The 57306-nt window shown below is 64.0% G+C and carries 56 protein-coding genes (1 of these 56 only partly in view); 33 read left to right on the forward strand and 23 right to left on the reverse strand.

Annotation, left to right across the window (positions count from 1 at the left end; genetic code table 11):
* Together QF777_08170 and QF777_08175 are read right to left on the reverse strand one after the other, a co-directional pair.
* On the reverse strand, nt 1–183 hold a 183-nt coding region (locus tag QF777_08170), incomplete at its 3' end, for a selenoprotein B (GenBank protein MDP6911522.1).
* An 18-nt stretch (nt 184–201) separates the two neighbouring features.
* Nucleotides 202–648 (reverse strand): glycine/sarcosine/betaine reductase selenoprotein B family protein, encoded by a 447-nt coding sequence (locus QF777_08175; GenBank protein MDP6911523.1) that lies wholly within the window; start codon nt 646–648, stop codon nt 202–204.
* 175 nt (nt 649–823) lie between these two features.
* Between QF777_08175 and QF777_08180 the strand changes: the two genes are divergently transcribed.
* A complete protein-coding gene (locus QF777_08180) occupies nt 824–1117 on the forward strand; it encodes a hypothetical protein (protein MDP6911524.1) in 294 nt (97 codons plus the stop codon).
* Nucleotides 1118–1251: 134 nt separating this feature from the next.
* Here QF777_08180 and QF777_08185 read toward each other — a convergent pair whose 3' ends face one another.
* Genes QF777_08185 through QF777_08195 form a run of 3 tightly spaced genes read right to left on the reverse strand, consistent with a single transcriptional unit; the run spans nt 1252 to nt 4788 of the window.
* Nucleotides 1252–2166, reverse strand: a complete 915-nt coding sequence (locus tag QF777_08185; protein ID MDP6911525.1) for a PhzF family phenazine biosynthesis protein — start codon at nt 2164–2166, stop codon at nt 1252–1254.
* Nucleotides 2153–3571, reverse strand: coding sequence for an amidase (locus tag QF777_08190; GenBank protein ID MDP6911526.1), 1419 nt, complete (start codon nt 3569–3571; stop codon nt 2153–2155). The genes QF777_08185 and QF777_08190 overlap by 14 nt, the downstream gene beginning before the upstream one ends.
* Nucleotides 3572–3600: 29 nt before the next feature.
* Nucleotides 3601–4788, reverse strand: a complete 1188-nt coding sequence (locus QF777_08195; GenBank protein MDP6911527.1) for a Xaa-Pro peptidase family protein — start codon at nt 4786–4788, stop codon at nt 3601–3603.
* Nucleotides 4789–4991: 203 nt separating this feature from the next.
* Here QF777_08195 and QF777_08200 point away from each other — a divergent pair, with 203 nt between their 5' ends.
* Nucleotides 4992–6164, forward strand: coding sequence for an amidohydrolase family protein (locus QF777_08200; protein ID MDP6911528.1), 1173 nt, complete (start codon nt 4992–4994; stop codon nt 6162–6164).
* A 94-nt stretch (nt 6165–6258) separates the two neighbouring features.
* The gene (locus QF777_08205) at nt 6259–6549 is read left to right on the forward strand and encodes a DUF4326 domain-containing protein (protein ID MDP6911529.1); all 291 of its coding nucleotides are present in this window, start codon (nt 6259–6261) and stop codon (nt 6547–6549) included.
* Nucleotides 6550–6553: 4 nt separating this feature from the next.
* Here the strand turns inward: QF777_08205 and QF777_08210 are convergent, their stop codons facing one another.
* The 5 genes from QF777_08210 to QF777_08230 all read right to left on the reverse strand — a co-directional run bounded on the left by QF777_08210 (nt 6554) and on the right by QF777_08230 (nt 12380).
* The gene (locus tag QF777_08210; GenBank protein MDP6911530.1) at nt 6554–8257 is read right to left on the reverse strand and encodes an alkyl sulfatase dimerization domain-containing protein; all 1704 of its coding nucleotides are present in this window, start codon (nt 8255–8257) and stop codon (nt 6554–6556) included.
* A gap of 118 nt (nt 8258–8375) precedes the next feature.
* Nucleotides 8376–9794, reverse strand: a complete 1419-nt coding sequence (locus QF777_08215) for a sulfatase-like hydrolase/transferase (protein MDP6911531.1) — start codon at nt 9792–9794, stop codon at nt 8376–8378.
* Between the two features lie 23 nt (nt 9795–9817).
* On the reverse strand, nt 9818–10759 hold the full coding sequence (locus tag QF777_08220) for a hypothetical protein (GenBank protein ID MDP6911532.1): 942 nt from the start codon (nt 10757–10759) through the stop codon (nt 9818–9820).
* Between the two features lie 129 nt (nt 10760–10888).
* Nucleotides 10889–11527 carry a phosphatase PAP2 family protein gene (locus tag QF777_08225; protein MDP6911533.1) on the reverse strand — a complete coding sequence of 213 codons (639 nt, stop codon included), beginning with the start codon at nt 11525–11527 and terminating at the stop codon, nt 10889–10891.
* A 169-nt stretch (nt 11528–11696) separates the two neighbouring features.
* Nucleotides 11697–12380, reverse strand: coding sequence for a hypothetical protein (locus QF777_08230; GenBank protein MDP6911534.1), 684 nt, complete (start codon nt 12378–12380; stop codon nt 11697–11699).
* A 64-nt stretch (nt 12381–12444) separates the two neighbouring features.
* Here QF777_08230 and QF777_08235 point away from each other — a divergent pair, with 64 nt between their 5' ends.
* Nucleotides 12445–12621: a hypothetical protein gene (locus tag QF777_08235; protein ID MDP6911535.1), complete on the forward strand. Its 177-nt coding sequence runs from the start codon at nt 12445–12447 to the stop codon at nt 12619–12621.
* A 220-nt stretch (nt 12622–12841) separates the two neighbouring features.
* Nucleotides 12842–13699 (forward strand): DUF1989 domain-containing protein, encoded by an 858-nt coding sequence (locus QF777_08240; protein ID MDP6911536.1) that lies wholly within the window; start codon nt 12842–12844, stop codon nt 13697–13699.
* A 19-nt stretch (nt 13700–13718) separates the two neighbouring features.
* Here the strand turns inward: QF777_08240 and QF777_08245 are convergent, their stop codons facing one another.
* Nucleotides 13719–14912 carry a TRAM domain-containing protein gene (locus QF777_08245; protein MDP6911537.1) on the reverse strand — a complete coding sequence of 398 codons (1194 nt, stop codon included), beginning with the start codon at nt 14910–14912 and terminating at the stop codon, nt 13719–13721.
* Nucleotides 14913–15020: 108 nt separating this feature from the next.
* On the opposite strand from QF777_08245, the gene QF777_08250 reads away from it, so the two are divergent.
* Entirely contained in the window at nt 15021–15875 is an 855-nt protein-coding gene (locus QF777_08250; GenBank protein ID MDP6911538.1) for a phytanoyl-CoA dioxygenase family protein, read from the forward strand.
* Nucleotides 15876–15968: 93 nt separating this feature from the next.
* Nucleotides 15969–16829, forward strand: a complete 861-nt coding sequence (locus QF777_08255; protein ID MDP6911539.1) for an MOSC N-terminal beta barrel domain-containing protein — start codon at nt 15969–15971, stop codon at nt 16827–16829.
* 14 nt (nt 16830–16843) lie between these two features.
* Here the strand turns inward: QF777_08255 and QF777_08260 are convergent, their stop codons facing one another.
* Nucleotides 16844–17755, reverse strand: coding sequence for a carbon-nitrogen hydrolase family protein (locus QF777_08260; GenBank protein MDP6911540.1), 912 nt, complete (start codon nt 17753–17755; stop codon nt 16844–16846).
* 65 nt (nt 17756–17820) lie between these two features.
* A complete protein-coding gene (locus tag QF777_08265; GenBank protein ID MDP6911541.1) occupies nt 17821–19326 on the reverse strand; it encodes an NAD(P)/FAD-dependent oxidoreductase in 1506 nt (501 codons plus the stop codon).
* Nucleotides 19327–19462: 136 nt separating this feature from the next.
* Between QF777_08265 and QF777_08270 the strand changes: the two genes are divergently transcribed.
* The 10 genes from QF777_08270 to QF777_08315 are packed head-to-tail and all read left to right on the forward strand — an operon-like array spanning nt 19463 to nt 30454.
* Nucleotides 19463–20044 (forward strand): TetR/AcrR family transcriptional regulator, encoded by a 582-nt coding sequence (locus QF777_08270; GenBank protein MDP6911542.1) that lies wholly within the window; start codon nt 19463–19465, stop codon nt 20042–20044.
* Entirely contained in the window at nt 20045–20965 is a 921-nt protein-coding gene (cysD, locus tag QF777_08275) for a sulfate adenylyltransferase subunit CysD (protein ID MDP6911543.1), read from the forward strand.
* Nucleotides 20965–22884, forward strand: coding sequence for a sulfate adenylyltransferase subunit CysN (cysN, locus tag QF777_08280; protein MDP6911544.1), 1920 nt, complete (start codon nt 20965–20967; stop codon nt 22882–22884). Before cysD ends, cysN begins: the two co-directional genes overlap by 1 nt.
* The gene (cysC, locus tag QF777_08285; protein ID MDP6911545.1) at nt 22877–23497 is read left to right on the forward strand and encodes an adenylyl-sulfate kinase; all 621 of its coding nucleotides are present in this window, start codon (nt 22877–22879) and stop codon (nt 23495–23497) included. Before cysN ends, cysC begins: the two co-directional genes overlap by 8 nt.
* The gene (locus QF777_08290) at nt 23494–25551 is read left to right on the forward strand and encodes an NADH:flavin oxidoreductase (protein MDP6911546.1); all 2058 of its coding nucleotides are present in this window, start codon (nt 23494–23496) and stop codon (nt 25549–25551) included. The genes cysC and QF777_08290 overlap by 4 nt, the downstream gene beginning before the upstream one ends.
* A gap of 9 nt (nt 25552–25560) precedes the next feature.
* The gene (locus tag QF777_08295) at nt 25561–26628 is read left to right on the forward strand and encodes a hypothetical protein (GenBank protein ID MDP6911547.1); all 1068 of its coding nucleotides are present in this window, start codon (nt 25561–25563) and stop codon (nt 26626–26628) included.
* A gap of 13 nt (nt 26629–26641) precedes the next feature.
* Nucleotides 26642–27523 (forward strand): phytanoyl-CoA dioxygenase family protein, encoded by an 882-nt coding sequence (locus QF777_08300; GenBank protein ID MDP6911548.1) that lies wholly within the window; start codon nt 26642–26644, stop codon nt 27521–27523.
* Nucleotides 27520–28308 carry an aspartate/glutamate racemase family protein gene (locus QF777_08305; GenBank protein MDP6911549.1) on the forward strand — a complete coding sequence of 263 codons (789 nt, stop codon included), beginning with the start codon at nt 27520–27522 and terminating at the stop codon, nt 28306–28308. Before QF777_08300 ends, QF777_08305 begins: the two co-directional genes overlap by 4 nt.
* Nucleotides 28305–29486 (forward strand): Xaa-Pro peptidase family protein, encoded by a 1182-nt coding sequence (locus tag QF777_08310; protein MDP6911550.1) that lies wholly within the window; start codon nt 28305–28307, stop codon nt 29484–29486. The genes QF777_08305 and QF777_08310 overlap by 4 nt, the downstream gene beginning before the upstream one ends.
* On the forward strand, nt 29486–30454 hold the full coding sequence (locus tag QF777_08315) for a 2OG-Fe(II) oxygenase family protein (protein MDP6911551.1): 969 nt from the start codon (nt 29486–29488) through the stop codon (nt 30452–30454). Before QF777_08310 ends, QF777_08315 begins: the two co-directional genes overlap by 1 nt.
* A gap of 12 nt (nt 30455–30466) precedes the next feature.
* On the opposite strand, the gene QF777_08320 is transcribed toward QF777_08315, so the two are convergent.
* Nucleotides 30467–31387: an alpha/beta fold hydrolase gene (locus tag QF777_08320; protein MDP6911552.1), complete on the reverse strand. Its 921-nt coding sequence runs from the start codon at nt 31385–31387 to the stop codon at nt 30467–30469.
* A 214-nt stretch (nt 31388–31601) separates the two neighbouring features.
* Here QF777_08320 and QF777_08325 point away from each other — a divergent pair, with 214 nt between their 5' ends.
* The 7 genes from QF777_08325 to QF777_08355 are packed head-to-tail and all read left to right on the forward strand — an operon-like array spanning nt 31602 to nt 40222.
* A complete protein-coding gene (locus QF777_08325) occupies nt 31602–32420 on the forward strand; it encodes a PhzF family phenazine biosynthesis protein (protein MDP6911553.1) in 819 nt (272 codons plus the stop codon).
* 10 nt (nt 32421–32430) lie between these two features.
* Nucleotides 32431–33105, forward strand: coding sequence for a pyridoxamine 5'-phosphate oxidase family protein (locus QF777_08330; GenBank protein MDP6911554.1), 675 nt, complete (start codon nt 32431–32433; stop codon nt 33103–33105).
* A 2-nt stretch (nt 33106–33107) separates the two neighbouring features.
* Complete coding sequence (gene glpK / locus QF777_08335) at nt 33108–34640, forward strand: glycerol kinase GlpK (GenBank protein MDP6911555.1); 1533 nt, start codon at nt 33108–33110, stop codon at nt 34638–34640.
* 8 nt (nt 34641–34648) lie between these two features.
* Entirely contained in the window at nt 34649–35671 is a 1023-nt protein-coding gene (locus QF777_08340; protein MDP6911556.1) for a sterol desaturase family protein, read from the forward strand.
* 42 nt (nt 35672–35713) lie between these two features.
* Entirely contained in the window at nt 35714–37999 is a 2286-nt protein-coding gene (locus QF777_08345) for an arylsulfatase (GenBank protein ID MDP6911557.1), read from the forward strand.
* A 7-nt stretch (nt 38000–38006) separates the two neighbouring features.
* Complete coding sequence (locus tag QF777_08350) at nt 38007–39362, forward strand: M20/M25/M40 family metallo-hydrolase (protein MDP6911558.1); 1356 nt, start codon at nt 38007–38009, stop codon at nt 39360–39362.
* Nucleotides 39359–40222 carry a thioesterase family protein gene (locus QF777_08355; GenBank protein MDP6911559.1) on the forward strand — a complete coding sequence of 288 codons (864 nt, stop codon included), beginning with the start codon at nt 39359–39361 and terminating at the stop codon, nt 40220–40222. Before QF777_08350 ends, QF777_08355 begins: the two co-directional genes overlap by 4 nt.
* Nucleotides 40223–40243: 21 nt before the next feature.
* On the opposite strand, the gene QF777_08360 is transcribed toward QF777_08355, so the two are convergent.
* The 5 genes from QF777_08360 to QF777_08380 form a co-directional block, all read right to left on the reverse strand.
* Entirely contained in the window at nt 40244–41011 is a 768-nt protein-coding gene (locus QF777_08360) for a crotonase/enoyl-CoA hydratase family protein (protein ID MDP6911560.1), read from the reverse strand.
* Nucleotides 41012–41026: 15 nt separating this feature from the next.
* On the reverse strand, nt 41027–41803 hold the full coding sequence (locus tag QF777_08365) for an SDR family NAD(P)-dependent oxidoreductase (GenBank protein ID MDP6911561.1): 777 nt from the start codon (nt 41801–41803) through the stop codon (nt 41027–41029).
* A 76-nt stretch (nt 41804–41879) separates the two neighbouring features.
* Nucleotides 41880–42962 (reverse strand): alcohol dehydrogenase catalytic domain-containing protein, encoded by a 1083-nt coding sequence (locus QF777_08370; GenBank protein ID MDP6911562.1) that lies wholly within the window; start codon nt 42960–42962, stop codon nt 41880–41882.
* 177 nt (nt 42963–43139) lie between these two features.
* The gene (locus QF777_08375) at nt 43140–43916 is read right to left on the reverse strand and encodes an alpha/beta hydrolase (protein MDP6911563.1); all 777 of its coding nucleotides are present in this window, start codon (nt 43914–43916) and stop codon (nt 43140–43142) included.
* Nucleotides 43917–43967: 51 nt separating this feature from the next.
* Nucleotides 43968–45404, reverse strand: coding sequence for a sulfatase (locus QF777_08380; GenBank protein MDP6911564.1), 1437 nt, complete (start codon nt 45402–45404; stop codon nt 43968–43970).
* 123 nt (nt 45405–45527) lie between these two features.
* On the opposite strand from QF777_08380, the gene QF777_08385 reads away from it, so the two are divergent.
* On the forward strand, nt 45528–46040 hold the full coding sequence (locus QF777_08385) for a nitroreductase/quinone reductase family protein (protein ID MDP6911565.1): 513 nt from the start codon (nt 45528–45530) through the stop codon (nt 46038–46040).
* Between the two features lie 14 nt (nt 46041–46054).
* On the opposite strand, the gene QF777_08390 is transcribed toward QF777_08385, so the two are convergent.
* The 3 genes from QF777_08390 to QF777_08400 all read right to left on the reverse strand — a co-directional run bounded on the left by QF777_08390 (nt 46055) and on the right by QF777_08400 (nt 48485).
* Nucleotides 46055–46957 carry a TauD/TfdA family dioxygenase gene (locus QF777_08390; GenBank protein MDP6911566.1) on the reverse strand — a complete coding sequence of 301 codons (903 nt, stop codon included), beginning with the start codon at nt 46955–46957 and terminating at the stop codon, nt 46055–46057.
* Between the two features lie 4 nt (nt 46958–46961).
* Nucleotides 46962–47825 carry an SMP-30/gluconolactonase/LRE family protein gene (locus tag QF777_08395; GenBank protein MDP6911567.1) on the reverse strand — a complete coding sequence of 288 codons (864 nt, stop codon included), beginning with the start codon at nt 47823–47825 and terminating at the stop codon, nt 46962–46964.
* 78 nt (nt 47826–47903) lie between these two features.
* A complete protein-coding gene (locus tag QF777_08400) occupies nt 47904–48485 on the reverse strand; it encodes a hypothetical protein (GenBank protein ID MDP6911568.1) in 582 nt (193 codons plus the stop codon).
* 85 nt (nt 48486–48570) lie between these two features.
* Between QF777_08400 and QF777_08405 the strand changes: the two genes are divergently transcribed.
* Together QF777_08405 and QF777_08410 are read left to right on the forward strand one after the other, a co-directional pair.
* Entirely contained in the window at nt 48571–49758 is a 1188-nt protein-coding gene (locus tag QF777_08405) for an MFS transporter (GenBank protein ID MDP6911569.1), read from the forward strand.
* Nucleotides 49759–49953: 195 nt separating this feature from the next.
* Nucleotides 49954–50226, forward strand: a complete 273-nt coding sequence (locus QF777_08410) for a YciI family protein (GenBank protein MDP6911570.1) — start codon at nt 49954–49956, stop codon at nt 50224–50226.
* A 66-nt stretch (nt 50227–50292) separates the two neighbouring features.
* On the opposite strand, the gene QF777_08415 is transcribed toward QF777_08410, so the two are convergent.
* A complete protein-coding gene (locus QF777_08415) occupies nt 50293–51084 on the reverse strand; it encodes an alpha/beta hydrolase (protein ID MDP6911571.1) in 792 nt (263 codons plus the stop codon).
* 111 nt (nt 51085–51195) lie between these two features.
* Here QF777_08415 and QF777_08420 point away from each other — a divergent pair, with 111 nt between their 5' ends.
* From QF777_08420 to QF777_08445, 6 genes are all read left to right on the forward strand, one after another.
* A complete protein-coding gene (locus QF777_08420; protein MDP6911572.1) occupies nt 51196–52260 on the forward strand; it encodes an alkene reductase in 1065 nt (354 codons plus the stop codon).
* 66 nt (nt 52261–52326) lie between these two features.
* Nucleotides 52327–52821, forward strand: a complete 495-nt coding sequence (locus QF777_08425; GenBank protein MDP6911573.1) for a MarR family winged helix-turn-helix transcriptional regulator — start codon at nt 52327–52329, stop codon at nt 52819–52821.
* Complete coding sequence (locus QF777_08430) at nt 52818–53654, forward strand: TauD/TfdA family dioxygenase (GenBank protein ID MDP6911574.1); 837 nt, start codon at nt 52818–52820, stop codon at nt 53652–53654. The genes QF777_08425 and QF777_08430 overlap by 4 nt, the downstream gene beginning before the upstream one ends.
* Nucleotides 53651–55240: a hypothetical protein gene (locus tag QF777_08435; protein MDP6911575.1), complete on the forward strand. Its 1590-nt coding sequence runs from the start codon at nt 53651–53653 to the stop codon at nt 55238–55240. The genes QF777_08430 and QF777_08435 overlap by 4 nt, the downstream gene beginning before the upstream one ends.
* Before the next feature lie 87 nt (nt 55241–55327).
* Nucleotides 55328–56278, forward strand: coding sequence for an alpha/beta hydrolase (locus QF777_08440; protein ID MDP6911576.1), 951 nt, complete (start codon nt 55328–55330; stop codon nt 56276–56278).
* A gap of 76 nt (nt 56279–56354) precedes the next feature.
* Nucleotides 56355–57306: the 5' portion of an FAD-dependent oxidoreductase gene (locus QF777_08445; GenBank protein ID MDP6911577.1), read on the forward strand. 605 nt of this gene lie beyond the right edge of the window; 952 of the gene's 1557 nt are visible here — the first part of the coding sequence; the start codon lies at nt 56355–56357; its stop codon lies off the right edge, out of view.

Consider the following 57306-nt stretch of genomic DNA (forward strand, 5'->3'; position numbering starts at 1 on the left):
GAACGCGGCGTCCAGCACGCGGTGCTGGAACTCCGGATCGCCTGGCTTGCCGAGCGGTCGCCCAAGTGGGAAGTCACACCACAGACCGCGGGGCGGGGCCGAGCTCTCGATCTGCTTGCGGATCGATCCGAGGGCGACGGTGGCGATCCCCTCAGCCTCGAAAACGTGGGCGAGCGTACTCACGGTACGCGTGCACAGCGGTCAAACCGGGGTAAGCAGAACGACGTCGACGCCCTGATCGCGCAGGAACTTGGCGCCAGCCGGCCCGGAGTCCATGCGGATTGCCGACAGGTCGAACTGGTTGCCGGCGTAGGCCAGATGCTGATCGGCCACGCGGCGGATCACGCCGCGCTCGGCCAATTCGTCGAGTCGGTCCACCGGTAACACGGTGTTCATGTCGTAGGCGAATCCCGACCCGTCGAAGTTGGGACTCCAGTGGCCGGTCACGTAGTCGCGTCGGCTGTCGTCGAGGACGCGGTAACCCGTATCCATGACCTCGAAGTCGTCCTGGTCTGGATGATGCAGCGACGCGGTCGTCACGATCGCGACCGTCGCATCAGCGAGCGGTGGTGGTGTGGTGAACGCCGTCGTCTCGAAACTCTCACCGGGGAGCGCTTCGGTAAGCGCCTTGATGTCGGAGTCAGCCATGAGGGTGAAACTATTACTAGAGGCCATGACCACTCCAATCGAACAGGCTGCCGTTATCGGTAGATGGCTCTGCTGACCTGAAGCCCTTAGATGGCTTGTCGCGTTCCCTAGGACCTGCTGGACTCGACATCGTCCGAGCAAACAGCACACTCATCAGAGAGAAAGCAGGCAGAGCATGCTCTTCCATATCACCCACCACCACGACGAGCACACGTGCCCGGCTAAAGACGACGCCACCATGGCGGTCACTTTCGGCGCGGTAATGGACACCCTGACCGAGCACGTCAACGAGGTGGTGGGCGCCTGGGTAGATCCGCCGGGCCACGATTTCTTCTTCGTGGTCGACGCCGATGACGCCGCCCAGGTCTTTCAGGGCATGTTTCCGATTATCGATGCCGGTACGGCACAGGTCCGACCGGTCGGCGACTTCGCGGCCATGCTCAAGGCCCGGGCCGAGGCGAACGCCTGAGGAAACCTCGACGGAAACCTCGACGAATCTCTTTCGAGCCGGCGGTCAAGGCCCTCACTGTGGGCGGCTATTTCGCAGCGTTTGGCCGCCCCCTCCGGAAGAAGGGGCTTAGGCCTCTATTTCCTGTGGACTGTTCAACACGCCGGCACGGGCCCTTCGGAGGTTCTGGTGGCGACCCCCCCCACGTAAAGGCGAGCAGGTAGTCCGTCAACCATGATCACCTCGGTTCGTATGAGGCTGGGACGACCCATCTCGACTCCCTGAGATGCTACGACTATCGGGCTGCCCGTACCGGTTCCGGCCAGGTTGTTACGTACGAGATAGCAGGCCAGGGCCCGATTGGTGGTACCTGTGGCCGGAGCCTCAGGAGTTCCGACAGCCGGGCAGAAGTCGCGGCACCGAATGGTCACCCCGGGGTCGCTGGTCTCGGTGGTGAACACAGCAAGCGTGTCCGCTCCGATGCGGCGGCACAGATCCGTGACGGCCTCATAGTCCGGGCAAATCCCCACGATGGTGGCTAGTCGGTCAACTCGGACCACCAGATGTGTGAAATCGGAACTCGCTACTTCCAGACCCAACGGCCCGATGATCGCCCCGGTTTCAATGCCCAATAGTGATGCCACTTCGGCTACCCCAACCGGGCAGGGGGCGGCAACGGTTGGTTCCAGCGTCAGTATGACTTCCGGTCGCCCGCTGGCCCTTATCGCCACATCAACTGTCGCCGTACCTCCCGGCGTCCGGAGTGTCCACGACACCGCTCCTGGGTCCGTTCCCAGTCGGTTCTCTTCGACTAGCCAGGTGAAGAGAGCGATAGTCCCATGACCGCACATTGGGTACTCGGTGAGCGTTGAGAAAAATCTGACATTGACGACTCCTGCACTCAGACCAGTTACGAAACAGGTAGCCGGCGCCCCTACCTGAGTCGCTATCTGCTGCATCCGTTCAGCACTCAATCCCGAAGCAGCCCCGACCACGCCGGCGACGCTGCCGCCGCCCGCCACCTCCGAGAAGGCGTCGTAGAGAGTCAGCGTCCGGTCAGATTCGGTCATGCCATGGCTTTGCTTGCTCGAGTTCACGGGCCAGACGTAGAACCGTGGTCTCAGAACCAACCGCTGCGCCGAACTGGACTCCAATTGGTAGGCCGTCACCGGACCACCCGAGGGGCACTGAGGCCGCCGGACCACCGGTCACGTTGAACAGCGGGGTGAAAGGGATTGCATCGAGGAGGTGCTGGAAATAACTGTCCCAATCGTCGGTCTGCATGTCGAGCTGCCCAAGAGGCATTGGCGGCTCGGCCAGCGTCGGAGTTAGCAGCAGGTCGAATCGTTCGAAGAACTCCTCCATGGCGTGCGCCACCCGCTGTGCGTGGCGTAGCGCCGCCTCGTAGGCGACACCGTCATGTCGTGCGCCAGCCTCGAAGCAGGCCACCGTGATCGGCTCTAGTAGTCCTTCCGTCACGGCGGCTGGCTGATCGGCCAGCACCGCCTGGACTACCTGTCGGATATTCGTGGTGAATACCACGTCGAGCGCGTGACGGAGTGCTCCTCCCTCAACAGGTGGTCGCACTTCCTCGACCAGGCAGCCCACTGACTCACAAAGGATCGCTGCTTCGGCGGCTACTCGTGCGCATTCTTCCGACACGGCTTCGCCAGCCAGGCCGTCGGTCCACAGCGCCACGCGGAGGTCTGGCATATCCCGGACTAGCGCATCGATGAAGGGCCCCGCTGATTCACGAAATTCATTGACCCGACCGGGCAGGGGTCCCGCAGTGGCGTCAAGCAACACCGCTGAGTCACGGACACTATGGGTCACGGCATGGCCGGCACTCAGCCCGCCAAGACCCTCGGGTTGGTCGTTGCCGAGCGGCACCCGCGATCGCGAGGGCTTGAGCCCGAACAACCCACAGTTGGAGGCCGGAATTCGAATCGACCCTCCGGAGTCGGTGGCATGTGCAGCGGGTACTACGCCGGTTGCCACGGCGACAGCCGAACCGCCGCTCGAACCACCGGCGCTGCGGGTCGGGTCGAAAGGGTTGGGGGTGACTCCGAACAGTGCCGGTGCTGTGCATACGTTTAGGCCGAACTCCGGGGTGTTTGTCTTCCCGAGGAGGATCAGGCCGGCGGTCCGCAGGCGTTCGATCAGCACGGCATCGCGGTCGGGAACGAAGTTCGCAAGGGCCCGACTTCCGTTCGTAGCCGGCATGCCCCGAACCCAGGTGTTGAGGTCCTTGACGAGGTACGGCACGCCGGTCAGCGGGCCAGTTGGCAGGAGGGCACCGACATTGCGGTGGGCGTCGTCGAAGCAGGTGGTGACCACGCCGTGCAGCGGCCGTTCTGCCGCTTCGATCCTGGCCATGCTCTCCTGCAGAACCTCGGCTGCCGTTACCTCACCGGTAGCTACCAGCGCTGCGAGTCCCACGGCGTCGCGGCCGGTGTACTCCTCGGCGCTCAGCACTATTGGTCCTCAGTCAAGAGCGGATGCCACTAGTGGTCCTCAGTCCAAAGCGGATACGAAGACAGGGCTTTGACTCCGCCAGCAGTCACCTGAACCATCTGCTCGAGCTTCACGCCTTGTGTGCCTCCCAGTCGGCCCACATAGCTCTCTACGGCCAGCACGACCCCGTCCTCGAGTTCGCCGTCGTAGCCGCAGCGGACCCAGTCGTCGGGATATGGGATCTTTGGGTACTCGTCGCACATTCCCACACCGTGGAAGGCACAGACGTAGCGTTGGGCGACGACGTCGTCGGGTTGGCGAAGCACAGCCTGGGACAACTCCCGGAACGAGGCTCCAACATGTAGCAGGGCCGTGTTGTGTTCGATCTCGGCTCGGGCCAGTTCGTACAGGTCGCTCTGTTCGGCGGTGGGGGGCACGCCTCCACATAGAAATGTCCGGGAGATATCGGCGCAGTAGCCGAACGGTCCAATCATGTCTGTGTCGAACGGGACCAGATCGCCGACTCCGATGGCCCGGTCAGTGGCCTCCTGGTACCACGGGTTGGTGCGGGGGCCGGAGCACAGCATCCGCCCATCGATCCAGTCGCCGTCGTGGGCGATATTGACCTGGTGGAGGATGGACCACAGTTGGTTCTCGCTGATGCCGGGCACCAGGGCACCCTCCATTGCCGCCATACCGTGCTCGGCTACGTCAATCGAGTAGCGAAGGGCATCGAGTTCTAGTGGTGACTTGCGGCTCCGAGCCAACTCGACTGCAGGGTCGGCGTCGACGACACGCAGGTTGGCGTCAGTCAGAGCCACATGTCCGCTGGGTGACGTGCGTTCCAGGCCGATCGTGGCCGTTGCCGGCAATCCGACCTCGGAAAGATAGGCGGCAACGTCGCCGGCGAACCCAGCTGCCACCGCTGAGAGGTCCATTCCGGCATCAAAGGCGGTAACCGAGTGAGCCGGCCGAGCGTCATCGATGGTGCCGGTCGGACCGGAATAGCCGCCGTAGAGCACCAGCGGGCCGACGACAGGAACAATCAGGTAGGTCGAAGGGATGTGGCTCTGGAACAGTGGAAAGCCCCGGTAGTCGGCGGCGTACCGGAGGCTCACCGGGTTGGTCAGCACACACACGTCAAGACCGCATTCAGCCATGGTTTCCTGGAGCCGGGTGAGTCGACTGGCACGCAGTGCGTCTAGGTCCAGGGGCGGTGGTTGCAGGAATTCGGGCACGGCGCGGACTGTAGACCCTGACGGCCCCTGGAGAGCGAGCGGTGGAGAGTTCCCGCAGGTGCACAGGCCTGTCAGTAGGGAATACGCCGGTCCATCGGTGAGCGAATCGAAGTACCTCTGGAAGCCGTGAGCGTCTAGGTCCCTTTCCGACGCCGCACGTATAGTGAGATTCGCTTCCGCCAGCCAATTGGGGACGTACCGGCATGACGTACGCAGGAAACCGACGGATCATCGACGTCGACAGCCACCTCTTCGAACTCGACGACTTTCTTCACGCGGTCGCGACTGACGAGGAAGCCGCCTTCATCCGACCGATGGAGGCACAGACCGAACTGCCGGTCTCACTGGAGGCCATCAACCGGGGTCGTGAGCACCTTGATCGCCGGAATGCTGATCCTGAGTTGATGACCAAGTTCGAAGCGGGGATGTTCGACATAAGCCGTAGTCCTTGGTCCCGCCTCGGTGCGTTCGATCCGGCTGAACGGTCCCACGCGCTCGACGTACTCGGCTTCGAGCGTCAGATCGTGCTCGGCACGTTCTCGTTCCACCAAATTGCTCATGAGGAAAACGCAAAAGCGCTCGAAATCGGTGCCCGTGTCCATAATCGCGCAATGGGCCGTTTCTGTTCCCACGATGAACGGTTGCTCGCGGGAGGGTACGTGCCGCTCTCACTCGGCCCAGACGTGGCCGGCGGACTCCTCGATGAGGCTTTCGCCGATGGTTGCTACACGGTAATGGTGGACACGAACGAGGCTGATCCAACAGCGCGCTCGTTCACACATCCCGACTTCGATCCGGTTTGGGCTCGCTTCGCTCAACGGGACGTACCTCTCCTGGTGCACATCGCGGTTAACGGTCGCTACGAGCCCGTCACGCCGAGTTTCAAAAACAACGGGCGCGGTTCGACGGCCGCGGGCGGTGATGCCCCGGATTCGAACCTGGGTCTCGTCGCGATGAACAACTCGGCCGAGCTGTTCCTTTCGGCGATGATCCTCGACGAGGTCTTCGAACGTCACGACGGCCTGCGGTGCCTCTCGCTCGAACATGGGGCGTCGTGGGTGCCGGGCTGGCTCCACAAACTTGACTTCGTGGAGCGCTCGACCTGGGCTGTCGCTCCTCGAAGCCGGAGGGCTTCCGACGTTGCCCGAGAGCGCGTCCGTTTTGCACCGTTTGCTGGCGAGCCGGTCGGCTGGCTCATCGAACAGCTTGGCCCCGACATGCTCTGCTTCGCGTCCGACTACCCCCACCCCGAGGGATCGAGGGATCCGATCCGGAAGTTCGAGGCGACCATGGACGGGGTTGACCCGGCGGCGCTCGAAGCCTTCTACGCCGGCAACGTGGAGCGGTTCCTCGGCACCGCGCCGACCCCGGTCTGAGCGAGCAAGCACCCCACCGCTCCCGGTGGGTCAGGAAGCACGTGGTGTCGATGGCTGAGCAAGAGGGACATCGCCAACGGGCACACTGGAGACCGTGAACCGAACAACCGTCGTGCACAACCAGGTCGACGAATACGACGTCTACATCGGACGCGCGGTCCCCGAACACGGTATTGACGACAGCAAATGGGGAAACCCATTCGTTATGGCCAATGACAGCGACGCTGAACGCGAGCGTGCAATCAATGCCTACCGGGAATGGGTGGTCGCTCAGCCAGAGCTGATGAGTTCACTAGAAGAGCTCCGGAGCAAAAGACTGGGTTGTTGGTGTGCGCCAAAGGCATGCCATGGCGACGTGCTGATCGAACTCCTGGACAAGGCCTAGTCGGTCATTCAAACCCGGGGTGGTCAATCGCCGCCAGAGCCTGGAACACCCGCGCCGTGTCGCCCTCGACCAACAAATCGCCTGAGTCCACAGCGCCACGAATGTCGCCAGACCCCGTCAAAATCTGATCCCAGACCTTCCTGGACCCCGTAAGCACAGCTTCGGCATCAAGTCCATCCGTTGGGCAGGCGATGTGGTTGCGAAAGTGGATGCCCGTACGTTCACCGTCGAGTACCACAGCCAGGTGAAGATCGACACCAGCAAGCCGATCGGGCTCAACGAGAACCCGGATCACAGATACTGCTGCGTCCAGCGACCACCGTCCTACCTGTCGCCGACTGAATCGATGCGTTCTCAGCCTCGACATGTCGATGGTGCCATCGAGGTCGAGAGCCCTAGTGAGACACCAGTTGCGAACATTTGCGGAGGTCGTGCGCCTGGCCGCGGTACGGAGGGCATCAGCAAGGAGCCGTTGGTCTTGTTGCGTCGATCCTGGACGACGCGCGAGACGGCCGGCAAGTGACAGAGCCCAACGGCAATCGTTGTCGCTTCCAGCGAGTGCCTCGACGCAGAGCGTTCTCACCTTCTCGTCGCCGCCCATGGCTGAGATCGTTCGCTCTGCTTCATCGGATGAATCCAGTGGAAGCAGGCCTACCGGATCGCCGTCGAAGAATCCGAAGAGGCCGGTCCGGATTTGGCGGACGTGGTGTTCAACTAGGCCGTAATGCTGTTGGGTCAACCAGTCCTTGTCGTACATCGTTGGCAAATGGATGCGGTGCGCGAGTTCTGGACCCGTTGCTCCGCGGTTTGTCCAGCGGACGGTCTGGTCCCATAAAAACTGGATTGAGTCGCGATAGGCGGTGACCCTTCGCGCTATTTCTTCCTTGCCCGACAAGGGGGGGCCGTGGGTTGCCACGAGGTGGTCGGCGTTGAGGGAACGGAGGTGGTCAAGCCCGTCAAGGAGCACCCGTGGATCCCGGTATTCCTCCCCTCGGATAGCAAATACGTTGAAAAGCGCTGGCCACACCAGGTTGTGAATCGCCACATCGAGGTTGGGGAACCAGAGGGTGACCGAGTCGTCGGCATCGGAAGGCGCAGGCGTCACCTCCATCTCCAGCCCAGCGAGGTCTACCGTGACCTGCTCCGAGAAGGTTTGGTCGGCTGCCACGTAGCCGGGCGTCGACGGTGCGTGATGTGGCATTCGGTAGGCGAGTCCCAACCCCACATTGACGAGCCCATCAGGTCCCTCATCAGGTAGTTGGATGCCGAACTGCTCGACAAGCCCGCGACTGTAGGCAGGAGCGATCTCCATAGCGGCCCGTTCAAGGTTCTGAGCGATGCGCTCGTGCCCCCAGATAGCAGTGACTGGTTCCTGCTCCGTGAGCGCCACTGTCCCGTTGACGTAGTGAAAATGTGTGTAGACAACCGCAACCACTGGCTCTGTCGTGACTCGGCGAAGTTGATCCAAGGCACTCCGCATCTCCTCCACCGATTCGCCGGTGTCGATCGCGATGATGCCTTTAGGGCCGCGGAGGAATGTCTGGTTTGACAGACCGTTTCCTACGAGGCACCAAACTCCGTCACGCACCTCGTACATGTTGGGGGCTAGGCGCTTCGTGTGCTCGTGTAGCGATCGGTCGGCAAGTCGGCCCTGTGCGTCGGCCACGACGCGGGAGTCATCATCGGCAAGCGTGTTCGAGTCCCCCATACACGGATCCTAAGTCGGGCAGCAATCTGGCAGAACGGCTTGGCAATGGAAGGAGTCAGGAACCTGGGGCTAGACGGCGTTGACCAGGGTCATTCAAGTTCCACCTCGGTGGTCCCGGTCACGCCGACTCCAGAGTCGACGTCAGCTGGTCGCGTAGGAGGTCGAGCTCGTCGTCGACGGCCAGGTCACCGACCCGGTTGGTGGTCTCGTTGGCGTCGGTGACGAGGTTGAACAGTTCGCTCACTTCGCCGGTGTCGGCGTTGATGGTGGCCCGCCAGTTCCCGTTGCTGATGGCGTGCCAGGTCGGCAGTCCGGGGCGTATCCGGATCATGCTCACGACGTTGTCGCGGGTCGCCCCGTCGGCGCCGGTCACGAGGGGCACCAACGACTGGGACGGCGCCCCGTCGAGGCCCGGCGCAGCGCCGGCATCGAGCAGGGTGGCGGCGACGTCGAAGGCCTGGACCGGCGCTGTTTCGACCCGGCCTGTGGTTCCCGCGGGGGGACGCACGATGAGCGGCACCCGGACCGAGGACCGGTAGAAGTTCATCTTGGCCATGAGCCCGTGGTCGCCGAGCATCTCACCGTGGTCGGCCGAATAGACGATCCACGTGTTGTCGAGCTGGTCATGCTGCTCCAACTGGGCGAGTAGGTCACCGATGCGCTGATCGATCAGGGACAGCATCGCGTAGTACTGGCGGGCGCCGGCCAACACGAAGTCGTCGGTTAGCAGCTCGCTGTGTGAGTGTTTGCGGAGCCCGTTCAGGTGGGTGGCCCATTCGTCTGTCGCCGGTGTCGGCTCGGACCGGGCGGTGCGCTCGATGTCGGCGTCGGCGTAGTGGTCGGCCCAGATCGGGTCGCCCATGAGCGGTACATGGGGCTGCACGAACGACAGTTGCAGGAACCATGGTCGGTCGCTCGGTTGGCGGCCCATCCACTGTTGCGCTTCGTCGGCCAGGAAGCAGGTGAGGTCGAGTTCCTGGGGCAGGGGAGAGGTGACGCCGTTCCAGTGGCGGTCCCCGCCCCGGAAGTTGGCGCTGACCACCTCCCGGTACGCGTCGAGGGCGTCGTGTTCCTGCAGGAACCGCATGTAGGGCGTCTCCCACTCGCCGACGTGGACGTAGCGGTCGAACTCCTCGACGACGTGGTCGAACCCGAAGCTGCCGATCCACTGGTCGGTCGGCGCTGGCGTTCCCGGCTCGACCATCATTGGCCATGACGCGAAGTGCGTCTTGCCGATCGACGCCGTGGTGTAGCCGGCCTGTTGCAGACGACGGGGGAAGGTGTCCCATTCGGGTCGGTAGTCGCCGGCGAAGTTGCCGAGCACCCCGTGGTCGTTGGGGTAGCGGCCGGTCAGTAGCGAAGCTCGGGCCGGTTGACAGATCGGGCTTTCGGTCCAGGCCTGGTCAAAGCGGACGCCCTCTGAGGCCAATCGGTCCAGATGGGGGGTGATGACGATGTCGTTACCGGCGCAACCCATGACGTCGGCGCGGTGCTGGTCGGCGTAGATGAAGAGAAGGTTGGGCTGTCGGTCGCTCACTGGATCACACCCTCGCACGGGTGTCACCCGATTGCTATTAGTGCAACAGCGAGGCTTGAACCGCCGAGTCCTAACGCCTGCCACCACCACATTCTCTGTCCTCGTATCGCAACACCAAGGAGTACGGCCACCGCCGCGTACTGCGAGCCCGCGACGCTCACCACGGCGAGGCTCCCTCCCCTGAGGGCAAGAACGAAGAGGACCACCGCTGCGATCCCAAATATTCCAGCTACGAAAGAAACGATGAAGGCGCTTCGCTCATTTGGGAAGATCCGGGGCCCGGTAGCCCGAGCAACCGAAATCGCGACAAGAAAAGCCACGGTTCGTTGAATTAAGAGTGGTGAAGCGCCGGCGTCGTGTCCGATATAACTGAGCAGGATCAACAAGATGCCGAGAACAACCCCGGCCAGGCTTGCAATAAGGAGGCTGGCCGACCCGTTATCCGAATTTCCACGTTCGTAGGACGACAACGCAATGGCGATGAGGCCCAACATGAGGCCGACTGAGGTGATCGTCGACGGTGAAGTTCCTAATACGAGAACGTCCCACAAGGCCGGTACGCCAGACATCACTACCGCTGCGGTTGGCGCAGCGGAACGCAAAGAGCCACGGGAGTACGCGACGAACAGCAGCAGAATGCCAACACCGTTAGCGGCCCCGGCGAGGGCGCCGTTCACTAGGTCGGAGGTTGTGGGATTGGCAGACCAGAACACGGCGGCAACCGCCATTGCGACAACGCCGGCGAGCAGCACCGTCGAAGTGACTTCGCTGGCACGCGCCTTCTTGGTGACGTCGGACGCGAAGAAGTCACTCAACCCAATTGAGAATGTCGAGAGCACCGCGTAGATCACCGACATGAGACGGCAGTATGCATTGTGGCCCGCAGCGTTATGTTTTTTCGGCTCGGCACTTTGGGAGTTGAACGGACTCAGCGTGACTGGCAACGACAAGCCGTAGATCTCCACCTCTGTGGCCTATACGAAGGTCCCGCGCGACCACACGGTTCCTGAATCGGGTCTTTGATGCCCCACACGACGATTGATCGTCAGCGCGTGTGGGACAGATTTCGTCTGGGCCGATCGAGACCATGAGGATCACGCACCACTACGTCGCCTGCGAGCCATCAGGTTGTCCAGCCGGTGATCGAACGCGGCCACGCCGTAGAGGGCGGCTCCTGCCATCGTGAGGCCTCCAACCACGTCGAGTGGCCAGTGCTCCAGATGGCTCACCCTTGTCCAGGAGGTCACCACGGTGAGTGTCACGCCTACTACAGCGACCCACGTGGCCGTCGCTGTCGATCCGTGCCGACGAGCCAGAATCGCCAACGTGCCGGAGATGAGCGCCACGAAGACCACGTGCCCACTGGGGTAGCCGCCATTGCCGTAGGCGTAACTGCTCCAGGATCCTGACGCGGTCGGGCGGGGTCGCTGTACGAGGTCACCCACGCGAGTAAGGCCGGTAAGGGCGCCTGCCAGTCCGAGCACCGCAATGGCCCGCAGCCCCCAGCGCCACCAGACGAACAGGCAGGTGGCGGCGAACATGGTCGGTGCTGCCAGATCGTTGAATAACGGCTCGAGTACGTCGCCGATTCGATCTACCGGTCCGGGCGAGTTGCGGTGGATCCAGAGGGTCACCCCGGTTTCACCGGCGAACGGTCCGTTGCCACGTGCTGCGAACGTCGAGGCGACCGACGCGGAGACAAGCGCTACCGGTGCCCATCGCCTCGAACCCATGTCGCCCTCCCGCCATTACCGGAACTATTGGAGCCGGTCGAACGGTTGGAGAATAGGCCGGTGGGCCCGACCGTGGAACGGATGTCGGGTCGCATGCAGGTCTCTCGCCGGGTGCTGTTTCAGGACTCCGAGCTGGAGCTCGCGTTCTTCTGGCTACGCGGACACGGAGTTAGTTGACGGGGTCGTCACATGGGTCCACGTCGTAGAGCGGATTTGCCCGCCAGAGTCCCTTCTCCCAACCGGGAAAGATGTTCAGGCCTGCATCGGCGAGGACGGCTTCAGTGGTGCTCCGTGCTGCCAGAGCAGCGCCCTCCCGGCAGAGGTGCACACCGTCAATCTTTCGAATCGGCCATGGCTCGCCGGACCGGTCAATCTCGTCTATGTACTGGCCCTCGTTGTCGGTGAAGCTGGGCGTGAGGTCGATAATCGACAACCGATCATCGCCTGCGGCCACTTCTAGGAGCAGGCGCGTAAGGCGGGCGGGTCCGTCTGATTCGGGTGAAGGAAGCATTGTCAGCCAGTAAACATGTGCGCCGTCGGCCGATAGCACGTCGACCGCCATCCGGACGAGGAAGGCGAACGAATCCTCCCAGTCGGGATCCTCTGGTTTCGGAATGCGGTCATCGCTGCCCCAGACGTCGCTGACGTCCCAGATCCCGGTCTGGACGATGACCGCCTCGGGCCGGACCTCATCGAGGAACGGGAGCCAAATCTCCCACCACTGGTAGACGGGCCACCGACTGAGGCCGAACCCGACCTGGGTCCGGTTGGCCGAAACGACCCGGCCTGTGCGTTGGAGTGCGGCGGTGAGGGCGGGTTCGATCTCGTAGGTGACGCTGTCGCCCACCACCATGACCCGGAGGGGGTCCTCGGAAGTCGGTGAACGCAGAAGCAGAGTCTCCTTCGGGGGGACGGAGATGCCGCTCCCGGAGATTGTCGTGGTCGCCGGAGTCGTGGTCGCTGGAGTCGTGGTCGCTGGAGTCGTGGTCGCTGGAGTCGTGGTCGCCGGAGTGGTGGTTGACGGAGTGGTGGTAGCCGTAGGACGGGCTGCCACCTGGCGGACCCGATCAGACAAGGCATCGACTCGGGTCTGAAGCTCGACGACATCTGCTTTCATTCCGTCGAGGTCGACGGGGGTGGCACAGCTCACGCCGCTGATCACGACCGCAAAAACCAGGGTGGCCACAAGGGCTGGTCGACGACGGATCACGTCCGTGTCTCGGGGGTTGAAGGTTGGCGCAAGCCCTGCTCCGTGATCGTGTCCGATGTGAACCCAGGCGGACGTTATTGCCTGAGCCACCTACCATCCGGCGGGTGAAACACGAACCCGTTCATCCAGCACCTTCCGATGCCGACCAACGGGCGGCCGTCCCGGTCGTCGTCTGTTACCCGCCGGAGACCATCCCGCCGTTGGATTCCGACCTGATCGCCGCAGCACGGACTGGGATGGTCAAGGTCGACGAGGTTGTCGTTTCGCCCCGGGAGGCCGCCACCTTCGAGGTGTCCGCCGGGGGCCTGTTCCGGATAGTCAGCGTCGATGGCCCCCAGGTGGGCGACCTGAACCTGTTCCATGCCCACGATTTGAGCGAACGCTTCTGGTCTGGCAAGACCCGGGCTCTGCACGGAACCCACCTGTCGACCGGTGATCGGATGTGGAGCACGCTGCCGCACCTGCGCCCGTTGGCCACCGTTACCGACGACACCCTCGACTGGTACGGCTACGACACCGATGGGGGAGGAGTGCACGACGTCATCGGCACCCGTTGTGACCCCTATACCCAGCATTTGTTGACCCGCATGGACTACCACCACTGTTGCCACTCGAATTTGACGAGGGCCGTGGCCCGTCACACGGATCGTCCTGAGCGTGAGGTCGAACTCCTGGTCCACGACGTGATGAACGTGTTCATGTGCACCGGTTTCACACTTGATACCCACCAGTACTTCATGAAGGCCAGTCCGGTCCGTCCCGGCGACCACATCGAGTTCCTAGCCGAGGTGGACCTGTTGGGGGCGTTGTCGGCTTGCCCTGGTGGCGACTGCGGCGATGAGCACTCGTCGGACACGGCGGCCTGTCACCCGCTCCTGGTGGAGATCTACGAGTCGCCGGTCATGGAGTCCTGGGAGCCGGCTCCAGGATCGGCTTACCGATGGCCGACTCGCCCAGTCTGACGAATTGGAAAGAGCGGGATTAGTCACGGATAAAGGCTCCGACCGTCTCCACGTGGGACGTACCGGGAAACAGGTCGACGACCACCAGGCGTTCTAGCCGCATTCCGGCTTTCGCTAGCAGTGCAGCATCGCGGGCGAATGACGAGTGGTCGCAGCCGATCAGGACGAACAGGTCGGGCTGACATTTCAGCAAAACCCGGACGCTGTCACGGTCAAGGCCTGCCCGGGCCGGATCGGCAACCACCACCTGGGCAGGAGTGGCCTTCCACTGTTCCACGGTCGACGGAGCAATCCGGACGCTGCCGTCCTTGATACGGGCACCAAGGTTGACGCGGGCGTCGGCCAGTGAGGCCTTGCCGCGTTCCACTGCAGTGACGGAGCGGCCTGCCCCAACGGTGCCGGCAAAGATTCCCACCCCGGCGTAGGCGTCGACCATCGGGCCATTGGCAGTGGGTGCGAGGGCGGTCACCATGGCGTCTACCACTTCGACCAGGGCGTCCACGCCGGCGGGACGGTTCTGGAAAAACGACCGGGCCGAGATCCGCCATCGGCGACCTGCCGCCTCCTCGTGGATCCACGCACGTAGGCCGGCGTCCAATTCGTTGATCGAGACCACGAGGACGTCCTCGGGCACGTCGACCTCCTCGGGGTCACCGCCGTCGACAATGACGATCCGGTCGCCGGTGCGGGCACCCACCCGGATGGTTACCTCGGTGGCCTCGTCGAAACGGCCGTCCAGTAGGAGTTCCTCAACCCCCGGATCAACCGCTGAACAGGATCGGGGAATGATGACCTCGTGGGATCCGCCGGCCCGGTAGCCGGCCCGACCGCCGACCACCGCGGCCCGCACTGTCGTCCGTCCGTGATCGTTCATAAGGGGTCGGATCTCTGCGTCGGGAAAGGCAACATCGGCCCGGGCCAGCTGGTCGGTCACCATGCCGGCCTTCATGACGGCCTGGTGGCCGGGGTCAACGTGGAGTAGATCACAGCCTCCGCAACCCTCGGTTCGGTGGCGGCATAGCACTTCAACTCGGTGAGGCGACGGAGAAACGATCCGCAGGATGCGGGCCCGAGACCAGCGCTTGTCCTGCTGGAATACGGTGGCCTCGACGGTCTCGCCGGGCAGGGCGCCCTCCACGAACACCACCAGACCGTTGTCCGCCCGGGCGATCCCGGCACCATCGCGTGCCGTGTCGATTACCTGGAGTTCCACGATGGGACGGTAACCGCCGGCGAAGTCTGGGAAGGCCGTCCACGGGAGGGTTACGGTCGTCGCCGGCGAGCCACCCGGCTCGCAGCACACGAACACGGGGAAATGAACATGCAGGAAGCGTCCGCTTCAATGGGACGGGTGCTCACCGAAGATCAGGTTGACGACTACCTGAGAGACGGCTGGCTGTCCCCGTTCGATCTGCTGACCGCCGACGAAGTGGCCGCGGCCCGTCTAGCCCTGGAAGACTTCGAGGCATCCTGCGGCGGTGATCTCGGGCCTGTCTACCGGTCTGGTTCCCACATGCTGCTGCCATGGGTCGACGACCTCATGCGCCACCCCCGCCTGTTGGACGCCGTGGAGGAGCTGATCGGCCCCGACCTTCTGTGCTGGAACTCCATCTTTTGGATCAAGGAGGCGGACAGCGCCAGCTACGTGGGCTGGCACCAGGACTACGAGTACTGGGGTCTTGACGACGATCGCCTGGTCAGCGTCTGGATCGCCTTGTCTTCAGCCAGTGCGGAGGCGGGTTGCATGTCGGTTATCCCCGGGAGTCAACGACGCTCGATCAGCCATCGTGACACCTACGCTGCCGACAACCTGTTGAGCCGTGGCCAGGAGCTCGAGATCGATCCGAGTGAACATGACCCGGTTTCCATGCCGTTGTCACCCGGTCAGGTGTCGTTCCATAACGTCCGGACGGCCCATGGTTCGGGTCCCAACACCACAGATGACCGGCGAATCGGCCTGTCGCTGCACTTCATGCCGACGTCGGCCCGCCAAACCAAGGTCGACTGGGACGCTGCCGCCCTGGTACGCGGAATCGACGACCACGGGAACTTCGCCCACTGCCCACGACCGAAGATTGACATGGACCCTGACACGCTTCCGTTCTTCCAGAAAGCCGCTGAAGCAATGCGCGAGATCATCTACACGGACACGCCGACCACGGAGCAGTCGAGCTGAGGTCGGACCGGTGTCGCTGTGTGAAGCGGCAAGAGGTGCCGGTGACATGGAGTAGAAGGGGGCCATATGAGCGAGGTCGGAAAGGCAAGGCGAATGGCTGAACCAGCGAACAGCTCAGAGAGAAAGACGCAGGAATACAGGGTTTCTGAGTTGTGGCGATATCCGGTCAAGTCGATGGCTGGTGAAAACATCGACGTGGCCGAGGTCGGCATTGATGGAATCGCCGGCGACCGACGGTGGGCGGTCCGTGACCTGGAGACCGGCAAAGTTGCGAGTGCTAAGAAGACCCGACCCTTCGGTGCGCTCCTGCACTGGGCTGCGTCCACGACAGACGATGGAACGGTCCTGGTCGAGTCTCCCGACGACGACGCCTGGATCGCCGGCGATCCGGCACTAGATCGCGCCCTCTCCGCTACGTTCGACAGACCGGTGGCCATGGTTGCCGCCGAGGACGACCGGCAAGAGTCCTACGACGCCGAGTGGGAACTGATTCCCGGCGCGTTGCCGTCGGTCAGCGCCGAGGTGCCAATGGCGGTAGCCAGCGCCTCGATGGCGTTTATCGATGCCTCAGCGCTACACCTGGTGACCGAAGGGGCGCTGGATCATCTGGGAGACCTTGTGGGTGCGGCCGTGGCGGTAGAGCGCTTCCGACCAACGGCACTCCTTCGGGCGGTGAACGTCGGGGTTTCCTGCGGATTCGTTGACCTTGACTGGGGTGAGGGCGAAGCAACACTTGGTGGGGCATCCCTAAAGATGAGTGGTCCGACGCCCCGGTGCGTGATGACCACGCTGTCTCAGCGGGGTCTGGATCCACTCCGTGCGGGACTCCAAGCCTTGGCTGTCAACGCTCGACGCGACACCCTGATCGGAAACCTCCCATGCTTTGGCACGGCGGCCGAGGTGACCGGTCCGGGCACAGTTCGCCTAGGCGACCGGTTCGCCTTCACTGGCTGAGCCCGCAGCGCCGCCTAGGGGGCGAGACGGGTGCGGTCGACGGATAGCGAGAGCACATCGGGGCGGCTGTAGTGCCCAGCGGGATCGAAGTTCTGTCTCTGCCGCGCCACTTCGCTCACGTCGATGTCGGCCCACACGATGCCGTGCTCGTCCCGGACCGGTTCGACGATCCACCTTCCGTCTGGGCCGGCAATGCATGTGCCGCCGTTGTGGTACTTCTGGCCCGACGGCAACTGATCCCGCACCGGGAGGTCTTCCGGCAGATCCTCAGAGCAGTACATGGCCCCTACGCTGACGACGAACATGCGCCCCTCTTTGGCGACGAACCTCGTGACGTCCTCGGTGAGCCCTGCCGAACCGGGCCAGGCGGCCACGTGGACCTGTGAACCGGTGGCGTACATGGCCGAACGGGCCAGCGGCATCCAGTTCTCCCAGCAGTTCAGGCCGGTCAGGCGGACGCCCCGGTGGTCGTGGGCCACGAGACCGGCTCCGTCGCCGTCGGCCCATACCAGGCGCTCACCGTAGGTGGGCTTGAGCTTGCGGTGTACACCGACGATTCCCGAAGTCGGATCGATGGCCACCAAAGAGCAGTAGACCGATCCGCCCGATGCAGCTCGCTCGACCACGCCGACGTAGGTAAACGCCCCTATCTCCTGGACGGCGTCGACAACCTGAGCGAACTCGGGACCGTGTACCTCGACAGACTGGTCTACGTACCTGGCGAACGTCTCCTGCTGGTCGGGGTCCTCCCACGCCGCGGCGTTGGTCAAGTCCAGCCACACCGGGTAGCCGGGCACAAAAACCTCAGGAAAAGCGACCAGATCGGCCCCACCGGCACCAGCCTCGGCAATCCGATCGAGGACCACGCCAATGGTGGCGGCACGATCGAGATACACGGGGCTTGTCTGGATGGCGGCGATTCGCATTGTTGATGGTCCTCCTATTCGGAAATGTCCGGTTCAATTGGCTGGCGTGCCAGCCAGACGGCGAATCAGGCGACTGACACGGGAGCCTGGTCGGGACTGTCGAAGCACATCACGCCGTCGTCGATCTCACCGCGGCGAATCATCTTCACGTCTCGTCGGTAGTCCTGTGGGTTCAGCCACGGAGCGTGGTCGCCCTGACGGGGGAGGAGGTGGAGGCTCCGGGTCATATAGCCGGCGGGGAAGTCGTCGATCCACGGGCGTGAGGGCATGTCGATGTCTTCGTCGCGCAACCGGGGTGTGCACCGTGTGGCGCCAACATCAGCCATGTGATTCAAGAGGCGACAAACGTATTCGGAGGTCAGGTCGGCCTTGAGCGTCCATGAGGCGTTCACGTACCCGAACGTCGACACAAGATTCGGAATATCGGAATATCCGAGCCCGCGGTAGGTCCAGGTCTTGGCAAAGTCGACCGGTTCACCGTCTACGGCGAAGTTCATCTCGCCGAGGGTGACGAGGTTCAGCCCAGTGGCCGTCACGATGATGTCGGCATCGAGCTCGTCGCCGGACTTCAGGCGGATGCCGGTCTCAGTGAATGTCTCGATGTGGTCGGTCACCACCGAGACCTGTCCCGAGGAGATGGCCTTGAACAGGTCGCCGTCGGGAATCAGGCAGAGTCGTTGGTCCCATGGGTTGTACGACGGGGTGAAGTGGGTGTCGATGTCGTAGTCCGGCCCGAGCCCCGCACGCACGCCCGATAGCAGCAGGTTTTTGACCTTCTCGGGATCGGCACGGGTCTTGCGGTACACGAGGCCCTGGCGGACCACGTTCTTCTTTCGCACGATCGCGTAGGCCAACTTGGACGGCAAGAACCTTCGTAGACGGTTGGCGATCACGTCATGGGCCGGTCGCGACACCACATAGGTTGGCGAGCGCTGAACCATGGTGACGTGTTCGGCGTCATCAGCCATGGCCGGCACAAGCGTCATGGCTGTGGCGCCCGAGCCGATTACCACCACGCGCTTTCCGGCGTAGTCGAGGTCCTCGGGCCACTTCTGTGGGTGGATGATCGTCCCGCCGAAACGCTCCCGCCCCAGGAACTCCGGCGTGTAGCCGCCGCGGTAGCTGTAATAGCCGGAACACATGAACAGAAAACCGCATGTGAGCACGACCGATTCAGTGGCACCACCCGTGGGGTCGGTCCTGGTGGCCGTCACCGTCCAACGGGCGTCGATGCTTGACCACTGGGCGTCGGCTACCTGATGGCCAAAGCGGATGTATCTGGCTAGATCGTTCTCAGCCACCGTCTCACGCAGATAGTCGAGAATGACCGGACCGTCGGCAATCGACTTCTCGTGTTTCCACGGCTTGAATCTAAAGCCGAGGGTGTGCATGTCACTGTCGGATCGGACGCCGGGATACCTGAACAGGTCCCATGTGCCGCCGATATCGGGGCGCCCTTCCAGAATGGCGAATGTCGAGTTTGGACAGCGATCTTTTAGGTGGACGGCACCGCCCAGTCCGGAGATGCCAGCTCCCACGATCAGGACGTCGAGGTGCTCGTGTTCCACCATGGGATGGACAATAGGAAAGCTGTGGGACGGGTGGGGAACCGGGCGCGGCAACAGATGCCAGACCAGAGGATGGCTGCGCAGATTTGAAGACTAGACTGGACGATCGTTCAGTTCGTCGAACGAGATGACTCCCCTTATGGCAGAACCGACGACTATCAGCGGCACTCAAAGGCAAATACTCGAGGCTGTCCTGTCCTGCCTCGCTGAAGGTGGTATTGCTGGAGCAAGCATGCGGGCCGTAGCCGCTGAGGCCGGTGTTTCGCTCGGCCTACTGAACTATCACTTTGCCGGCAAGCAGGCCCTCATAGCGGAGGCCGTACAGCTGGCCTGTGATCGCCTGCTGAGCGATTCCCTGTTGTCGCTCAAAGGCGTAGTGGGCGCTGATGACAGAGTCCGTGCTTTCATCCGGGGAGCGGCTGCTGACGAGTTTTTGTCACCGGAGTACCTTCGCCTCCGCTTAGTGATCTGGGCCGCGGCGCGCCTCTATCCCGACATAGGCGTAGTGGACTTGCTCGTCTACCAGGAGTATGTGGACCGGATGGAAGAGCTCATCGGGGAGGCCCGTCCCGGCCTCAGTGCCGAGAATGTCCACCAGCGGGCTGATGACGTGTCCATTAACCAGAACGGACTGTGGCTTCACTGGGCTCGGTTCCGGAACCGGGAGTCCTTGGAACGTGGGTTGCGACGTTGCGAGGACATCGCCCTCGGTGCAGGCTGAATGGTGCCCTCGACCTCGTTGCGACATCGCACCCATCTCGAACAACTGGAGGCCGAGGCCATTCACGTAATGCGTGAGGTGGTGGCCCAGTTTGAGCGGCCGGTAATGCTCTATTCGATCGGCAAGGACTCCTCGGTCCTGTTGCACGTAGCCCGCAAGGCCTTTGCGCCGGGACCTATTCCGTTCCCGCTGCTTCACGTAGACACCACGTGGAAGTTTCGGGAGATGATCGAGTTCCGGGACCGCACGGCCGTCGAGCTAGGCCTCGATCTCATCGTCCATTCGAACCCGGAGGGTGTGGCGGCCGGCATCAACCCGTTCGACCACGGGTCACGCAACTACACCGATGTCATGAAGACCCAGGGTCTGCGCCAGGCCCTCGACGCTGGCGGGTTCGACGCTGCGTTCGGTGGGGCACGCCGCGACGAGGAGAAGTCCCGGGCCAAGGAGCGGGTATTTAGCTTCCGGGATGGCAACCACCGGTGGGACCCCAAGAACCAGCGTCCCGAACTCTGGAATCTTTACAACGGACGGGTCGACCGGGGCGAGAGCATCCGGGTGTTTCCGATCAGCAACTGGACCGAGCTAGATGTCTGGCAGTACATCCACCTGGAAGGCATCGAGATCGTTCCCCTGTACCGCGCGGCGGATCGACCGGTCGTTGAGCGAGACGGCACGCTAATCATGGTTGACGACGACCGCTTCCGATTCACCGATGGTGAGCAGCCGCATGTGCGGTCGGTGCGGTTCCGCACGTTGGGCTGCTACCCGCTGTCCGGTGCCGTCGAGTCGACGGCCACCACGCTGCCCGAGATAATTCAGGAGATGCTCCTAGCCACCCGTTCCGAACGTGAGGGGCGAGTGATCGACCACGATCAGTCGGGATCCATGGAGGAGAAGAAGCGGGAGGGGTATTTCTGATGTCCCACGCTTCGGACCTTATCGCCACCGACATCGAGGCCTATCTGGCTGAACACGAACGCAAGGACCTCCTGCGCCTACTGACGTGCGGCAGTGTCGACGACGGAAAGTCGACGCTCATCGGTCGTCTGCTTCACGACTCCAAGATGATCTACGAGGATCAGCTGGCAGGCTTGGAGGCCGACTCGACGACGATCGGGTCAGCCGGTGACCACCTCGACCTGGCGCTTCTCATGGATGGGCTCAAGGCCGAACGCGAGCAGGGCATCACCATCGACGTGGCCTACCGCTACTTCTCGACGGCCCGCCGCAAGTTCATTGTGGCTGACACGCCGGGCCACGAGCAGTACACCCGCAACATGGCTACGGGAGCGTCGACCTGCCAGTTGGCTGTGATCCTTGTGGACGCCCGCCACGGAGTGCTTGACCAGACGCGGCGCCATAGCTACATCGCGAGCCTGCTGGGTATCCGAAACGTGGTGGTGGCCGTCAACAAGATGGACCTGGTCGACTGGTCATCAGACGTATTCGAGGCGATCTGTGCCGAGTACCAAGGGTTCGCAGCCGGTTTGGAGTTCGCCGATCAGTACTTCTTGCCCATGTCGGCCTTATTGGGTGACAACGTGGTGGGCCCGGGCGATCACCTCGACTGGTTCGATGGGCCGCCGCTCATGGAGTACCTAGAGACCGTCGACGTCGATGCCGCCGTCGACGTCGACCGTCTTCGGCTGCCCGTGCAGCTGGTAGTTCGGCCCGATCTCGACTTCCGGGGGTTTGCCGGGACGGTGGCGTCCGGTGTTGTTCGGCCCGGCGATCCCATCGTGGCGCTCCCCTCAGGGATTCCGTCGACCATCGGGCGCATCGTGACCTTCGACGGCGACCTAAACGAGGCCGGACCAGGCGACGCCGTCACCGTGACGTTGACCGATGAAATCGACGTCAGTAGGGGTGACCTACTGGTTGGGGTTGAGCATCCGCCGATCCGGGCCCATGACGTGGACGCCATGGTCGTCTGGATGGCCGACGCTGAGATGCAGCCGGGCCGCCAGTACCTGCTCCAGTCGATCAACGGGCTGAGCAACGTGTCGGTGTCATCTATAGAGCATCGGGTCGATGTGAACAGCCTTGAACGCGTCCCGGCTGAGACCCTGGGATTGAACGACATCGCGAGGTGTGGTCTCACCTCGGATCGGGCACTCCTGTTCGATCCGTACACCATGAACCGCCAGACGGGATCGTTTGTCCTCGTCGACCGGATGAACAACGCCACGGTGGCCGCCGGAATGATGCTCGGCCAGTCATCGATCTGGAATCGCAGTCCGGACGCCGGTCTCATTCGTCACCGCTCCGAGATCACGCCCGCAGAGCGGGTAGCCCGCCTCGGACAGCGCTCGTGCACCGTCCTTCTGACCGGTCTGACAGCGGCCGGCAAGTCGACCATCGCTGCGGCCCTGGAACGCCGCCTGTTTGACCGTGGCCGAACGACCATGCGTCTTGACGGTGAGAATATTCGCCTTGGCATCAGCCGGGACCTCGGCTTCGGAGCCCGGGACCGCTCTGAGAACCTGCGTCGAGTGGCTGAGGTGGCCCTGTTGGCCAACCGTCAGGGACTCATAGTCATCGCCGCCCTTGTAGCACCCGAGGCCGACGTCCGTGCCCGTGCCCGTGAACTCATCGGTGAACACCGCTTCGTGGAGGTATTCGTCGACACCCCAATCGAGGTCTGTCGTCAGCGCGATCCGAACGGCCAGTACGAAGCAGCCGACCGCGGCGAGATCGCCGACTACCCGGGGGTGTCATCGACCTACGAGCAACCCACCGACATGGATCTCCGACTCGATGCCTCCGTCCAGGGTGTTGACGAGTGCGTGGACGCCATTCTGACGGTCCTTGAGGAGCGGGGTGTGCTGGATGGCTGAGCTGTCGAACGAGAACCCAGCGTCGGGCAACATCACCCGGGCCGAGGGACACGTCGATGATGTCGCCCGGTCGGCGGTGACCGGCCATTCTGGCCGAACCGTCTGGTTCACCGGCCTGTCTGGTTCGGGCAAGTCGACCCTGGCCTTCGCCGTTGAGGAGGCACTCATCGAGCGGGGCGTATTGGCCTACGTGTTGGACGGCGACAACGTCCGCATGGGTTTGAATCGTGACCTTGGGTTTTCTCCCGACGACCGAACCGAGAACATCCGCCGCATCGGCGAAGTGTGCCGGCTCTTCCAGGACGCTGGCCTGGTGGTCCTCACCGCATTCATCTCGCCATACCGATCCGACCGGAATGCCGTGCGGGCCCTCCATCCGGCTGGATCGTTCCTGGAGGTACATGTGGACACGCCGATCGAAGTTTGCGAGGAGCGCGACGTAAAGGGCTTGTACGCAAAGGCCCGGGCCGGTGAGATCCCTGATTTCAGCGGGATTTCAGCCCCGTATGAGGCGCCCGTCGACCCCGACCTACGGATCGACACCAGCCAGCCGCTGGCCGACTGTGTCGAAATGGTGTTGGATGCGCTGGACACCGAGGGTTTCGACGGGTGACCGAACCACTGCTCGAGCCGTTTGATCTGGCGGGGCTACGACTCCGCAACCGGATCTTTTCTAGTAGCCACTCGCCCGGGTACAACGTTGACGGCACGCCCAGTGACCGTTACGTCCGTTACCACGAGGAGAAGGCGGCCGGCGGGCTAGGCCTGACCATGATCGGCGGCTCGTCCAACGTGTCGCGTGACTCAGCATCGCTGTGGGGGCAGTTGAGTTTCGCCACCGACGCCATCGTCGATCCACTAGCGGACATGGTGGAACGGGTACACGCACACGGGACGGCCATCATGTGCCAGCTCACCCACATGGGTCGCCGCAACGTTTCTAACGACGGAGACTGGTTGCCGACCATCGCCCCGTCACCGGTCCGCGAACCCATGCACCGGTTTTGGCCCAAGGAGGCCGAGCCGTCAGACCTGGAGCGGGTGGTGGGCGACTTCACCGCGGCCACCCGTCGAGCGGTCGACGCCGGCCTCGATGGAATCGAGCTAACGGCCACCAGCCATCTACTGGACCAGTTCTGGTCCCCGTTAGTCAACCGTCGCACAGACGGCTACGGCGGTTCGCTGGATAACCGCCTCCGATTCACCTTTGAGGTGCTCGAGGCGGTACGGAGCGCTGCGGACGGACACCTCCTGGTCGGGCTGCGGATGCTAGGCACCGAGGACCAGCCCGGCGGCCTCGACGAAGAGGCGTGCTGCGAGATTGCCGTTCGTCTTGCAGGATCCGGGATGCTCGACTTCCTCAACGTGGCAGGGCCCTCGCTGGCCACCGACAACGGCCTCTCGAAGGCCATCCCGCCGGCCGGGACGCCGCTAGCCCCATACTTGCCGGTGGCCGCTGCTGTTCGTGACGCTGTTGACCTACCTCTCCTGCACGCCACCCGAATCACCGACCTGGCCACCGCCCGACATGCCATCGAGTCCGGAGCCGTCGACTTGGTAGGGATGACCCGGGCCCACTTCGCTGATCCGCACCTTGTGGTCAAGTTGGAGCGGGGGGAGGCCGATCGCATTCGAACTTGCGTCGGCGCCTCGCTCTGCATCAACCGGCTACATCTGGGACTGGACTCGGTGTGCATCCAGAATCCTGCTACCGGCCGGGAGGGCACGGTGCCGCAGTTGGTGGTGCGATCAACCGGTGCTTGCCGTCGGGTCATCGTGGTTGGTGGCGGTCCCGGCGGCTTGGAGGCGGCACGAACGGCTGCCGAGCGGGGCCACGATGTGGTCTTGTTCGAAGCACAGCATCGCCTCGGGGGACAGTTGGCATTGATGGCCCGGGCGGGCGAACGCCAGCGCGAGGTGTCCGGGCTCGTGGACTGGCTAGTCGACGAGGTGGCCCTGGTCGGCGTCGACGTTCGTCTGTCCACGCCCGTAGATGCAAGTGACGTACTGGCCGAGGCGCCTGACGTGGTCATTGTGGCCACGGGCGGGACACCTGAGGTCTCGTATATGGAGATGGGTGCAGACTTGGTGTCCACGGCGTGGGACGTCTTGGGCGGGTCGGTCCGACCGGAAGGCCGGGTACTCGTGTACGACGACCATGGCGCCGAGCGGGGCTTGGCAGTCGTTGAGTTCCTAGCCGGCAAAGCCGACGTCCTCGGGGTGACGCACATCGAGGTGATCACCCCTGACCGTCATGTCGGCCTCGACCTGGCCACACCGTTGGGGCCTACGTACCTTCGGATGCTCTACGAGGGCGGCGTGACGATGACACCCGATCACCGGCTAGTTGCAGTGGAATCGAGCGATGGCGGGCTTCTTCGGGCAGTGATGCGTAACGAGTACACCCTGGCGGAGGTAGATCGGATGGTGGACGCCGTGGTCGTCGAGCACGGCGTGGCGCCCGACGAGGACCTATATGTGACCCTACGAGAGGGTTCCGCCAACGGCGCTGTGGTGGACCTGGAGGCGCTGGCTGGAGGTCGAGCCCAACCTGCGTTCACCGGAACAGACGGTGGTTACCTGCTCTATCGAGTGGGTGACTGTGTGGCCAGTCGGGACGTGGCCTCAGCCCTATTGGACGCCCGACGGCTGTTGCAGCACCTTTGAGTGTGGTCCATGATTCGCAACTATGGCTTGGAGGGGCCAGTGGCCGATGACCATCGAAAGCATGGGGGAGTCCAACTGATGCCAGCGGCGGTGCCATTTCCCGAGGTCCGACCCGATGGGTACGAGTGGCTAGGCGACGAGCCGGTGTTCGATCCGACACTCCACCTGGACATCCAACCACCCACCGGTGTCACCATGTTGGCCGATCTCGGCTATCGGCTAGATGAGATCGCCGCGACGGCTACCCCGGTGGCCTTCTCGACGCCGTTCCGCATTTTGTCCGACGAGGGAGCGATGGTTTTGCTGGACACGGCCCGCCGACTACGTGTGTTTCAGCAAAACCTCCGAGATCGCATCGAGAACGGGGTCCGTGGTGCCTGCTACCGGTCGCGGTGGCTTCGGGACCTGTGCCTTTCGTCAGAGGTCACCGAGATGATGGCGCATGTGTACGGCACGGCCGTGGCACCCCACACCATGCCGCTTCACCTCGGGCATCTCAATTATGAGCCCGCCAACGTGGGAGACGCTGTCGACAAGTGGCATCACGACACCTTGCCTCTTGACTACGTGATGATGGTCAGCGACCCGGCGACCCTCCCAGGGGGTCGCTTCGAGGTCTTTCTGGGGACGAAGGACGACGCTGCGACACTTGCCGCGGCCGGAAAGCGTCCCCCGGCCGATCGAGTGCTGGTTCCCGACTTTCCAGGCCCCGGATGGGCCATCGCGCTACACGGCAACATGGTTGTCCATCGTGGTGGGCCTTTGGACTCTGTGGCCGAGCGCATCACAATGGTCAACGGCTACGTGTCTCTGGACCGCAGCGGTGACGATCAGTCCCGCTCACGCGATCTGGTCGGAGTCGATGATCCGGCGGTGTTGGCCACCGAGTGGGCCCGGCATGCCGCCTGGCGGGGGGTCGGCAGATTGGAGAAGTTGGTTGACGACCTGCCATTCGGCATCGGCAACGAGCGGGCGGCCGATCAACTCGAGGAGGCGATCACCGACGTGCAACAAGCGATCCGGGATCTCCGCGCAGACCCGCCGCCCATGGAACACTACGAACACGGCGTCGAATGACAGGATCCCCATCATGAGTACTTTCGCCTCATTGCCTCTCACCGAAGAGCAGGTGACAGCCTTCTGGTCTGACGGTTACGTCAGGATGGATGACGCTGTGTCAGCCACTGACCTGGTCGAGCTCCAAGCCTCGGTCGCCTCTTGGGTGGAAGAGAGTAGGAGCCACGACCGCCCGTTCGGCACGACGATGGACGGCCGGGCACGCTTTGACGTACAGCCCGGGCACAGTGCGAAAGAGCCGGCGCTGCGCCGCGTGGCGTCCCCGCAGGAGGTTTGCGACGTCCACCTTCGGATCATGAGAGACAGCCCGCTGGTCGACGCGGCAGCCCAGCTGGTGGGCCCCGACCTCGCGGTCAACAACGTGAAGACCAACTGCAAGCAACCGGGCAGCAACACAGAGGTCAAGTTCCACCAGGACTTCGCCTACGAGGCCCACAGCAACGACGACATGCTGGCCGTCTTGCTATTCGTCGATGACGTGACCTCCGACAATGGGCCCTTGGAGGTCATCCCGGGCACCCATCGCGGCCCCATATTTGAACACTGGCAGGAGGGTGTGTTCACCGGGACCATCGCCGACGAGGACCTTGCGGGCCTCGACACGCCGGTGGCCTGCCACGGAACGGCCGGTACGGCGTGCCTGATGCACACCCGTTTAATCCATGGGTCGGCGCCCAACCTGACCGACGTGCCCCGGACCCTGGCCATCTTTAGCTACCGGTCCGAGGACAGTCGAATCCTCCACCCCAACCACATTCCGAGTGTGCACGAGGGCGAGGTGGTTCGCGGTGTGGCAACCGGCCGGATTCGTGCCATGCCCTACGAGATGGCCCTCGGAGAAATGCCATCCACAGCGTCATTCTTCGACCAGCAGGCCCAGGAAACCCGGAGATGATTTCTGAACTGAAGGAACTCAAGTTCGATACCGATTCGGGCTTCGGGAGTCGAGCAAGGATCGGCCTAGTGGTACTGGAAAACGACCAGACCGTGGAGGCGGAGTTGGCCTCGCTATGGCCCGAGGGGGTAGCCGCCTTCGCCACCCGCATTCCCATGGAGGACCGGGTGACCGCTGAGACCCTGCTGGCCATGGAAGTTCGGATTCCCGAAGCGGCCGGACTACTTCCGGAAATCATGGGTTTTGACGTCATCGGCTACGGCTGTACCTCGGCGGCCACCCTGATCGGAGAGGAGCGGGTGTCGGCCGCCCTGCATCGGGCCCATCCTGAAGTACCTAACACAAACCCAATTAGCGCCGTGTTGGCAGCCATGAAGGCACTTGGTGCGCGTCGCATTGCCGTGATCACGCCCTACAACGCTGAGGTGACAACCGGGATTGTCAGTTTGCTAGAGGACCGTGGGCTAGACGTGGCCGCCGCCGGATCGTTCCTTGAGGAGAGCGACGCCAACGTGGCTCGCATCACCGAAGCTTCAGTGGCAGGCGCCGTCCGGGAGATGGTCGCCAACTGCACCGGCGACTCGGGCTCAGAAGCATTGGACGCCGTGTTCGTGTCGTGTACCAGCCTTCGGGCTTACGGCGTAGCCGCTGACCTTGAAGCCGAACTAGGGGTCGCGGTCATATCCAGCAACCTGGCTTTTGGGTGGCACCTACTACGCCTGGCGGGAATCAACGACGATCTGTCGGGTCTAGGGAGACTGTTCTCTCGGGAGTTGGAAAGGTGACGGAGATAGCGCTCCCTGAGCGGGGATTTCCTGAATCGGAGTTCATGGCCAGGGCCGCCCGCGCGCAGGCGATGATGGCCGAGCGAGGCCTCGACGCCCTACTGGTGTGCACCGAGCCGGAAGTCCGGTACCTAACAGGGTTTCATACGCCGTTCTGGCAGAGCCCAACCCGGCCGTGGTTCGTGATTCTGCCTGCCGAGGGGCGACCAGTTGCTGTGATCCCGGGAATCGGCGCTTCAGCCATGGCCGCCACATGGGTAACCGACATTCGGACCTGGCCGGCCCCACGGCCAGCCGACGACGGCCTGGCCCTTCTGGTCGACACGTTGGCCGAACTAACCGGGGGCGTTGACGGTACGTCGACGAGGATCGGTTTGCCCATGGGCCACGAAACACACGTCCGGATGCCCCTAGCCGACCTCGATCAGTTACGGGTCCGGATCGCCCCGGCGGGCTTTGTCGACGCCACCGACATCGTGCGTGGCCTCCGGATGGTCAAGTCCGATCGAGAGGTCGCCAAGGTGGCCCACATCTGCGACGTGGTTTCAGGTGCCTTTGAGGGGATTGGCAACCTGTTGTCGGTAGGTATGACCGAGCGAGAAGCCTTCCGGGCGTTCCGCATCGATCTCTTGGAACGCGGCGCCGATGACGTGCCATATCTCGTGGGGGCCACCGGCCCGGGTTTCGATGACATCATCAAGCAGCCCTCGGATCGGGTGATTGAGGCAGGTGACCTGCTGATGTTCGACACCGGATCGGTCTTTGACGGCTACTCCAGCGACTTTGACCGCTACGTGGCCTTCGGACGGGCCGACGAGGACGCAAAACGGGCCTACCGGACAGTGTGGGAGGCCACTGAGGCTGGATTGGCCACGGCCAAGCCTGGAGCTACCACCAGTGACTTGTGGCGGGCCATGGCTGAAGTCCTCGACGCTGGAGGGTCGCTCGGCAACTCGGTGGGGCGACTAGGCCACGGACTAGGCATGCAGGTCACGGAGTGGCCCTCGCACACCGCGGAGGATGGGACAGTGCTGGAGGAAGGGATGGTTCTAACCCTCGAACCAGGTCTCACATGGGCGTCCGGTCGGATGATGGTCCACGAAGAGAACCTGGTCCTTCGGGCCGACGGACCCGAGATGTTGTCCCGTCGGGCACCGGCCGAGTTGCCGATCATCTAATGAGGGGAGCTTCGGCCCCTGACGTACCGGTAGTCGACCTAGTTGACGGATCCGGCGTGGCAGACGCACTATCGACGGTCGGATTTGTGGCTGTACGCGAACACGGGGTGCCACAAGCCTGCCTGTTGGGAATGCGCGAACTCATGGTCGACCTGTTCGCAGTGGACGAGGACACCAAGGTTCAACAGGCCATCACCCGGGAGAATTACCGGGGCTTCATCCCGCTGCGCTTCTTCACCCCGAACCGAGATTCGGGCGCCGGAGACGACACTCATCTAGCCGACGCCTTTGAGGGCTACAAGCTTCACTGGGAGTGCCCGCCGGGACACCCTGTCAGCGACGAGTGCGATCTTTACGGGCCGAACCGATGGCCTGACCATCCGACGAGAATGCCGAAAGTGGTGGCGTCCTGGTGGGCTGCGATGGAAGGCCTCGTAGACCGGCTCCTAGATGTGCTGGCCGACGAGATGGGCCTGGATCGATCCGTGCTGGCCGAGGCCATGGAGACGCCACTGACCAACACGACCCTGCTCCACTACCCGGCCCGGAGCCCCGACGATCTGGCGCCTGGGTTTCATCCCCACAAGGACATCACCGTGGTCACCGTGCTTGATCCCAATCCGGTAGGAGGCCTCGAGGTGCGGACCCGTGACGGTCGATGGGTTGAAGCCGGGTGCCCTGAGGGGGCACTCCTGGTCAACGTAGGGGACGTATTGGAGGTCTGGTCAGGTGGCCGCCTGATTTCCACACCTCACCGGGTGGACATCTCCGGTGGGGCCGAGCGGTACAGCGCCCCGTTCTTCGCGGTGCCAAACCACCGGGTGGTGGCCGAGCCAATGATCGAGCCAGTGGATGGCTTTGAGACCCGATCGATTCCAATGGGCTACGTACAGGCGGAGGTGTGGCGCACCAACTGGCCCGACGAGGAGGCTGCTGACACTCATAGCCACCTAGGCGGCGTCGACTAACCGGGCGGAACCCTAGGGGTTTGCCTGGAGGAAGTCCTTGACCTGGGCCACCAGGGCGTTGGGGGCGTCCTCCTGGCAGTAGTGGCCCACGCCTGGTAACTCGACTACCGGAGCGTCGGGCCACAACGCCCGAAAGTCGGCAATCGCCCGGTCGGGTGGGATTGCCCCGTCCTCCATGCCTTCGAGCAGGATCGCCGGTTTGGACACCAGGTCTGGCACTCCTTCAGCCCCTGCGATGACGTATTCGGCGATCCGGCCCAAATAGGCATCCAGGGGGAACTCCAGCCCGCCAATGGCAGACGCCCGGTCAGGGAAGGGGTCCGAATAGGCCCGGATCCAAGTGTCGTCCACAGCAGCCGAGTTTGTGAACCCCGTGATCTTCATGACCGACAGCACTGTCGAACCTAGGTTCAACAGAACGTCGGCGGTTCGGCCTGATTCCAAACCACCGCCGATCCAATTGAACCAACGCGACTGGGACATCGGGGTCGCGTCTTCATCGCCAAGCCGCCCGTAGCCAGCCAGCGAATTTGCGTACACCATCCGCTTGACCCGCTCGGGGTGGCGCACCGTGAATGCGGTGGCGATTGGACCACCCCAGTCCTGGCCGAAGAACGTGATGCCTGTTAGGTCGAGGTGCTCCACCAGCGCGACCAGGTTCTCGGTATGGGCCTGGAGCGTGTAGTCGCGGCCCTGTGGGGTTTCGGACTTGCCGAAGCCCATGTGGTCGGGGACGACTACCCGGTAGTGCTCCGATAGTGGACCGATCATGTGTCGATAGAGGTAGCCCCAGGTCGGCTCACCGTGAAGCAGCACGATCGGCTCGGCGTCCCGCGGGCCCTCGTCCACGTAGTGCTGGACAAACCCGTGGCCGTCGAACGTGTGCGGATCGAACGGGAACGTCCCGTCGTAGGTCTCGTCGAGGGGAACCATCGGGCCTCCTGTGTCTGGTTGAGAACGGTGCAGAGCGGTAGAGAGGGGGAGACGGACCATGTTGGCAGGTGGTCCGCTCGGGTAGGACACTCAGCGACCCCGGCGAGATTCCGATCGGGTTGTCGATGTTCGCCACCAGGTGGCATGAACCTGAAACAGCGTTGAGAAGCGACTATTTGAGCCCCTGTCAGCGGAGTATCTGCAAGGCTGCGTAATGCCCAATACGGAGTTCACCCAGGTCGACGCCTTCACCGACGAACCATTCAGGGGAAACCCGGCTGCCGTGGTGGTCCTTGATGGCCCGGCCGACGAAGGTTGGATGCAGTCCGTGGCGCTCGAGATGAATCTCTCGGAGACAGCCTTTTGTCACCCGGTGGATGACCAAGGGGTGGTCAACTCGGGGGAGTGGTCCCTGCGTTGGTTCACCCCGACCGCAGAAGTCGACCTGTGTGGCCACGCCACCCTGGCCACCGCTCACACGCTGCTGACCGAGCATGGGGCGACCGGTGAGATCGGCTTTCACACCCGGTCGGGGCGTCTGACGGCCGTAGCTACCGGCCCTGCTGGAGCTGGCATCCGGCTCGACTTCCCGGTCGACCGGATAACGGACCTTGTGGTGGACGACGACATGTCCTATGCCATCGGTTGTCCGGTGGTAGCTGCCGCAATGGGTTCAACCGACCTGTTGTTGGAGGTTGCGTCAGCCGCTGACGTTCGAAACTGTGCCCCGGACCAGAGGCTGGTGGCGGCCCTTGCAGATCGTTCCGTGATCGTCACCGCTGCCTGCGACGATCGCGACGACATAGGGATCGTGTCTCGTGTATTTGGGCCCAACGTGGGGATCGCCGAGGACCCGGTAACCGGGTCAGCCCACACCACCCTGGCCGCCTGGTGGGCGCCTCGACTCGGCGACCTGTTCCGGGCTGAGCAGGCATCGGCCCGTGGTGGCGAGTTGGACGTTGAACTACTCGACGACCGTGTGCACCTGACCGGTCGTGCCGTGACCGTGGCCCGTGGAACACTCTTTTCGTGAGGGAAGCAGCATGAGCGACCGCACCACTCTCCAACGGAAGCCGGAACGGGCGGTCGACGACCGTGACGTCATCCACGCCGTACTGGACGAGGGGCTCATGGCCCACGTCGGCCTCGTTGTCGGCGATGGAGATGTCGCCCATCCGGTGGTCATCCCCATGCTGTACGCCCGCGACGGTGACGTTCTTTACCTGCACGGTTCGCCGGCCAGCCGTCTACTGCGTACGGCCAAGGCCGGCGTCGAGATCTGCGTGACAGTGACCCTGCTCGATGCTCTCGTACTGGCCCGCTCTGGTCTTCACCACTCCATGAACTACCGCTCAGTAGTCGTGATGGGGACGGCAACGGAGATCACCGATCGTGAGACCAAGGTGGCCGCTCTCGACCGACTCGTGGAGCACACCATCCCCGGGCGAAGCACCCAGATCAGGCCGGCACACGACATTGAGGTGAAAGGCACCACAGTGCTCGTCCTGCCGCTGGACGAGTGCTCCATGAAGGCCCGGGCCACCGGGCCGGTCGACGACCTTGACGACCTTGACGAGCCGTCGTGGGCGGGGCTCATCCCGATCGGGGTGGCCGTCGGTGAACCGGAGCCCGACGAGGGGTCGAGCGGCGACCCGGTGCCCGGCCACGTGGCCTTCTGGTCCCGTGGTCCCGGTCAGGTCAACGGTCGGGCCGGCTGATCGTGCCCCTCGGCGCCGCCTCCGTCAGCGGTGGTTCCCTCGTCGGAGCTGTCGACCAGGGCACCACCAGTACCCGCTTCATGATCTTCGACGAGACGGGCTCAGTCGTGGCGTCAGCACAGAGGCCCCACACCCAGCACTTTCCCAAGCCCGGCTGGGTGGAGCACGACGCTGCCGAGATTCTGACCAATACATGGGCGGTAATCGACGAGGCATTGTCATCTGCCGGTTTGTTGGTAGGTGATCTGGCGGCCGTCGGGATCACCAACCAGCGCGAAACCCTCGTGGCCTGGGACCCGGCCACCGGCGAGCCATTGAACCACGCCATCGTTTGGCAGGACACACGGACCAATGGCATTGTCAACCACCTGGCCAACGGCGATCTGGACCGCTTCCGGGCTGTCACCGGCCTGCCACTGGCGACCTACTTCAGCGGCCCCAAGGCCACATGGCTCCTCGAGCACGTGGATGGATTGCGGGCCCGTGGCGAGACCGGCCAGGCGGTATTCGGCACCATCGATTCGTGGCTGCTCTGGAACCTGTCCGGCGGCCCCGACGGTGGACGTCACGCCACCGACGTCACCAACGCGTCGCGCACTCTCATGATGGACCTAGGCACACTTGCCTGGGACCCAGATCTCGTGGCGGCCATGGGTGTGCCGATGTCGATGCTTCCCGAGATCGTGCCGTCCATCGGTCACCTGGGCACCGGCGTCGGCCCACTAGAAGGCGTTCCGATCTCGAGCATTCTCGGAGACCAGCAGGCCGCCCTGTTCGGACAGGGCTGTCATTCACCCGGCAAGGCCAAGAACACCTACGGCACCGGTTGCTTCCTCCTGATGCACACCGGTGGCGACGCCGTGGCGTCCACTCACGGCCTGCTGACCACCGTGGCCTCCCAGATCGCCGGCGAGTCCCCCATGTTCGCGTTGGAGGGATCGGTGGCCATGGCCGGCGCCACAATCCAGTGGCTACGAGACGAACTGGGCGTCATCGACGATGCGTCCGAGGTGGAGGCCCTGGCCCGGAGCGTCGACGACAACGGCGACGTCTACCTCGTGCCCGCCTTCTCCGGCCTGTTCGCCCCCCACTGGCGGTCGGACGCACGGGGAGCGGTGGTAGGCCTCACCCGGTTCTCCAACCGCGGGCACCTGGCCCGCGCTGCGTTGGAGGCCACCGCCTTCCAGACCCATGAACTCCTGGCCGCCATGCGGGCCGACGCGATAATCGGCGACAGGGGTGTTGACCTGACCGAACTGCGGGTCGACGGGGGGATGGTCGGCAACGACCTGCTGATGCAGTTCCAGGCCGACTTGCTGGACGTCGACGTGGTGCGCCCTGTGGTGGCCGAGACCACGGCGTTGGGCGCCGCCTACGCAGCGGGCCTCGCCGTGGGGGTGTGGAGCGACCTGACCGACGTCCAGGCCAACTGGCAGGAAGGCGACCGCTGGCACCCCGACATGGGTTCCGACGAGCGTTCCCGCCTCACCGGCCGCTGGGGCGAGGCCGTCCGACGTACCCTCGACTGGGTGTAGCGCCGCCCGTGCCTGAGAACGAGACGTCCGAACACCCGCCAACTGGTCAGTCCTCCACTTCCTACCTCGGCGTGGCCAACAGCGAGTATGAACCGCCGGTTCCCATCGAGGTCCCAGCCGTCTTCGCCTGGCCGCCACGACCGGTGGCCGCCCTAGCCTGGTTGGCCCGCCTGATCCTCTACCCGTGGGTGGTCCTGTACCTCGTCCTGTCGGTGGTGATCTGGCGCTGGCTACTACCCAGCGAGGCCACAATGGCCAGCCTCCAGCCGGGGTGGATCGCCGGAATCTGGTTCCGAAACCTTGTACTGGTCGGGGTCATCGTCGGCGGTCTCCACTGGTGGCTGTACGTCCGGCGCGCCCAGGGTGACGACTTCAAGTTCAACTCACGGTGGCCGACCACGGGAGCAAAGTTCACCTTCGGCAGCCAGACCAGCGACAATGCCTTCTGGACCATGACCAGCGGGGTGGCCTTCCTTTCGGCCTACGAGGTGTCGACCCACTGGGCTTACGCCAGCGGTTTGGTCGGCCGTCCAGCCTGGGCATCCAACCCGGTCGTGGTGCTTCTTATGGCCACCTTGGGTGTGGTGTTCGTGTCCACGACCCACTTCTGGATCAATCATCGGCTCATCCACTGCGTGCCCCTGTACCGGCGGGTCCACGCGCTCCACCACCGCAACCCGAACCCCACGCCGTGGACGGGCATCTCCATGCATCCCTTCGAGCACCTCGTCTACTTCTCTGGGTTCCTGGTGTTCTGGGTGCTCCCCGTCCACCCACTGGTCATCCTGATGTTCGTCATGTACGACGGCCCGGGCCCCGCTCCGAGTCATTCCGGCTTTGCTCGGGTGCGCATCGCCCGTTGGGAGGTTCCAACGGGCGACCTCTTCCACCAACTCCACCACCGGTACTTCGAGGTCAACTACGGCAACACCCAGATGCCGATCGACAAGTGGACCGGCACCTGGCACGACGGGACCAGGGCCACCCACGAGCGGCTCAAGGGGCGAAGGCGCGCCGACCAGGAGACGTGACCCGGTGACGGTTCCCCGTTAGAAATGGGCCACGCTCCACAAATGAATGTGCCAAATCCCTCCCAGGCAGAACAAGTCATCGCCAGAAGCACCAGCGAGTCGACGCCGTGGTGGCCTGAGCCGGTCCTCCCTACGGCGGACACGCCCAACGTGGTGGTGGTGCTCCTCGACGACACAGGATTCGCCCACCTCAGTTGCTACGGGGGCCTAGTCGATACCCCCAACTACGACCGACTGGCCGATCGGGGCCTGCGGTATACGAACTTCCACACCACGGCGCTGTGCTCACCCACCAGGGCCTGCCTACTGACCGGCCGAAACCATCACTCGGTGGGGATGCGTGGCCTGTCCAACTTCGACACCGGGTTCCCGAACATGAGGGGCCGCATCGCTCGATCGGCTGGAACAATGGCCGAGATGCTCCGCGAGGACGGCTTCGCTACGTGGGCCGTCGGCAAGTGGCATCTCACCCCGATGCGTGAGGCCTCAGCGGTCGGACCGTTTGGCGACTGGCCGCTCCAGCGAGGCTTCGACCGCTACTACGGCTTCATGCAGGGCGAGACCGACCAGTTCCACCCCGAGCTCTACGAGGACAACCGTCTCGTTGACCAGCCCCGCACGCCTGAGGAGGGATACCACGTCACCGAAGATCTGGTGGACCACGCTGTCGACCTGATACGGACCCAGCACTCGATGGTGCCCGAGCGCCCCTTTTTCCTCTATCTGGCCTTTGGGGCCACCCACGCCCCTCATCAGGCGCCCAACGACTACCTCGAAAAGTGGCGGGGCCGATTCGACAATGGCTGGGACGTGGCCCGCCAACAGGTCTACGAACGCCAACTCGCCATGGGCGTCATCCCGCCCGGAACTGACCTGGCCCCCCGCAACCCGGGCGTCGAGGCGTGGGACGACCTATCGGACGACGAGAAGGCCGTGGCCTGTCGGCTCCAGGAGGCGTTCGCCGCCATGCTGGACCACACCGACGCCCAGTTGGGACGCCTGCTCGACGAGATGGATGCCCTTGGCATCAGCGACGACACCGTGGTGGTGGCCCTCAGCGACAACGGGGCATCTCAGGAGGGCCGCCAGTTCGGCGTACTCGACTCCTTCCGCCACTTCAATGACTCTCCCCAACCGTTGGACGAGTCCATGGCTCGTCTCGAGGACATCGGTACCCGGACCAGCAGCACCAACTATCCCTGGGGCTGGGCCCAGGTCGGCAATACCCCCGGCAAGCGCTACAAGCAAAACACCCACTCGGGTGGCATCCGTGACCCGCTCATCATCTCGTGGCCCACAGGCATCGACCCATTGACCAACGGGCAGATTCGCACCCAGTTTCACCACGTCATCGACCTGGCGCCCACCCTGCTGGACCTGGTCGGCGTGACGGCCCCCGATGAGATCGCCGGCGTGGCCCAGCAGCCCATCGAAGGGACCAGCCTCGCCTACACATTCGAACCGACCGCCGATGATGCGCTGGTGGTGCCGACCCGCAAGGAGCGGCAGTACTTCGAGATGTTCGGCCACCGAGCCATCTGGGTCGACGGCTGGAAAGCAGTGGCGTTCCATCCACCGGACACGTCGCTCGACGACGACGTGTGGGAGCTGTACCACCTCGACGAGGATTTCTCAGAGTGCAACGATCTGGCCGCCGAACAGCCTGAACGCCTTTCTGCCATGGTTGACATCTTCTGGGAGGAGGCCGACCGGTACCAGGTGCTACCTATTCCGGACCAGTCCTCCGCTCAGTTCTTCAGCGGGCATGTCACGGCCGGCACGCCTCGGGCCCGCGATACCTTCGTCTACCTGCCGCCCACCCAGCGGGTCCCCATGGATTCGGCCCCGGCCCTCGGGTCCCGGAACTGGACGATGCGCTTCGAGGTGGACCGGCCGATGGGCGATGAGGCTGGCGCGTTATTGGGCTTCGGTACCGTCAACAACGGGTTAGTCGTCCATGTCGACGACGACGGACACTTCATCTATGACCACAACGCCTACAGCACCCACACCGTGGTGCGCTCGCCTGAGCCGCTTCCAGCCGGGGCCGTCGTTTTGGAAGTCCACCAGGAACGAGTTAGACGCGGGCCGGCACGGGCCCGTCTGCTGATCAACGGAGAGCAGGTGGCCGAGGCGATCATCCCGCTGGTGCCCGTCATGATCTCGTCCATAGGGATGGACATCGGACGCAATCCCACCGGGGTGGGCGGCAGCTACGAGGCACCCTTCGCCGGCCGCTTGCACCGGGTCGAGGTGGCCACCACGCGGGCGTTCCGACACGACGAGGAGGCAGCCATGGAACTAGCCGCCGCAGCGGGGATGCAGTGACCTGCTGATGGCCAGCGACGGAGACCTCACCAACCAGACCGTCGAGTTGCTGCAGGCCCTTATACGCAACCAGTGCGTCAACGACGGAACGGCCGAATCGGGCCACGAGGTTCGCAATGCCGATCTGCTGGCCACCTACCTGGAGGGCGCAGGCCTGGACCTGCAGCGTTACGAACCCACGCCCGGCCGTACCTCGCTAGTGGCCCGCATAGAAGGGTCCGACCCCGACGCCCCGGCGTTGTGCCTGATGGGCCACACCGACGTCGTGCCGGTGAGCCTCGACGGCTGGTCGCGCGACCCGTTCGCCGGTGAGCTGGTGGACGGCGAGGTGTGGGGGAGGGGTGCCGTCGACATGCTCAACCTCGTGGCCTCCCAGGCGGTGGTGTTCCGCACGTTGGCCGATCGTGGATTCCGACCTCGGGGGGACCTGGTGTTCTTCGCGGTGGCCGACGAGGAATCGGGCAGCACACACGGGGCCCGTTGGATGGCCGACCACGAGTGGGACGCCATCGCAGCGGACTACGTGCTGACCGAGAACGGTGGGCTCCACACCGGGAGCGAGGATTCACCAGCCATCGGCGTGAACGTGGCCGAGAAGGGGGTGGCGTGGCGCCGCCTGACCGTACGTGGCACGCCCGGCCACGGATCGACGCCCTACCGCTCCGACAACGCCCTCCTGAAGGCCGCAGCCGTGATACAACGCTTGGCCGACTACTCACCTGATCCCCGATTCCATGAACTCTGGCGAGCTCAGGTCCAAGCCATGGACCTCGCCGACGATGTCCGGGACCAGATGCTCGACGAGGACCGTATTGACGACTACCTAGCCGAACTTCCGCGGACACCTTCGGTGAACGGCATGGCAGGGCATCTCCACGCCTGTACCCACACCACATTCTCGCCAAACGTGGGCCACGGGCCAGGCAAGACCAACACCATCCCGGACCGGGTGACCCTCGACATCGACATCCGGACGATGCCTGGTGACTCCACCGAAGAGGTGGCCACCCATCTCCGTGAGGCACTCGGCGACCTGTCCGACGAGGTCGAGACCGAGATCGTCATGGACGACCCCGCGTCGGCCAGCCGCATTGACACCCCCCTGTGGGATTCGCTGGAACGGGCGATCACGAAGCCGTTCCCCACTGCCCGCCTTAACCCCCAGTTCATCGTGGGCTTCACCGACTCACGGATTTACCGCGAAAAGGGATCAGTGTCCTACGGCGCCGGCCTCATGAGTCCGGCGGTGGACGCCGGCGATTTCTCCCGGCGGTTCCATGGGCACGATGAACGCATCGACATTGAGTCGCTGCGACTCACTACCGGCATGTACTTCGACGTCTGCGAAGACTTCCTCAGATGAGCGGGGAGCGGAAAGAACACATGGAGGACACTTGGGACGGTGACTTCGACCGGGAGACGGCCGTCGAGCCGACCGGCGACGACCGGTTCGAGGTGCAGGTCAGCAGTAGTTGGAACATTGGTGACAATCCGAACGGCGGATACCTGACGGCCATTGCCTTGCAAGCCATCCGGCAACTCGGCGACCCTCTCGCAGGTCATGTAGATCCGCTTTCTGTCACCACCCACTATCTGCGACCCGGCTCTGGGGGAATTATCGGCGAGGTGAAGACTGGGCTGATCCGAGCTGGGCGGACAGTGACCACCGGTCGAGCCACCCTCATTCAGGACGGCAAACCTCGCATCGAAGTCATGGCATCCATGGGTGACCTTTCGGGCGGATCGGGACACGACCACGAGATGGCCATAGCGCCCCCCACCGATATGCCGCCACCCGACCAGTGTGTGGAACGCGATGGCCTAGAACAGGGCGTAAAGCTTTTCATCGCCCGACGGATAGACCTGCGGATCCACCCCGACACGGCAGCCGCCGGAGCGTCGGACAACGCTGAGACGCTCGGATGGATTCGGTTCGCCGACGGTCGTGAACCCGACACGCTCGGCCTCACCCTGTTCGCTGATGCCTTCGCCCCGTCGATCTTCACCAGACTCGGCCGAGTGGGATGGGTGCCCACCATCGAACTGACGGCGCACGTTCGCCGTCGCCCAGCGCCCGGCTGGGTTCAGGGCCGGTTCGTCACGGAGGACCTACATGACGGCCGGATGATTGAAGACGGCTGGCTCTGGGACTCCACCGGCGCCCTGGTGGCCCGGTCCCGACAGTTGGCCATGTTGCTCCCCGACGCCGACACCGGTTCCTGAACCTCGGACCTGTTGGTTCCGTCAGGAACCGGTCCACTCCGGAGAACGCTTATCGGCAAACGCTTTGGGCCCCTCCTTGGCGTCGTCCGAACCCCAAACCACCCTCATATGGGGCTGCTGGATAGCCCGCAGCTCGTCTTCGGTCGCCCCCTGAGTGGCACGAACGATGGCCTTGGAGGCCGCCACGGCCAGGGGAGCGTTACGTGCGATGCGTTCGGCCAACTCGATGGCCGCGTCGAGTGCCCCGCCCTTAGGAGTGACCATTGAGACGAGTCCGGCATCGGCCGCTTCCTCGGCAGTGATCGGGTCACCGGTGAGGGCCATCTCCATGGCCCGGCCGTAACCCACTCGACCAGGCAGGCGGAATAGACCGGCTCCGGCGGCGAACAGGCCGACCTTCACCTCTGGGATGCCCAGCCTGGCACCCTCGGCGGCCACCAGAAGGTCGCATGACAACGCCAACTCAAGGCCACCGGCCATGGCGAAACCCTCGATGGCGGCGATGAGGGGCTTAGCCGCTCCATTGCTGACGAACTCGAGCATCGGGCCAATGTCCTCGCCGCGGGAGAATGCCTTGAGGTCCATGCCCGAACAGAACCCCTTCCCGGCACCGGTGAGGACCCCGGCTGTGAACCCGGGGTCGGCGTTCAACTCTTGTACGGCGCTCAATAGGCCGTGGGACAGGTCTCCGTTGATGGCGTTCATGGCTTCGGGGCGGTTGAGGGTGATGATCATCACCCGCTCCCGTCGTTCGACCAGAACTGCCGGCTGGACCGCTTCATCGCTCATCGTGGTGATCCGTTCCTACTTGGGGGGCATCCTGATGCCGCCGTCTACCCGGATGACCTCAGCATTCATGTACGGGTTGGTGATGAGCTCGAGGACCATGAAGGCCAACTCCTCGCCTGATCCCAGACGCTTAGGGAATAGCACCGACTCGCCGAGGTGCGCTTTGAAGGCCTCACTTTGTTCACCCTCGCCGTAGATCGGGGTGTCGATGAGACCCGGGGCAATGGTGTTGACCCGCACCCCAACAGCAGCCAGGTCCCGGGCGATCGGAAGAGTCATGCCGACGATGCCGCCCTTGGAAGCCGAGTAGGCAGCCTGACCGATCTGCCCATCGAAAGCGGCCACCGATGCCATATTGACAATGGCCCCCCGTTGACCATCGGCTAGAGGATCAGTCTTGGCCATTGCACCGGCGGCCCTGCTGAGCACGTTGAACGAGCCAATCAGGTTCACCCGGACCACGAACTCGAAGTGCTTTAGTTCCATGGGTTCGTTGTCGCGGTTGATGGTGCGGCCCGGATGGCCAAGACCCGCCGAGTTGACCAGTGCCCGCAACGGGCCCATCTCGGCAGCGGCGGACACCGCGGTGTCGACATCCTCGACGCTCGTCACGTCGCACTTAACGAAGAGGCCGCCCACCTCGGAGGCAACAACCTGGCCAAGCTCCTCGTTGAGGTCAGCAATGACGACTCTGCTGCCAGCGTCGGCCAGTTGACGGGCACTGGCTTCGCCGATCCCGGACGCCCCGCCGGTTACCAACGACGAACTACCGGTCAGATCAATTCTGGACATGGAGAACTCCTGCTTCTGGGAAGGATTGGGAAAGACGGGGACGGAACGTGACGAGGATGAAGGCCGGGGCCCCGACTCAGCCGTTGGGTAACAGCACGGTACGGGCCTCGGCGCCGGCCTTGAGTCCATCGAACGCGCCTTGTAGGCCATCGAGGCCAGCCGTGTGGGACACCAGCTCGTCGAGTTTGAAGCGCCCCTTGAGGTACAGGTCGGCAATCAGGCGGAAGTCCCGACGAGGTTTGCCCCCGCCGGCCCGGATCCCCATGAGGTTCTTGTTCTGGTGGAGGGCCTGGAACGGATAGGTCACGGTGGCGGTCAGATCGGGTACGCCCACAGCGCAGACATTCCCGCCGGCCTTGGCCATCGAGATGCAGTCCGCCAGCAAGTTGGTGTTACCCACCACCTCAAAGGCGTGGTCGACGCCGCCACCGCTGAGCTGCTGAACGGCGGCCACCGAGTCGAAGTCGTCCCCGTCCACGAGAACAAAGTCGGTGGCCCCGAAATCCAGTGCCATGCGTTCCTTGGAAGCCACGCGGTCCATAGCGATGATCTGGGAGGCACCGCTGAGGTGCGCGGCCTGGATCACGTTTAGGCCAACTCCGCCAGCGCCAATGATCACACAGGTATCGCCGATACCGACCTTGGCCCGGTTGAACACGGCACCCGCACCTGTCATGACGCCGCATCCGATGAGGGCCGCAGACGCCATCGGTACCTCGGTCGGAATGGGCACGGCCTGGTTCTCGTGAACGATCGTCTCCTGGGCGAAGGCGCCCAGGTTGGCGAACCCCCAGAGGGCCTGATCGCCCTCGGTGTGGGTGTGGCGCAGGCCACCGAACCCACAGTTCCCAGGGTCGCCGCCCTCACACGTCGGGCAGTGGCCGCAGTTCCCGAAGGTGGAGAGAACGACGTGATCGCCGACGGCGCAATAGGTGACAGCCGAGCCGATCTCGGCCACGACGCCGGCGGCTTCGTGGCCGGGTACCAGCGGGGTGGGCATGTAGTACTTGCCATGGACGCAGCTCAGGTCACTGCCGCACACGCCGGCCGCCATGATCTCGACACGTACCTGTCGGGATCCGAGAGCTGCTGCGTGCTCGAGGTCGTTGGAGAGACGGACGTGCTCTTCTCCGTCGCCCTCCTGGATTAGTCCCTGCATGATCTGTGCTCCGTTCGGACCCGTGATCGGTCGTCGACATCATCCCGCCCAGTCGACCCGAGGGCCAACGCGTGGTCTGTTGGGCAGTAAGAGGAGATGGGCAAGATGGTGAACGAATCGCCACAATCGTGAGGCGACGTCGGCCTGCTGTGATCCAGATCTCTGGTCAACACCAGTTCAGGTGTCGAGTGATCCCCAGAACTCCACGAGTAGGTCAGCGGCGACGGCGGGTTGTTCAGACATCCACCAGTGGCCTGCACCGTCCAGGGGGGCATGTCGTGCCCCAAGCTGGTCGGCCATCTGGGCGGCCCGACCCGCTGGCCCCACGTAGGGGTCCTCGGATGGATCGAGAGCCAGCCCTGGAGGTAGGTCAATGGCGGCCAGTTCCCGGCCCAGATTGCCGACGACGGGCTGAGCGCCCGAGCGGTACAGGGGCAGAATGCAGTCGGCCATGGTGTCAAGTGCGTCGGCGACGTCAGTCGCCGCGTGTTCGTTCATGCCGCTGGTCATCATCATGGTGATTCGCTCGTCCCGGGAGGCGGCACGCATCCCCTGGATCACCTCCTCGCCGACCTCGGGGGTCTGCCATAGCTGTGCCATGTCGTGCCAGACGTAGTCGGGATGGATGAGGCCCAGACAGTCGCACGCCCAGGACCGGACGAGGTCGGAGCGCTCCGCCAAGAGGCCGAACACGTGCCCAGCGCCCCAGTCGTGGCCCACGATGTCGACCGGCCCTTCGGCTGCCAGAACCTCAACTTCGGTGATTAGCCAGTCGCGGTACTCCTCGCGGGTGGCCCCCCAACCGTCGGAAAGCGGCGCGCCGAATCCCGGTGGCGAAAGCAGGACAAGGTCGCGCGCGTTTCCTCCGACCGGTGGGCGGTCGGCCAGTTCGCCGACCAGGTCGGACCAGATGGCATCGGTCTCGGGATTGCCGTGCACGAAGACGGTGGTCATGGGGATGGGTTCACTTCCGTTTATGGGGCTTGGGTCTGTCGCGGGAATAGTTCAGCCGCGTTCGGGGAGGTCGTATTCGGCCATGTAGTACGGGGCGTCCTCGTCGAACACGGTCAGGGCTACCGGGTCTGCCACTACGCCCACCGGACGCACATCAGAACCGACCATGTCGGAGGCGTCGTCACCCAACTCCAGCCGGGCAGCCTCTATGACGTCCAGCAGGCGTGTCACCACGTCAGGATGCTCGTCGACCACGTCAGCCCGTTCACCGACATCGGCGTTCAGGTCGTACAGGCGGACCCGCTCGTCGTTCCATTTGCGGACGTGGAGCTTCCATCGACCGACGCGTACAGCCTCGATGTTGCCGCCCAGAATAAAGAAGAATGGGCGTTCACAGGGTCCATCGCCGCCGGTCAGCAGCGGACCAAGGTTCTGTCCGTCCAACGTCCGGTCGCCGGGCACATCGACACCGCACCAGTTGGCGATGGTTGGGTAGAGGTCCATGGCGTTGGCGACATCGCTCACCACCTGACCGGCGGGAATCCGGCCTGGCCACCGCACGATGCAAGGCACCCGCTGGCCACCCTCCCACGTGGTGCCCTTGGATGCCCGGAGCGGGCCGTTGCTGCCGCCACCGTCACGGGTCAATGCCCCGTTGTCGCTGGTGAACACCACGACGGTGTTGTCGTCCAGACCGAGATCTTGCAGCTCGCGCAGGATTACGTCGGTGGACCAGTCAATGCATCGCACCGCCGCTCCGTAGCGGCCGTTGCGTGACTCACGTACGAAGCGGGTCTGCACGTAGATGGGCAGGTGTACGTAGAGGTGGGCCAGATACAGAAAGAAGGGTCGATCCCTGTTGTTCCGGAGGAACTGGACGGCGTCGGTGGCGTACCGCTCGGTCAATGCCGCCTGGTCGGGCTGCTCAGCAACCACGTCCTCGTCGAGCATGAGCGGCAGCGGCGGGCGCGGCTGAAACATCGGGGCATCATCGGGCAACGGCGTACCGAGCGACTCCATGACCTTCCGGTAGGGCTGGCCCTCCTGAGGGAAGGCTTGACGCCCCATGTCGTTGCTGTACGGCAGGCCGAACCAGCCGTCAAAGCCGTGTCGCGTGGGTAGGAACTCGGGTTGGTCGCCACAGTGCCACTTGCCAATGATCCGGGTGGCGTAACCGCCGTCCTGGAGGAGGCGGGCAATCGTGATCTCATCGGGGTGCAGTCCCTGGGCCTGACCCGGGAAGAGCACCGGCGCATTGTCGATGCTGCGACCACCGAAGCCGACCCGTAAGGGGTAGCTGCCGGTGAGCATGGCAGCCCGTGACGGCGAACAGACCGGCGACGCCATGTAGAAGTCGGTGAAACGGACGCCCTCGTCAGCCATGCGGTCCAACGCCGGGGTGTCGTGCTGGGTTGACCCGTAGCACGACAGGTCGCCGTATCCGAGGTCGTCGCAATTGATGAGGATGACGTTTGGTCGTCGGATCATGGGGCTGCCTCCACGACGATCATCGTGGCCGGAACGGTTGCCTGCCGAATCGGCGACCCAGATCGCTAATTCGAATCGAGATCCGAATCGAAGACGGGGAGGCGCCACCACTACGGTCGACCCATGAGCGAAACAGGCAGTGCGAACCAGGGAACCAGCCAACGCGTGGAGATGGAGTGGGAGACCCCGTCACACGACGAGATCATCGAGATCTCCAAGGGGCACGTGGCCGGCCTCGAGATGACCGACGACGATGCCGTGTGGTGTGTGGCCGGTATGCACCACGTGCTGCTTCACACCATCGGACGGAAGACGGGCAAGGACCACAAAGTGGCACTGCCGTTCTGGCGCGACACCGACGGGCACCGGATCGTGGTCGGATCATTCGCCGGGGCCACGAAGGACCCATCGTGGGTGCTGAACCTCCGAGACCGTGATGCCAACCCCCGGGTGAAGGTCCGGGTCCAGAACGGGATGTTTTGGTCCGAGCACCAAGTTCTGGATGCGGGCGATGAGCGCGACGCCCTGTGGGCGTCAATGCTCGCCGACAGGGCGTGGTATGCCGACTACCAGGCCAAAACTGATCGGACGATTCCGCTCGTGCGCCTCGCCGAGACGGAAGCCATCACCGACTAATCCCAATCGCTCCGTCAGGCCAGGCGGCCAATGGACACCCGAAGAGGTGACTCGTCGGGCTCGGAGCCTTCGGGATCGAAGAACGGGCGCGTGCCCTGCACGGTGACTCGATGGCCGGATCGTTCGTAGGGCCAGTAGTCCCAGACGGCGAAATGCTGGACCCGCCGGTTATCCCACAGCAGTACGTCGCACGGCTGCCAGCGGTGCCGGATCTGGAACTCGGGCCTAGTGCAGTGTTCGTGAAGCTCGGCCAGCAGCTCGCCGCCCTCAGCGCTGTCCATGCCGTCGATCGCCACCGTGAACGACGGATTAACAAAGAGGCTGCGGCGGCCCGTTTCGGGATGGGTCCGGACCACCGGATGGACTGCTGAGGGCGTAGCGAGGGCCTCTTCACCGTCGCTCCGGTCGGCGTAACGCCCCGGGTACACATGAGCTGAGGCGTGGATGGCCGACAGGTCACACAACATCTCTCTGGTGGTGGCCGGCAAGGTGGCGTAGGCGGCCTCCATGTCGGCGAACAAGGTGTCGCCGCCCCCACACTGGGGCAGTAAATGGATCTGGAGCATGGTGGCCGATGGGGGCTCCTCGTCGCACGAAACGTCCGAGTGCCAGCCGTTGCCATTGGAGATGGAGGAGTCCCGGTCGGTCCGGATAACGAACACCGCAGGGTTCTCGTGCTCGGCCGGGGCGGCTGGATGGGTATGGAGTGGTCCGATGCGTAGGGCGAACTCGACCTGGGCGTCGGCCGTCAGGGGCGACTGGTCGCGGAAGGCCACCACGCCGTGCTCCAGCCACGCCCGGTGCACCAGTCTGAACGTCTCGTCGTCGATTCCGGATGCCAGGTCCACGCCGTGAATTTCGGCGCCGAATACCGGCGAAATGGGAACGATCTGAGGATCACCGGGGCCGCTAGTCATCGGATCAGGGGCGGCCGGCAGCCCGATGTTCGACGCGAATGGTCCAGATGGCGCCACCGCCCACACCGACGGTGTCTTCAGCCCGTGCCCCGGGAGCGGTCACGCAGTGCAAGGTGAGACCGTCGCCACCCCCCAACATGCAGGCATACGCCTTCTGGGGCCGTTCGAGGTCCGGCATGGCGACCCTGTCGGTCACTTCGCCACCCTCTACAACCCTGACCACATCACCTCGGCCAGCATCAGCGATCCAAATGCCGCCCGCAGCGTCTAGGCAGCATCCGTCGGGCAGGATCCCCGGCGTCTCGGCCCACACCCGGCGCTCACCTAGCAGGCCTCCATCGAGGACTTCGAAGGCGGTCATTCGCGAGGCGAATGTCTCGCCGACGATGAGTGTTGAGCCATCCGGGGTGATAACTGACCCGTTGGGAAAGTCGAGGCCGCTCGGGCCGGCGAAGACCGAACCATCAGGACCGACGATGGCCAACGTGGCTGACATCGGGTTGGACCGGCCACCTTCAATGTCATAGCCGAAATTTCCGACGTAGGCCGTTCCGTCAGCAGCCACGACCATGTCGTTGCAGTGCCAGGTGGCGAGGTCCACAAGGTCGGCATGCACGCCTATCTGACCGTCGTGGACCCGCCAGACTTGGCGGGCCAGCATGGCCACGACCAGGAGATCGCCGTTCGGCAGCCACCCGAGCCCCGATGGTCGCTCGTCGCCCATGTCGACCATGGCCTCACGGGCCCCGTCGGCCGATATCGCGTAGATCCGATGCTGGTGGAAGTCGCTGTACCAGAGTCGCCCCTCGTGCCAACGCGGGCCTTCGCCGAAGTCCAGTCCGTCGACCAGCAGGGTGGGTTCGTGCATCGGAGCCTCCGTCCGAGGGGACGTCGAGAATCTAGGTTCACAGGCGATCCGGACTTGAGACGGGCGGGCCCACCGGAATCAGAATCCGAGCCGCTGTCTGTCGACGTCGGAGAGCCGACCGATCACTTCGCCGACATCGCCACGGGAAACAATGGTCTCGTCATGTTCGATGACTGAGCCGCTATGGAGTCCGGCCTCCTGCCAGTCGCGCAACCGCTGCCCACGCCCCTCGGTGTTCCGGGAGAACACGCCGCGAACCGAAACAGTCAGCGGGCCGACGTCGACCACCACCGCCGGCCGTCTCTTGGCCTCTGATTCTCCATCTTGGGCCCCGGCATTTTGCCTGTATCGGACCACTGCCGTGACGACGACGCCCGGTACGAGCTCGCGCTCCGCCGACACCTCGAACGGTTCGCCGTTCACCAATAGAGTCGGCGCGTCATCTGGCTGGTCGACCGAGCTGTTGCCAATGGCGACGATGATGGGTCCGCCGTGGCGGTATGCAACCTGGGCGGTGACCACAGTTCCCGACTTCCAGTCAGGATCGGCCAGCCCGGCAGGGACCTCGTGGTAGCCCTCGGTTCCGTCGTGATGGCGCCAGTGCCAGAGGCCCCGTGGGTCGGGCCCGGATACGACGATCTTGGTCGGCCTGGCTCCCATGTACTCAGTGTCCCACCCGGCAGCGACACCGTACGCCGGGCTAGGAACGGGTCTATCGGGAGGCAGCCCGTAGCCTGCCGGCGTTATGGGATTCCGGTCGCTTTCTCCGTACGTGTGGCCCATCTATGGCCCGTGGATGGCATCCAGCCTGGGAATGAGCATCCTGCTGGTCGCTCTGCCCATCGTTCTCGTGGGAGATGGCCACGGTTACACGGTGGCCGCCCTGGTGGCGGGGGCCGGGGGGGCGGGCGCCGCGCTTGCCGCCCTTCCCGTGGGCTGGTGCACCGACCGTTGGGGTCCGGCTCGGGTGGGCGCCGGCGCGCTTCTGGCCGTAATCGCTGCGTCGATTCTGATGGCCTCCATGGCCCGTCCCGTATTTCTCGGTCTAGGACACCTTGTGTTCGGCGGCGGCTCGCTCGGCGTGATGTTGTCGCGTCAGGCTGACCTAACCCGGCGGATTCCAATCACTCTTCGGGGTCGGGCCATGTCGCTCATGGGTGGGACGATGCGCTTCTCGGTCCTGATGGGAACGGCGGTCGGCGGGTTTCTGGTCGACGTGGCCGGGGCCCGGTGGACGTTCCTCATCGCAGGCGTCGGGGCCGCCATCGGACTGCCGGCGGTGCTCCCGGGCGTCCGGAATCCCGACTGGGAGATAGCCCCGGTTGGGGTGAAGGGCCCCCGCATGGCCTGGGTGATCCGGGCCAACAAAAGGCACCTCTTGCACGCTGGGCTGTTCGGAATGTCATCGATGACCACTCGCGAGGGGCGAATGGTCCTCTTGCCTCTCGTAGGGGTGGCTCTGGACCTGCGACCGGCCACCATTGGCGTACTGGTGGCGTCGGGCTACGCCGCCGATCTCATCCTCTTTCCGGTCTCGGGGGCGCTCATGGATCGAGTCGGCCGGCTGGCCGCCATGGTGCCCGCCTACGGCCTCTTGGCCGTAGGCCTGCTGTGCCTGCTTGTTGCCGACACAGCCACCGGTGTGCTGTTGGCCGGACTGGTCATGGGCCTCGGTAACGGCCTGAGCGCCGGATCCCTCTTTACTCTCAGTAGTGACTTGGCTCCCGAGGAGGGGACGGCCTCGTTTCTCTCGGCTGTCTCCATGGTGACCGACGTTGGAAGGGTGATCGGACCACTGCTCGTCGGTTTGGTGGCCGGTCGCTGGGGGTTGGATGCCGCAGCGGTGACCCTTGCCGTGGCCATGATGCTGGGCCTGGTCTGGTTGTCGGCCGTCGTCGGGGAGACCGGCGGCCGGACGGGGGACCGCCCGTAACAGGACCAGTCCGATGGGCGCCACATCTGGATCACGACCGAGGCCGTGGGGTACGAAGCGAACGCCTACAAAGAACTGGCAGGATTAGACCTACCCACGTTGCAGGGTCTGGTCGACGACCCTTCCGCGTAGTTCTGCCAAACACCGCTTCGTTGACTCGACACAATTGACCGAACAATCCCAGGGAGGCACCACGTGCACTTCGTCATTCATGCCCTTGATCGAGCCGGTGCCGGTGACCTGCGGGCCCGGACCCGTTCCGAACACCTCAGTTACGTCACCCAGTTCGATCTGGCATTCGGTGGGCCGATGTTGGACGATGACGGAGAAATGTGTGGATCTCTCATCGTGGTGCAGGCCGAGGATCGGGCGGCCGCCGAGGCGTTCGCCGCTGGGGACCCCTACGCCAAGGCAGGGCTATTCGAGCAGGTAACCATTACCGCCATGAAGCCCCTCCTGGGGAACTGAGTCTTCCGACCACGTTCGCCGAATATCGGGCTGGTGAGGAGTGGGCCGGCCCATCGACGCGCTGAGTCAGTCCAGGCTGGCCAGGAACTCCAGTAGGGCCGGGTTCACGACCTCGGGTTTCTCGAGGTTGGCGCTATGTCCGGCGCCCGGGACGACTACAAACGTTGATGGACCACCTAGTCCCTCAGCGAGTTCCCGACCTTGAGCGATGTCGATGCCCATGTCGACGTCGCCGTGAAACGTGATGCTGGGACACGTGATCTCCCCGATGCGGTCGACGATCGAGTCACGTTCGAACAAGCACTCCTTGGCGGCAATCCACTGGCTGGGTGGCTTGGCCGTCCACTTCCCACGCCAGTAGCGGGCATCGGCGAAATCCGGACCGAAGAGGACCATCTGGAGGGCGTCGCCCATATCGCCGCTCAAGCCAAGAGTCAGTGCGGCATCGAAGAGGGCTTGGAAGCCTGCTCGGCCTTCTTCGGAGAAGACACCTGCCTCGGTGTCGACCAACACCAGGGCACGGACGCGCTCGGGGGCGGCAAGGGCGGCCCGCAGCGACAGGAAGCCACCCTGGGACATGCCGGCCAGCACGGCCTCAGAGATGCCCAGATGGTCCATGAGGCCCAACACGTCGGCGGCTAAATCCCAGTAGTCGAACGGTTCAGTGAACGTGGTTTGGCCCCAGCCCCGCTCGTCGTGGGCAATGACCCGCCAGCCGGCTTCAACCAAGGGGGTGACCTGGTGCTCCCACATTTCATGGCCCATGGTGAAGCCATGGCTCAAGATGATGGCCGGCGAGTTCGGTTCACCCGAATCCTGATAGTGGATGTTCTGGCCGTTGACCATTGCGAATGGCATGGATCCTCCCGCGTTGTCCGGATCGGTTCGCTGGCAGCGGACCGAATCATGTCCTCCATTTACGGTAGCCACCTGGCCGACAAGGGGTTTGAGGGACCCTAGATTCAGGGGATGGATTCCCTGCTGGCCCCCGCCATATTCGGTGAAATCGAACTGGCCAACCGGGTGGTCATGGCCCCCATGACCCGCTCGCGGGCCACCGTCGACGGCGATGCCACCGACCTGATGGCCGCCCACTACGGGGTCCGGGCCACAGCGGGGTTGATCGTCACCGAGGGGATCGCTCCAAGCGAGGTGGGCAAGGGCTACTGCCGGACCCCGGTGCTTGACGGACCGCACCGCCTCGACGGTTGGCGCCGGATCACCGACGCCGTCCACGCTGGGGGCGGCCGGATCGTGGCACAGGCCATGCACTGTGGCCGGGTGGCCCACGCGGCCAACAAGGCACTTGGCGTCGAAACGGTGGCGCCGTCGGCCATTCAGGCGGCCGGGACCATGTACACCGATGCCGAGGGGATGATGCCCTTCGATGAGCCACGTGCGCTCACCGCCGCCGAGGTGCGTTGCATTGTCGATGAGTACCGTCGGTTCGCTGCGCTATCAATGGAGGCTGGCTTCGACGGGGTGGAGGTGCACGCCACCAGTGGCTACCTCCCGGCCCAGTTTCTGTGCACGGGCACCAACCGCCGGACAGACGCCTACGGCGGGTCGCTCGAAGGGCGGATCCGGTTCCCGGTCGAGATTCTTGAGGCGGTGTCCGAAGAGATCGGTGCGGGACGGACCGGCCTACGAATCTGTCCTGGCAACCCGTTCAACGACCTGGTGGATGACCGTCCCGAGGATGTCGAGGAGACGTTCCGGGCGTTTCTCATGGCCCTCCAGCCTCTCCGGCTCTCCTGGCTGCACGTGATCCGCCGACACGAGGGGCGCCTCGACAACCTGGCGTTGGCCCGGGAGCTACACGACGGCGCGGTCATCGCCAACGACTCCTACGACGGTCCGTCAGCCGATGCGGCGATCGCCTCGGGGAAGTGCGACGCCGTATCGTTCGGTCGCCACTATCTGGCCACCCCGGACCTAGTGACCCGCTTCGGCGCCGGTGACCAGCCAGACCCGTTCGATCACCGGACGCTGTATACGCCTGGGCCTGCCGGGTACACGGAACTTTCAGGATGATCGTACGTAAGGGCAAGTCAGGAGATCAATCTTGCTACCAAGGTAAATGCTTTCTAGGGTGCTCGTATGAACGCAGCGACCCTCGGGCTTCTCCTGACCCGGCTCGGACGTCTTAACGAACAGTTCCTGACTGACCACCACCGTCGCCACGGCACAACGCCCGCAGAGGCAGCGGTGCTACTGATGCTGGCCAACACGACCGATGAGGCGGTTAGCCCGACGGTCATCGCCGACTGGATCGTTCAGACCTCCGGTGGCCTCACGGCCACCCTCAAACGACTCGAGGATCGAGGCTGGATCGAGAGACATCCCGACCCCGACGATGGACGAGGACGTCTGGTGACCCTTTCCGAGAGCGGACGGGACGCCAACGACGCGATATTCACCGACCTAGTTGACCGCTACAGCTTGGTGTTCGTCGATACCGACACCGACAGCGGTTTGGACGCTGTTCGCGATCTCATGCGCGGCTTCGAACGCCTAACCGGCGCCACTTCCAGCGCCTGGTGGACCCACCCGACCGACGTATCCCTCACCACGACCACCGGGAGCCCTCGATGACCCACATCGCTACCGAAGTTCTGAACCTCCGGCCCGTGTCAGGACGGATCGGCGTCGAGGTGGTCGACGCCGACTTGGACTTGCTGGTCAAGAACCAGGCCGCCCGGGCTGACCTACGTCGGGCACTACTGGACCACCACGTGGTGGTCCTTCGAGGCCTCTACCCGACTCCAGAAGAGCACATCGCCATCGCCTCGGCGTTCGGTACCCCGATAGCCCCCGAGGCTCACCTGCCCACGCATCCAGACCACCCTTTGGTCTGCCGATTCGACAGCGCCGTGGGATACAAGGCCGACAAGTGGCATGCCGACGGCACATTTCGCGACGTCATTCCCAGCGTGGCCGTGCTCACCATGCGTACTTCGCCGGCGACAGGTGGAGACACCGTGTGGGCCAACTGCTGTGCGGCCTACGAGGACCTCTCGAACGGCATGAAGATCCTTCTCGATGGGCGCAAGGCCCTGCACGACCAAGGCCCCGACGCCAAGGCCGTCCATCCGGTAGTGGTGGCCCACCCAGACACCGGTCTGCCAATCCTGTTCGTCAACGACATATTCGCGCGGGGGATCATGAATCTGCCTCCTGAGGAGAGCAATGCAATCCTGCCGTTTCTGATCCGACACGTAAGCCGTCCGGAGTTCACTTACCGGCACAGCTGGTCGGAGGGCGACGTGGTCATCTGGGACAACCGCAGCACCCAGCACTACGCCCTGTTCGACTTCGCTGGTCAGCGGGTTGTCGAGCGGGTGCATGTGTCCGGTGGCGTCATGGAAGCACACCGGCTCGAACCCGACGAGCGCCGCAGCCCGCCGGCGACCGAGGGACCCTGGTGAGCGTCGGCTACCGCAACCCGTACCTGGCGGATAGCGAGAACCCGATCGCCCACGGACGATGTGACCAGCAGGATTGCACAGAACTGGCCGCGGCGTTGCCTCCCGAAGGCGCTGACGGCGAGATCCTGACTGAATCCGATCGCCAGTTCACTTGGCTAGGGCCGGGCCACTTCGGGGGTCTGATCTCGGGCCTGTACCCCGACGGGAAGCGCACCATCTGGAGCAACGGACGCGAATGCATTGCCAAACTCGACCACGACACACTCGAGGTGTTAGCCCGGTTCGACCTCTCCCATGAAAGACCCGACGAGCCATCCAGCACGCAGGCCGACTGGGAGGCTGGGGTTGCCGGTCTCGATGCTGACATCGACGGGGACGTCGATGCCCCGGTCGTTCATGCCGCTGACCTGGCCTCACGGTTCATGACCGGCTTAGACGGGATCTACTCCCTACTGGATAACGAACACACCCTCTTCCTGGGTCGCAAGACTGGTGCGGTTGCGTACGCCGAGACGGACCCAACTGACCGCAGTTCCCCACTGGCCGAGAAGGACCGTTGGGACAAACCGCCGGAGGTCGAGGGGTTCTTCGTGGGAATAAACATGACCCCCGACGGTCGCCTTGTCCTGTCGACTGACCATGGGTGGCTGGTCAGCCTGGCCCGGGATTTCTCAGACCACGTGGCCGTTCAGATCCCCGGTGCCGCGGAGCACGCCGCCGAACACTGCGCCCGCATGGAGATCGACCGGGGCAATACCGGCTACGGCTGGGTCCGTACGAGTCTGTGCTGTGACGACGCCGGCGGGGTCTACGTGAGTTCTGTCGACCACACCCACAAGGTGATCTGGACCGGCGAACGGTTCTCGTTTGATGCGGCTGACGGGGCATGGAGCGCTGAATACCGAAACGGCACTGGTCGCGGTTCAGGGACTACGCCGTCGCTCATGGGCTTCGGTTCCGACGAGGATCGGTTCCTCGTCATTGGCGACGGTGACGACGTAGTCAACATCACACTGTTTTGGCGAGACGAGATCCCCGATGACTGGGAGCAGCTGCCCAACGCACCGTCGCGACGGATCGCCGGGCTGGGCGCCGCCCACATGGGTGATCCGTCTCGTGTAGAGATTCAGACAGAACAGTCCATCACCGTGTCCGGCTACGGCGCCATGACTGTCAACAACGAGCCCGGATCGCGCCCCGACTGGCTGCCGGCCCGTGGTGCCCGCCTGCTGTGCTTCTTCCTAGGTCATCACAAACGATTTACCCCGTTTGGAATGCACAAGTACCAGTGGGACCCCGAGGCCCAGACGTTGCGGGAGGCCTGGGTGACCACCGAGATCAGCTCGCCCAACTCGGTGCCCTACGTCAGCCAGGGTTCCGACACCGTCTACACGTGTGGCACCCGTAATGGAAAGTGGACCATCGAGGCCGTCGACTGGTCGACCGGCGAGTCACGCGGCTACTGGGCGACCGGTGATTCACGATTCAACACCCTCGGGGGCGGAGTGCACGTCGACGGGGACGGCCGAATCATCTTCGGCTCCATCTTCGGCAAGACTCGGATACTCGCCAGTCCTCGAGACTGATTGCGGGCCCCCCTGGACCGAAGATCGGGGCCAGAACGCCCCTGGGTTAGCGTGACTTCGTCGCCAGCCCCGGCCACGGAGGACCTCATGAGTATTCGATCCAGGCTCCTGCGGCCCACCATGCGGTGGTTCGTCCTAGGGTCCGACAACTCTCTGGAGAAACTTCGCACCGGACTCGAGCGGTTCGGACGATTCACCAGGCGCAACGTGGCCGACTGGTCGGAGGTCGCCGTCGGGGGGCTCCCCTCCATCCGGGTCACGCCCCGTTCTGAGCCGTCGAACATCCACATCCTCTACCTGCACGGCGGGGCCTACAACCTGGGTTCACCGTCTAGTCACCTCGGCCTGGTCTCCCAGATCGTCATGCGCCTCGGGGCGACGGCCACCGTGGTCGATTATCGACTGGCCCCTGAACACCCCTACCCGGCAGCGATCGAGGACTGCATCACTGCTTATCGGGCCCTTCTCGAAGAGGTCAACCCATCCTCGTTGGTAGTGGCGGGTGACTCGGCCGGTGGTGGTGCCGCCCTGGCCACCATGATTGCACTTCGAGATGCCGGCGACCCACTACCGGCTTGTCTCTACCTCATGTCACCGTGGACCGACCTCACGCGCTCAGGGGAGAGCTACCAGACAATGAGCACGGTTGATCCGCTCGTGCCGCCTGGAGGCATCGATTCGCATCTTGGGCTGATGGACGATCTGGTCGATGGTTACCGGGGTGCTGAGGACGCGAGCCATCCGGGAATCTCGCCGCTGTTCGCCGATCTGGGCGAACTGCCGCCGATCCTCGTGCAGGTGGGGAGCGACGAGTTGCTGTTATCAGACTCAACGGTGCTGGCCGAGCGGGCCGAGGCAGCCGGGGTGGATGTTGAACTGGACGTTGCCGATGGCATGTGGCACGTCTGGCAGTTCCTGGCCCCGTGGCTGCCTGAGGCGCGTTGGGCGCTCGACAAGGCTGCGACCTACATTCGGAAACGGGCCATGGTTGATGGCCGGTCCGGTGGCACTTTGGTGACCCGGTCGCCGGATCATTAAGCAGCCACTTCGGCCGGTCTTCGGACAGATGCCCCGTCGGTGTCGATTGCCGGACGGAAGCGGTTACAACTAACCCGTGGAACGAGCACTAGATCGTCGCGCCGAGGCGCTCGGCACCCTGGATGGCGGCACGTTTGACGTCATCGTCGTGGGCGGTGGCATCAACGGCGCCGTCTCTGCCCTCGCTCTGGCGGCCCACGGACTAAGCGTCGCCCTGGTGGAACGAAACGACTTCGGTTCAGGCACCAGTCAGGAGTCGTCGTGCATGGTGTGGGGCGGTTTCAAGTACCTGGAGAGCCGCGACCTGAAGTTGGTGGCCGGCCTGTGCGACTCCCGGAATCGACTTGCAAGTGCCTACCCAACGCGTCTCGTCGAGACCCGGTTCATGGCAGCCCTGGACCGTGGGGCACCCTTTCCACCCTGGTTCGCTGCACTTGGTGCGGTGGCGTATTGGGGTCTTGGACGCCTAGCCACTCAGCCGCCCCGCCACCGATCGGCGGCCACTATTGAACGCCTTGAGCCATCAGTGGATACCTCAATGGTTCGAGGCGGCATTGAGTACTCCGACTACCTCTTAGTGGACAATGACGCCCGGTTCGTGTCCGAACTGGCAATCGGGTCAACGCGACATGGGGCCACCATTGCCAACCGAGTCGAGGTGCTGGACGCTGAACCGGGAGTGGGTGGTTGGCAGATCGCCATGCGTGACCGGGTTTCTGGCCGTGACCTAGAGGCCACCGCCCGGGTGGTGGTCAATGCTGGCGGACCCGATGTGCCCGTAGTCGGTGAGCTCTTGGGAGCGGTCACCGAGCACCGTCTGGTCTTCTCCAAGGGCATCCACCTGGTGGTGCCCCGGATCACCGACTCGGGTCGGATTCTGGCCTTCTTTGACGATGACGAGCGGCTCTTCTACGTGCTGCCCATGGGGGAGCGATCCGTTATCGGTACCACCGACACTCCCGTCAATGACCCGCAGGTAACCGTTACCGCCGAAGATCGGGCGTTCCTGTTGGAGCAGATCAATGCCC

Source organism: Acidimicrobiales bacterium, from assembly GCA_030747595.1.
Lineage (GTDB): Bacteria > Actinomycetota > Acidimicrobiia > Acidimicrobiales > MedAcidi-G1 > UBA9410.

What these genes read in the sequence shown, in the direction of transcription:
- QF777_08175 (MDP6911523.1), bottom strand. Translation starts at nt 648, where the DNA reads ATGGCTGACTCCGACATCAAGGCGCTTACCGAAGCGCTCCCCGGTGAG.
- QF777_08180 (MDP6911524.1), top strand. Translation starts at nt 824, where the DNA reads ATGCTCTTCCATATCACCCACCACCACGACGAGCACACGTGCCCGGCT.
- QF777_08185 (MDP6911525.1), bottom strand. Translation starts at nt 2,166, where the DNA reads ATGACCGAATCTGACCGGACGCTGACTCTCTACGACGCCTTCTCGGAG.
- QF777_08200 (MDP6911528.1), top strand. Translation starts at nt 4,992, where the DNA reads ATGACGTACGCAGGAAACCGACGGATCATCGACGTCGACAGCCACCTC.
- QF777_08210 (MDP6911530.1), bottom strand. Translation starts at nt 8,257, where the DNA reads ATGGGGGACTCGAACACGCTTGCCGATGATGACTCCCGCGTCGTGGCC.
- QF777_08225 (MDP6911533.1), bottom strand. Translation starts at nt 11,527, where the DNA reads ATGGGTTCGAGGCGATGGGCACCGGTAGCGCTTGTCTCCGCGTCGGTC.
- QF777_08230 (MDP6911534.1), bottom strand. Translation starts at nt 12,380, where the DNA reads ATGGTGGTGGGCGACAGCGTCACCTACGAGATCGAACCCGCCCTCACC.
- QF777_08235 (MDP6911535.1), top strand. Translation starts at nt 12,445, where the DNA reads ATGCCGCTCCCGGAGATTGTCGTGGTCGCCGGAGTCGTGGTCGCTGGA.
- QF777_08250 (MDP6911538.1), top strand. Translation starts at nt 15,021, where the DNA reads ATGCAGGAAGCGTCCGCTTCAATGGGACGGGTGCTCACCGAAGATCAG.
- QF777_08255 (MDP6911539.1), top strand. Translation starts at nt 15,969, where the DNA reads ATGGCTGAACCAGCGAACAGCTCAGAGAGAAAGACGCAGGAATACAGG.
- QF777_08260 (MDP6911540.1), bottom strand. Translation starts at nt 17,755, where the DNA reads ATGCGAATCGCCGCCATCCAGACAAGCCCCGTGTATCTCGATCGTGCC.
- QF777_08265 (MDP6911541.1), bottom strand. Translation starts at nt 19,326, where the DNA reads ATGGTGGAACACGAGCACCTCGACGTCCTGATCGTGGGAGCTGGCATC.
- QF777_08270 (MDP6911542.1), top strand. Translation starts at nt 19,463, where the DNA reads ATGGCAGAACCGACGACTATCAGCGGCACTCAAAGGCAAATACTCGAG.
- cysD (MDP6911543.1), top strand. Translation starts at nt 20,045, where the DNA reads ATGGTGCCCTCGACCTCGTTGCGACATCGCACCCATCTCGAACAACTG.
- cysN (MDP6911544.1), top strand. Translation starts at nt 20,965, where the DNA reads ATGTCCCACGCTTCGGACCTTATCGCCACCGACATCGAGGCCTATCTG.
- cysC (MDP6911545.1), top strand. Translation starts at nt 22,877, where the DNA reads ATGGCTGAGCTGTCGAACGAGAACCCAGCGTCGGGCAACATCACCCGG.
- QF777_08295 (MDP6911547.1), top strand. Translation starts at nt 25,561, where the DNA reads ATGATTCGCAACTATGGCTTGGAGGGGCCAGTGGCCGATGACCATCGA.
- QF777_08300 (MDP6911548.1), top strand. Translation starts at nt 26,642, where the DNA reads ATGAGTACTTTCGCCTCATTGCCTCTCACCGAAGAGCAGGTGACAGCC.
- QF777_08305 (MDP6911549.1), top strand. Translation starts at nt 27,520, where the DNA reads ATGATTTCTGAACTGAAGGAACTCAAGTTCGATACCGATTCGGGCTTC.
- QF777_08315 (MDP6911551.1), top strand. Translation starts at nt 29,486, where the DNA reads ATGAGGGGAGCTTCGGCCCCTGACGTACCGGTAGTCGACCTAGTTGAC.
- QF777_08320 (MDP6911552.1), bottom strand. Translation starts at nt 31,387, where the DNA reads ATGGTTCCCCTCGACGAGACCTACGACGGGACGTTCCCGTTCGATCCG.
- QF777_08325 (MDP6911553.1), top strand. Translation starts at nt 31,602, where the DNA reads ATGCCCAATACGGAGTTCACCCAGGTCGACGCCTTCACCGACGAACCA.
- QF777_08330 (MDP6911554.1), top strand. Translation starts at nt 32,431, where the DNA reads ATGAGCGACCGCACCACTCTCCAACGGAAGCCGGAACGGGCGGTCGAC.
- QF777_08345 (MDP6911557.1), top strand. Translation starts at nt 35,714, where the DNA reads ATGAATGTGCCAAATCCCTCCCAGGCAGAACAAGTCATCGCCAGAAGC.
- QF777_08350 (MDP6911558.1), top strand. Translation starts at nt 38,007, where the DNA reads ATGGCCAGCGACGGAGACCTCACCAACCAGACCGTCGAGTTGCTGCAG.
- QF777_08355 (MDP6911559.1), top strand. Translation starts at nt 39,359, where the DNA reads ATGAGCGGGGAGCGGAAAGAACACATGGAGGACACTTGGGACGGTGAC.
- QF777_08360 (MDP6911560.1), bottom strand. Translation starts at nt 41,011, where the DNA reads ATGAGCGATGAAGCGGTCCAGCCGGCAGTTCTGGTCGAACGACGGGAG.
- QF777_08365 (MDP6911561.1), bottom strand. Translation starts at nt 41,803, where the DNA reads ATGTCCAGAATTGATCTGACCGGTAGTTCGTCGTTGGTAACCGGCGGG.
- QF777_08370 (MDP6911562.1), bottom strand. Translation starts at nt 42,962, where the DNA reads ATGCAGGGACTAATCCAGGAGGGCGACGGAGAAGAGCACGTCCGTCTC.
- QF777_08375 (MDP6911563.1), bottom strand. Translation starts at nt 43,916, where the DNA reads ATGACCACCGTCTTCGTGCACGGCAATCCCGAGACCGATGCCATCTGG.
- QF777_08380 (MDP6911564.1), bottom strand. Translation starts at nt 45,404, where the DNA reads ATGATCCGACGACCAAACGTCATCCTCATCAATTGCGACGACCTCGGA.
- QF777_08385 (MDP6911565.1), top strand. Translation starts at nt 45,528, where the DNA reads ATGAGCGAAACAGGCAGTGCGAACCAGGGAACCAGCCAACGCGTGGAG.
- QF777_08390 (MDP6911566.1), bottom strand. Translation starts at nt 46,957, where the DNA reads ATGACTAGCGGCCCCGGTGATCCTCAGATCGTTCCCATTTCGCCGGTA.
- QF777_08395 (MDP6911567.1), bottom strand. Translation starts at nt 47,825, where the DNA reads ATGCACGAACCCACCCTGCTGGTCGACGGACTGGACTTCGGCGAAGGC.
- QF777_08400 (MDP6911568.1), bottom strand. Translation starts at nt 48,485, where the DNA reads ATGGGAGCCAGGCCGACCAAGATCGTCGTATCCGGGCCCGACCCACGG.
- QF777_08405 (MDP6911569.1), top strand. Translation starts at nt 48,571, where the DNA reads ATGGGATTCCGGTCGCTTTCTCCGTACGTGTGGCCCATCTATGGCCCG.
- QF777_08415 (MDP6911571.1), bottom strand. Translation starts at nt 51,084, where the DNA reads ATGCCATTCGCAATGGTCAACGGCCAGAACATCCACTATCAGGATTCG.
- QF777_08420 (MDP6911572.1), top strand. Translation starts at nt 51,196, where the DNA reads ATGGATTCCCTGCTGGCCCCCGCCATATTCGGTGAAATCGAACTGGCC.
- QF777_08425 (MDP6911573.1), top strand. Translation starts at nt 52,327, where the DNA reads ATGAACGCAGCGACCCTCGGGCTTCTCCTGACCCGGCTCGGACGTCTT.
- QF777_08430 (MDP6911574.1), top strand. Translation starts at nt 52,818, where the DNA reads ATGACCCACATCGCTACCGAAGTTCTGAACCTCCGGCCCGTGTCAGGA.
- QF777_08440 (MDP6911576.1), top strand. Translation starts at nt 55,328, where the DNA reads ATGAGTATTCGATCCAGGCTCCTGCGGCCCACCATGCGGTGGTTCGTC.